At 69.0% G+C, this 56,538-nt stretch carries 48 protein-coding genes and 2 tRNA genes (2 of these 50 cut by a window edge); 33 read left to right on the top strand and 17 right to left on the bottom strand.

From position 1 onward, the window contains the following. From wrbA to K2X73_RS09440, 3 genes are all read right to left on the bottom strand, one after another. Positions 1–52: the 5' portion of an NAD(P)H:quinone oxidoreductase gene (wrbA, locus tag K2X73_RS09450; RefSeq protein ID WP_294110226.1), read on the bottom strand. Its footprint begins 551 nt before the window's first position; only the first 52 of its 603 coding nucleotides appear in the window; the start codon lies at positions 50–52; the stop codon falls past the left edge of the window. A 77-nt stretch (positions 53–129) separates the two neighbouring features. Beyond that, positions 130–849, bottom strand: a complete 720-nt coding sequence (locus K2X73_RS09445; protein ID WP_294110224.1) for a pirin family protein — start codon at positions 847–849, stop codon at positions 130–132. A gap of 84 nt (positions 850–933) precedes the next feature. Further along, positions 934–1,530, bottom strand: a complete 597-nt coding sequence (locus K2X73_RS09440) for a mannan-binding lectin (protein WP_294110222.1) — start codon at positions 1,528–1,530, stop codon at positions 934–936. A 102-nt stretch (positions 1,531–1,632) separates the two neighbouring features. Between K2X73_RS09440 and K2X73_RS09435 the strand changes: the two genes are divergently transcribed. The 3 genes from K2X73_RS09435 to K2X73_RS09425 all read left to right on the top strand — a co-directional run bounded on the left by K2X73_RS09435 (position 1,633) and on the right by K2X73_RS09425 (position 4,372). After that, positions 1,633–2,586, top strand: a complete 954-nt coding sequence (locus K2X73_RS09435; RefSeq protein ID WP_294110220.1) for a LysR family transcriptional regulator — start codon at positions 1,633–1,635, stop codon at positions 2,584–2,586. Positions 2,587–2,674: 88 nt separating this feature from the next. After that, on the top strand, positions 2,675–3,376 hold the full coding sequence (ctrA, locus tag K2X73_RS09430; protein ID WP_294110218.1) for a response regulator transcription factor CtrA: 702 nt from the start codon (positions 2,675–2,677) through the stop codon (positions 3,374–3,376). 138 nt (positions 3,377–3,514) lie between these two features. Continuing rightward, positions 3,515–4,372 carry an SIMPL domain-containing protein gene (locus tag K2X73_RS09425; protein ID WP_294110217.1) on the top strand — a complete coding sequence of 286 codons (858 nt, stop codon included), beginning with the start codon at positions 3,515–3,517 and terminating at the stop codon, positions 4,370–4,372. A gap of 75 nt (positions 4,373–4,447) precedes the next feature. Here the strand turns inward: K2X73_RS09425 and K2X73_RS09420 are convergent, their stop codons facing one another. Next, entirely contained in the window at positions 4,448–6,928 is a 2,481-nt protein-coding gene (locus tag K2X73_RS09420) for an alkaline phosphatase PhoX (protein WP_294110215.1), read from the bottom strand. Positions 6,929–7,124: 196 nt separating this feature from the next. After that, entirely contained in the window at positions 7,125–8,096 is a 972-nt protein-coding gene (locus K2X73_RS09415) for a LysR family transcriptional regulator (RefSeq protein WP_294110213.1), read from the bottom strand. Positions 8,097–8,217: 121 nt separating this feature from the next. On the opposite strand from K2X73_RS09415, the gene K2X73_RS09410 reads away from it, so the two are divergent. The 3 genes from K2X73_RS09410 (at position 8,218) to K2X73_RS09400 (ending at position 11,269) form a co-directional block, all read left to right on the top strand. Further along, on the top strand, positions 8,218–8,535 hold the full coding sequence (locus K2X73_RS09410) for a UrcA family protein (RefSeq protein WP_294110209.1): 318 nt from the start codon (positions 8,218–8,220) through the stop codon (positions 8,533–8,535). A gap of 92 nt (positions 8,536–8,627) precedes the next feature. Continuing rightward, positions 8,628–9,083 (top strand): (2Fe-2S)-binding protein, encoded by a 456-nt coding sequence (locus K2X73_RS09405; RefSeq protein ID WP_294110207.1) that lies wholly within the window; start codon positions 8,628–8,630, stop codon positions 9,081–9,083. Positions 9,084–9,091: 8 nt separating this feature from the next. Next, the gene (locus K2X73_RS09400) at positions 9,092–11,269 is read left to right on the top strand and encodes a molybdopterin cofactor-binding domain-containing protein (RefSeq protein ID WP_294110205.1); all 2,178 of its coding nucleotides are present in this window, start codon (positions 9,092–9,094) and stop codon (positions 11,267–11,269) included. Between the two features lie 89 nt (positions 11,270–11,358). On the opposite strand, the gene K2X73_RS09395 is transcribed toward K2X73_RS09400, so the two are convergent. The 3 genes from K2X73_RS09395 to K2X73_RS09385 all read right to left on the bottom strand — a co-directional run bounded on the left by K2X73_RS09395 (position 11,359) and on the right by K2X73_RS09385 (position 20,827). Continuing rightward, on the bottom strand, positions 11,359–15,513 hold the full coding sequence (locus K2X73_RS09395) for a translocation/assembly module TamB domain-containing protein (RefSeq protein WP_294110204.1): 4,155 nt from the start codon (positions 15,511–15,513) through the stop codon (positions 11,359–11,361). Then, a complete protein-coding gene (locus tag K2X73_RS09390) occupies positions 15,513–17,573 on the bottom strand; it encodes a BamA/TamA family outer membrane protein (RefSeq protein WP_294110202.1) in 2,061 nt (686 codons plus the stop codon). Before K2X73_RS09390 ends, K2X73_RS09395 begins: the two co-directional genes overlap by 1 nt. A gap of 107 nt (positions 17,574–17,680) precedes the next feature. Beyond that, the gene (locus K2X73_RS09385) at positions 17,681–20,827 is read right to left on the bottom strand and encodes an amidohydrolase family protein (RefSeq protein ID WP_294110356.1); all 3,147 of its coding nucleotides are present in this window, start codon (positions 20,825–20,827) and stop codon (positions 17,681–17,683) included. A 234-nt stretch (positions 20,828–21,061) separates the two neighbouring features. Here K2X73_RS09385 and K2X73_RS09380 point away from each other — a divergent pair, with 234 nt between their 5' ends. After that, positions 21,062–21,958, top strand: coding sequence for an ROK family protein (locus tag K2X73_RS09380; protein ID WP_294110200.1), 897 nt, complete (start codon positions 21,062–21,064; stop codon positions 21,956–21,958). Between the two features lie 45 nt (positions 21,959–22,003). On the opposite strand, the gene ald is transcribed toward K2X73_RS09380, so the two are convergent. Beyond that, positions 22,004–23,098, bottom strand: a complete 1,095-nt coding sequence (ald, locus tag K2X73_RS09375) for an alanine dehydrogenase (protein ID WP_294110198.1) — start codon at positions 23,096–23,098, stop codon at positions 22,004–22,006. A 236-nt stretch (positions 23,099–23,334) separates the two neighbouring features. Here ald and K2X73_RS09370 point away from each other — a divergent pair, with 236 nt between their 5' ends. From K2X73_RS09370 to trxB, 4 genes are all read left to right on the top strand, one after another. Next, complete coding sequence (locus tag K2X73_RS09370; RefSeq protein WP_294110354.1) at positions 23,335–25,209, top strand: potassium transporter Kup; 1,875 nt, start codon at positions 23,335–23,337, stop codon at positions 25,207–25,209. Further along, on the top strand, positions 25,206–25,724 hold the full coding sequence (locus K2X73_RS09365; protein ID WP_294110196.1) for a 2'-5' RNA ligase family protein: 519 nt from the start codon (positions 25,206–25,208) through the stop codon (positions 25,722–25,724). Before K2X73_RS09370 ends, K2X73_RS09365 begins: the two co-directional genes overlap by 4 nt. A gap of 55 nt (positions 25,725–25,779) precedes the next feature. Beyond that, a tRNA-Met gene (locus K2X73_RS09360) sits at positions 25,780–25,856 on the top strand. 102 nt (positions 25,857–25,958) lie between these two features. Beyond that, positions 25,959–26,930: a thioredoxin-disulfide reductase gene (gene trxB, locus K2X73_RS09355; protein ID WP_294110194.1), complete on the top strand. Its 972-nt coding sequence runs from the start codon at positions 25,959–25,961 to the stop codon at positions 26,928–26,930. Positions 26,931–26,982: 52 nt separating this feature from the next. Here the strand turns inward: trxB and K2X73_RS09350 are convergent, their stop codons facing one another. Genes K2X73_RS09350 through K2X73_RS09340 form a run of 3 tightly spaced genes read right to left on the bottom strand, consistent with a single transcriptional unit; the run spans position 26,983 to position 28,654 of the window. Next, on the bottom strand, positions 26,983–27,762 hold the full coding sequence (locus tag K2X73_RS09350) for a hydrolase 1, exosortase A system-associated (protein ID WP_294110192.1): 780 nt from the start codon (positions 27,760–27,762) through the stop codon (positions 26,983–26,985). Further along, positions 27,750–28,385 carry a hypothetical protein gene (locus K2X73_RS09345; protein ID WP_294110190.1) on the bottom strand — a complete coding sequence of 212 codons (636 nt, stop codon included), beginning with the start codon at positions 28,383–28,385 and terminating at the stop codon, positions 27,750–27,752. The genes K2X73_RS09350 and K2X73_RS09345 overlap by 13 nt, the downstream gene beginning before the upstream one ends. After that, positions 28,382–28,654 (bottom strand): acyl carrier protein, encoded by a 273-nt coding sequence (locus K2X73_RS09340; protein WP_294110188.1) that lies wholly within the window; start codon positions 28,652–28,654, stop codon positions 28,382–28,384. The genes K2X73_RS09345 and K2X73_RS09340 overlap by 4 nt, the downstream gene beginning before the upstream one ends. A gap of 90 nt (positions 28,655–28,744) precedes the next feature. On the opposite strand from K2X73_RS09340, the gene K2X73_RS09335 reads away from it, so the two are divergent. The 13 genes from K2X73_RS09335 (at position 28,745) to K2X73_RS09275 (ending at position 44,418) form a co-directional block, all read left to right on the top strand. Further along, entirely contained in the window at positions 28,745–28,975 is a 231-nt protein-coding gene (locus K2X73_RS09335) for a DUF3072 domain-containing protein (protein ID WP_294110186.1), read from the top strand. Between the two features lie 60 nt (positions 28,976–29,035). After that, positions 29,036–30,532 (top strand): acyl-CoA ligase (AMP-forming), exosortase A system-associated, encoded by a 1,497-nt coding sequence (locus tag K2X73_RS09330; protein WP_294110184.1) that lies wholly within the window; start codon positions 29,036–29,038, stop codon positions 30,530–30,532. After that, the gene (locus tag K2X73_RS09325) at positions 30,529–31,788 is read left to right on the top strand and encodes a pyridoxal-dependent decarboxylase, exosortase A system-associated (RefSeq protein WP_294110182.1); all 1,260 of its coding nucleotides are present in this window, start codon (positions 30,529–30,531) and stop codon (positions 31,786–31,788) included. Before K2X73_RS09330 ends, K2X73_RS09325 begins: the two co-directional genes overlap by 4 nt. A 73-nt stretch (positions 31,789–31,861) precedes the next feature. After that, positions 31,862–32,488, top strand: a complete 627-nt coding sequence (locus K2X73_RS09320) for an XrtA/PEP-CTERM system exopolysaccharide export protein (protein ID WP_294110180.1) — start codon at positions 31,862–31,864, stop codon at positions 32,486–32,488. A gap of 13 nt (positions 32,489–32,501) precedes the next feature. Then, positions 32,502–34,013 (top strand): XrtA system polysaccharide chain length determinant, encoded by a 1,512-nt coding sequence (locus K2X73_RS09315; protein ID WP_294110179.1) that lies wholly within the window; start codon positions 32,502–32,504, stop codon positions 34,011–34,013. Next, on the top strand, positions 34,010–34,900 hold the full coding sequence (locus tag K2X73_RS09310; RefSeq protein WP_294110177.1) for an exopolysaccharide biosynthesis protein: 891 nt from the start codon (positions 34,010–34,012) through the stop codon (positions 34,898–34,900). Before K2X73_RS09315 ends, K2X73_RS09310 begins: the two co-directional genes overlap by 4 nt. Further along, a complete protein-coding gene (locus K2X73_RS09305) occupies positions 34,900–36,486 on the top strand; it encodes a hypothetical protein (RefSeq protein WP_294110175.1) in 1,587 nt (528 codons plus the stop codon). Before K2X73_RS09310 ends, K2X73_RS09305 begins: the two co-directional genes overlap by 1 nt. Before the next feature lie 28 nt (positions 36,487–36,514). Then, positions 36,515–37,885, top strand: coding sequence for an AAA family ATPase (locus K2X73_RS09300; protein WP_294110173.1), 1,371 nt, complete (start codon positions 36,515–36,517; stop codon positions 37,883–37,885). Positions 37,886–37,888: 3 nt separating this feature from the next. Beyond that, positions 37,889–38,752 carry an XrtA system polysaccharide deacetylase gene (locus K2X73_RS09295; RefSeq protein ID WP_294110171.1) on the top strand — a complete coding sequence of 288 codons (864 nt, stop codon included), beginning with the start codon at positions 37,889–37,891 and terminating at the stop codon, positions 38,750–38,752. Beyond that, on the top strand, positions 38,749–39,816 hold the full coding sequence (locus tag K2X73_RS09290; RefSeq protein WP_294110169.1) for a FemAB family XrtA/PEP-CTERM system-associated protein: 1,068 nt from the start codon (positions 38,749–38,751) through the stop codon (positions 39,814–39,816). The genes K2X73_RS09295 and K2X73_RS09290 overlap by 4 nt, the downstream gene beginning before the upstream one ends. After that, entirely contained in the window at positions 39,816–41,018 is a 1,203-nt protein-coding gene (locus K2X73_RS09285) for a TIGR03087 family PEP-CTERM/XrtA system glycosyltransferase (RefSeq protein ID WP_294110168.1), read from the top strand. The genes K2X73_RS09290 and K2X73_RS09285 overlap by 1 nt, the downstream gene beginning before the upstream one ends. After that, positions 41,015–42,532, top strand: a complete 1,518-nt coding sequence (xrtA, locus tag K2X73_RS09280; protein ID WP_294110167.1) for an exosortase A — start codon at positions 41,015–41,017, stop codon at positions 42,530–42,532. Before K2X73_RS09285 ends, xrtA begins: the two co-directional genes overlap by 4 nt. After that, a complete protein-coding gene (locus K2X73_RS09275) occupies positions 42,532–44,418 on the top strand; it encodes an XrtA/PEP-CTERM system amidotransferase (RefSeq protein WP_294110166.1) in 1,887 nt (628 codons plus the stop codon). Before xrtA ends, K2X73_RS09275 begins: the two co-directional genes overlap by 1 nt. A gap of 31 nt (positions 44,419–44,449) precedes the next feature. Here the strand turns inward: K2X73_RS09275 and K2X73_RS09270 are convergent, their stop codons facing one another. After that, the gene (locus tag K2X73_RS09270; RefSeq protein ID WP_294110164.1) at positions 44,450–44,917 is read right to left on the bottom strand and encodes an MAPEG family protein; all 468 of its coding nucleotides are present in this window, start codon (positions 44,915–44,917) and stop codon (positions 44,450–44,452) included. A gap of 69 nt (positions 44,918–44,986) precedes the next feature. On the opposite strand from K2X73_RS09270, the gene K2X73_RS09265 reads away from it, so the two are divergent. Then, positions 44,987–45,253, top strand: coding sequence for a hypothetical protein (locus K2X73_RS09265; protein WP_294110162.1), 267 nt, complete (start codon positions 44,987–44,989; stop codon positions 45,251–45,253). Between the two features lie 8 nt (positions 45,254–45,261). Here the strand turns inward: K2X73_RS09265 and K2X73_RS09260 are convergent, their stop codons facing one another. Further along, complete coding sequence (locus K2X73_RS09260) at positions 45,262–45,741, bottom strand: helix-turn-helix domain-containing protein (RefSeq protein ID WP_294110160.1); 480 nt, start codon at positions 45,739–45,741, stop codon at positions 45,262–45,264. Between the two features lie 62 nt (positions 45,742–45,803). Between K2X73_RS09260 and K2X73_RS09255 the strand changes: the two genes are divergently transcribed. Together K2X73_RS09255 and K2X73_RS09250 are read left to right on the top strand one after the other, a co-directional pair. After that, complete coding sequence (locus K2X73_RS09255; RefSeq protein ID WP_294110158.1) at positions 45,804–46,907, top strand: branched-chain amino acid aminotransferase; 1,104 nt, start codon at positions 45,804–45,806, stop codon at positions 46,905–46,907. 50 nt (positions 46,908–46,957) lie between these two features. Continuing rightward, positions 46,958–47,032, top strand: a tRNA-Gln gene (locus K2X73_RS09250). A gap of 37 nt (positions 47,033–47,069) precedes the next feature. Here K2X73_RS09250 and moaB read toward each other — a convergent pair. Genes moaB through K2X73_RS09235 form a run of 3 tightly spaced genes read right to left on the bottom strand, consistent with a single transcriptional unit; the run spans position 47,070 to position 50,075 of the window. Continuing rightward, positions 47,070–47,597, bottom strand: a complete 528-nt coding sequence (moaB, locus tag K2X73_RS09245; protein ID WP_294110157.1) for a molybdenum cofactor biosynthesis protein B — start codon at positions 47,595–47,597, stop codon at positions 47,070–47,072. Continuing rightward, a complete protein-coding gene (locus K2X73_RS09240; protein ID WP_294110156.1) occupies positions 47,587–49,338 on the bottom strand; it encodes a lytic transglycosylase domain-containing protein in 1,752 nt (583 codons plus the stop codon). Before K2X73_RS09240 ends, moaB begins: the two co-directional genes overlap by 11 nt. 20 nt (positions 49,339–49,358) lie before the next feature. Beyond that, entirely contained in the window at positions 49,359–50,075 is a 717-nt protein-coding gene (locus tag K2X73_RS09235) for a uracil-DNA glycosylase family protein (RefSeq protein ID WP_365980522.1), read from the bottom strand. Between the two features lie 135 nt (positions 50,076–50,210). Between K2X73_RS09235 and K2X73_RS09230 the strand changes: the two genes are divergently transcribed. The 6 genes from K2X73_RS09230 to K2X73_RS09205 all read left to right on the top strand — a co-directional run. Further along, the gene (locus tag K2X73_RS09230; RefSeq protein WP_294110152.1) at positions 50,211–51,872 is read left to right on the top strand and encodes an electron transfer flavoprotein-ubiquinone oxidoreductase; all 1,662 of its coding nucleotides are present in this window, start codon (positions 50,211–50,213) and stop codon (positions 51,870–51,872) included. Further along, on the top strand, positions 51,847–53,436 hold the full coding sequence (locus K2X73_RS09225; RefSeq protein WP_294110150.1) for a tetratricopeptide repeat protein: 1,590 nt from the start codon (positions 51,847–51,849) through the stop codon (positions 53,434–53,436). Before K2X73_RS09230 ends, K2X73_RS09225 begins: the two co-directional genes overlap by 26 nt. Next, positions 53,433–54,254 carry a 4-(cytidine 5'-diphospho)-2-C-methyl-D-erythritol kinase gene (locus K2X73_RS09220; protein WP_294110148.1) on the top strand — a complete coding sequence of 274 codons (822 nt, stop codon included), beginning with the start codon at positions 53,433–53,435 and terminating at the stop codon, positions 54,252–54,254. The genes K2X73_RS09225 and K2X73_RS09220 overlap by 4 nt, the downstream gene beginning before the upstream one ends. 193 nt (positions 54,255–54,447) lie before the next feature. Beyond that, positions 54,448–55,170: an N-formylglutamate amidohydrolase gene (locus K2X73_RS09215; RefSeq protein WP_294110352.1), complete on the top strand. Its 723-nt coding sequence runs from the start codon at positions 54,448–54,450 to the stop codon at positions 55,168–55,170. A gap of 8 nt (positions 55,171–55,178) precedes the next feature. Next, the gene (locus tag K2X73_RS09210) at positions 55,179–55,559 is read left to right on the top strand and encodes a hypothetical protein (protein WP_294110146.1); all 381 of its coding nucleotides are present in this window, start codon (positions 55,179–55,181) and stop codon (positions 55,557–55,559) included. After that, positions 55,556–56,538, top strand: the 5' portion of a protein-coding gene (locus K2X73_RS09205; RefSeq protein ID WP_294110145.1) for an NAD(P)H-hydrate dehydratase. 382 nt of this gene lie beyond the right edge of the window; the window shows 983 of its 1,365 coding nt (coding positions 1–983); the start codon lies at positions 55,556–55,558; the stop codon falls past the right edge of the window. Before K2X73_RS09210 ends, K2X73_RS09205 begins: the two co-directional genes overlap by 4 nt.

Here is a 56,538-nt window from a genome sequence, read left to right as displayed (position 1 = left end):
TTTGTTCGAGATGGCCGTAGGATGAGTAATAAAGCACGAGCACTTTGGTCATGATGAAGCTCCCAGGGCTGTAATGTCCGTTGCCGATCATAGTGATCAACTACGGCTATTGCTTGCAGAAACCGGCGTTTACTCGCTGTCGACCAGCACCAGTTCGGCGTCTTCGAGTGCGAGGATCTCGATGGTCTGGCCGCCATGAATGGCGACGCCGTCGCGGGCGTTGACCCGCTCACCCTCGATCTCGATCGCGCCGCGCGCGGGCACCAGATAGGCGTGCCGTCCCGGCGCCACGGTGTGGCGGATGCGATCGCCCGCCGTTACGGTCGCGGCGAGCAGGCGCGCGTCGGTGCGGATCGGCAGCGCGCCTTCATCCTCGGCGAAACCGCTCGCCAGCACCACGAACTGGCCCGAGCGATCGGGCTTGGGGAAGGGTTTGGCGCCCCATGACGGCGCGCCACCCAGCCGCTTGGGTTCGATCCAGATCTGGAAGATCTTGGTCGTCTCGCTCTCCAGATTATACTCCGCGTGGCGCACGCCGGTGCCCGCGCTCATCACCTGAACATCGCCCGCTTCGGTGCGGCCCTGATTGCCCAACGAGTCCTGATGGGTGATCGCGCCTTCCCGAACGTAAGTGATGATCTCCATGTCGCGGTGGGGGTGTGGGGGGAAGCCGCTGTTGGCGGCGATCTCGTCGTCGTTCCAAACCCGGATCGCGCCCCAGCTCATCCGCGCGGGATCATAATAGTTGGCGAAGGAGAAATGGTGGCGCGCGTTCAGCCAACCATGATCGGCATGGCCGAGCCCTTCGAAGCGCCGGATTTCAATCTTGTTCGTGGTTGCCGTCGTCATGGCAGTGCCTCCTTGGTTGCGGCCAAGATAGGTACTGCGATCTTCGCGTAAACAGAAACAATCGAAAATGACCGTTTCCGTATATTAGCTGTTGAAGCGGACCTCGCACACCGAAGCGCTGCCGACCTGTACGGTACGCCAATTGCCAGTCCATTCGCCGCCCGCCCGGCGAGCCACCGCCGGACATTTGCCTTCGGCGTCGCGCTGGTTCCAGATCGGACCCGAATCGAGATCGCGGGTCACGGTGCGGCCAGAGCGGCCGGCGCCGTCACGCCACGCCCAGTCGCGCCGCGGGGCATCGCGCCAATCGTCCCGGCGACCGTATCGCGGCCCATCGTTGGCGATGCCCGTTACCCGGTAGAGCAGGCGATAGGCGCCGCCATGTTCGGTGATCAGGATCACGCGCTGGCCGATGTGCAGGCGGATCTGGATGTCGCGCGAGGGATCGTTGAGGTCGATCCAGTCGCGCCCCCGCGCCAGTTCCTGAAAGCGCGCCTTGATGATGCTGCCCTGGCCAAATTCGGTCCAGTTGCCGCCGCCATCATCGACGAACCGGCCGCCATCATAGCTGACCGTGGTGGCGCTTTGTGATCGACCTTCATAGCCTTCGGGCCGGCCATAATCCTGCGCGGCGGCGCTGCTCGCCATCAGCAGCACGGCCAAGCCAAGTGTCGTTCGCATCCCTGCCTCCCCATTGTTGCGCCGGCGATTTAACCCGGCGGCCGGGCAAGGCCAAGGGCAGGGTCGATTGCGCCCGCTTCCTCCAATGCTTACAGCTTGGGTATGCGGCTTCCCGATCTCGAGGCCTGGGCCTTGTTCGCCTGTGTGATCGAGCATCGCTCGTTCAGCGGCGCGGCGGAGGCCGTTGGCGTTTCCAAGGCGACCGTGTCTAAGGCCATTACCCGGCTGGAGGCACAACTGGGCACCGCGCTGTTCCACCGCACCTCGCGGCGACTGGCGCTTACCGAACAGGGCCGCGGCCTCGCCGACCATGCCCGGGCCATGCTCGCCGAGGCGCGCGCGGCGGAGGAAGCGGCGCAAGAGGGCGCGGCGGCACTCGCCGGTCGGGTGCGGGTGAGCGCGCCGATGAGCTTCGGCCTGGCCCATGTCGCGCCGGTGATCGCGCGGTTCCTCGCGCTCAACCCACGGATCGAGATCGACCTCGATCTTTCCGATGGGGTGGTGGACATCGTTGCCCAGGGCTTTGACATCGCGCTGCGGATCGGGCGCCTGCCCGACAGTTCGCTACGCGCGCGGCGACTACGGCCGGTCGCGATGCATATCGTTGGCGCGCCCGCTTATTTCGAGCGCCACGGCCGTCCCGGCCACCCTGGCCAGCTCGCCGAGCATCAGTTGCTCGCTTATTCGAACGTCACTGGGCCTTGGCAATTCAACGGCCCCGATGGTGCGCAGGTGACGCTGCGCGCGCGTGGCCCGCTGAGCGCGAACAGCGGCGAGGCACTGCTGCCCGCGCTCTGCGCCGGGGTTGGGCTGGCGGTGCTGCCGGACTTCATCGTCGGCGCCGAAATCGCCGCTGGGCGGCTGGAGCCCATTCTTCCCGAGTGGCACCCGCCCGCGCTCGCGCTCCACCTGCTCACCCCGCCGGCCACGCTGCGGCCGGCCCGCGTGGAAGCCCTGATTGCTTTTTTAGGCGATGCGCTGGGCGAAAACCGGATGAGTCGAACCGTGCAAGAAACGCCGCGACTCGTGGATTCCCCTAGCGTAGGACTAAATTAACCTTTTGCGTTCATGTCCCGTTTGGTTAATGCTGCGGGTCGAGCGACGCACCTGGGGGTCGCGGCCAGAACTGAGGGGGACTGGGCGAATGCGCGTGCTGCTGATCGAGGACGAGCCGACCACGGCCAAGGCCATCGAGCTGATGCTTTCGGCCGAAGGCTTTAATGTTTACACCACCGACCTGGGCGAGGAAGGCCTCGATCTGGGCAAGCTCTATGATTACGACATCATCCTGCTCGACCTGAATCTGCCCGACATGCACGGGTATGACGTGCTGAAGAAACTGCGCGTCGCCCGGGTACAGACCCCGGTGCTGATCCTGTCGGGCAATTCGGAAATGGACTCCAAGGTGCGCAGCTTCGGCTTCGGCGCCGATGATTATGTGACCAAGCCGTTCCACCGCGAGGAGCTGGTCGCGCGTATCCATGCGGTCGTCCGCCGCTCGAAGGGCCATTCGCAAAGCGTGATCCGCACCGGCAAGCTCGCCGTGAACCTCGACGCCAAGACGGTCGAAGTCGATGGCGCGCGCGTGCATCTGACGGGCAAGGAATATGCGATGCTCGAGCTGCTTTCGCTCCGCAAGGGCACCACGCTCACCAAGGAAATGTTCCTCAACCACCTTTATGGCGGGATGGACGAGCCGGAACTGAAGATCATCGACGTGTTCATCTGCAAGCTGCGCAAGAAGCTGAGCCTGGCGTGCGATGGCGAGAATTACATCGAGACGGTGTGGGGCCGCGGCTATGTGCTGCGCGAGCCCGATGAGGTGGTGACCGCACGCGTCGCGTAACAAGTTGATGGCAAGGGGCGGGAAGACCCGCGGCGCCCTGGGGGAGGGCGCCGCGGGTTTTTCTTTTTGATACCATAGGCTTTGCTTCCCGCCGGCGGCGTGCCAAACAGCGCTGATCCACGGTGAAAGGGATGTGCGATGCGCCTGCTGCTGCCGCTGCTGCTCTTGGGAAGCGCCGCGAGCGCGCAGACCCCGCCGGCTGAGATCGGCGAGCGCTATATTCCCGCCCCCTGGTGGCTGCGCGAGCCGGTGATCGCCTCGCTGGGGCTGGTGCGGACCGAACTGCCCGCCAATCGCGCGCGCTTCACGGCCGAGTTTGGCGCGGTCGAGCGCGATGCGGCGGGGGCGACCGCCGCCGCCGCGCGCAAGGTCGCCGAGCTCGACGCCGCGCTGCGCGCGCTCGGCGCCGACCGCGTGCGGTTGACGACGACTTTCTCGACGCGGCCGCTATACGATCAATATCGCGACAGGGACGGTCGGCTGGTGGACAATCAGCGCGCCGACAAGATCGACCGCTATGAGGTGACCGCCGCGCTCGATATCGAGGTGCGGGATATGGCGCTGCTCGAACGTGCCTATAACGCCGTGCTTGCCGCGAAGCCGACCGGCGTGGGCCAGGTGTATTTCCGCCTCGAACCCGACAACAAGGTGAAGGCCGCCCTTGCCGACGCGGCGATGCGCGACGCGGCGGCGCGGGCGCGCGCGGCGGTGGAGGCAGCCGGCGCACGACTGGGGGCGGCGAAAGTGATCGACCCGACCGCGCGGGTGTGCCGCACCGACGTGCTCGCCGGCTGGCCCAACTATGCGTCGCCCGGCACGCGGCCGACCGATGTCGTGGTCACTGGAGGTCGCGCCCGTTTGGCCGAGGCACCGCCACCACCGCCACCCCCGCCACCGCCGCCGCCACCGGCGCCCGACGCTGCCACCGGCGTAACGCTGCAGCCGCCGCTGCAAACGCTGCAGGACGAGGCGTGCATCGTGTTCGCGGTGCAATAGCGCCCCGCCGCTTCCGGCCAAAAGAAAGCGCCCCCCGTTTCCAGGGGGCGCGAGGTGTTCCAGGGAAAGCTGGAATTACAGGCCGACCACGCCGCCGTCATTCTTGGTGATCACGACCACCGCCGAGCGCGGGCGCGTGCTCGCCGGGGCGCTGCCCGTCGCTTGGGTCGCCGGCCAGTTGCTGCCGGGCGCGGCGAAAGTGCCGTCCTCGCCCGGATGCTGGATGCCGACGAACAGGGTGCGGCCATCGGGCGTCGAGTCGATGCCGGTGATTTCGCACTGGCGCGGGCCGACCAGAAAGCGGCGCAGCTGGGTGCCGGGCGCGGCGCCGATCCGGGTGGTCGCCGAGCCGGTGAGGCCGCCGGCATTGTTGTTCACCACGCGGGTGCCGCCATCGCCCACTCGCCCGGGCAGCGCGGCGAGCATCTGGTTGTTGGTCTGGTCGGTGAAGGCGCCGTCGTCGGTCTGGATCCAGAGCAGCGGGGTCACCTGCCCGGTCGCGTTGGTCGCGCGGCCGAACCACAGCCCGTCGGGGCTCGAAAAGTCGTTATCGGCGGTGAGGCCCGAGAGGTTGATGTTGGTCGCATCGAGGTCCGAGCCCGACCCGAAGACATAAATGTCCCAGGTGAAGGTCGTCGCCTCGCTATTGTCGCCGGTTTCGCGCAGGCGGATGATATGGCCGTTGCGATTGCCGACGGTGGTGCTCGGCGGATCGACATAAGCGCGCGGGTTGGCGGCATCGAGCGTGTTGGGCCGGCGCGAGCTGTTGTTGGTGAGGGTGAGGTAAACCTCGCCGGTGACCGGGTTCACCGCGGTCCATTCGGGCCGGTCCATGCGCGTCGCGCCCGACACGTCCGCCGCGAGGCGCGCGTTCGCCAGCACATCGGCCTGATTGGCGAAGGGATAGGTGGTGTTGGCAGCCGTGATCGGCCCGGTGCCGAACACCAACGGCGCCCATTGACCCGTGCCATCGGCGTTGAAGACCGCGACGTACAGCGTCCCCTGATCGAGATAGCGGTCGCCGATCGCGAGGCGATTGGTCGCGGTCGCGTCGGCGGCAACCCAGGGCGTCGCCGAGACGAATTTATAGAGATATTCGTTCTGCGCGTCGTCGCCCATGTAGAAGGCGGGGCGGCGGCCGACGACGAAATTGCCGGGCCAGCAGCCTTCATGGTTCATCCGGCCGAGCGCGGTGCGCTTGCGCGGCGCCTGGCTCGGATCATAGGGGTCCGTCTCGACGACCCAGCCATAGTGATAGGGCTCGTTGCGGAAATCGGCGGTGGCCGACGCGCCGGAGACGCGCGCGTCCCACTTGCGGAACAAGGTATTGGCGGGATCGGCGGGGGTGACGGTCGACCAGCCATAATTGCCGGTGTTGCTCGCGACGCCGTAGCGCACCAGCGAGGTGACCTGCGCCGGGGTGCGCAGCGCGTCGTCGGTCGCGCGCGGGCGGCGGAAATAGCCGGCCCAGTTTTCCTCGCACGTCAGGTTGGTGCCCCAGGGGGTATAGCCATTGGCGCAATTGTTGATCGTGCCGCGCCCGCGCGTCCCGTCGGGCGAGAAGGCGGTCTGCATGAAGCTCGCCCCGGCCACGGGGCCGTTGAACACGGTGGGCGTGTTCGGGGTGATGCGGCGGTTGAAGTTGCTCGCCTGGACATAGCTCCAGCCCCCGTTGAGCGCGCGCGTGACCTCGATCACGCTCAGCCCGTGCGCCTCGATCTCCTTGATCGCCTCGGCCTCGGGGCGGACGCCGCCGGTCGTGGTCGGGCCGTTGATGTGGAGATAGGTCTGGGTGATGTTCTCGTGATTCTGGACGATCAGGCCGCGCGTGTTGCTGTTGTCGTCGCGGGTGCCCGCCGCCGAGAGGCCGTAGTAATAAAGCGCGTCACCATGGTCGCCGATGCGCTGGGCGAAGTTGGTGTCGCTGCCGTCATTGGCGAAGGCCGGAACCCCCGCCGCGATCGGATCGCCGAGGCGCGACAGCACGGTGACGCTGTAGCCCGTCGGCACGGTGACGACATCGTTCAGATTCTTGGGGATCGCGTTGAAGCCGAGCGCGGGCGGGTTCACGGTGACGCTCGCGTCGGCCACCGCGACCTGGCCGGCGGTATCGGTCGCGGTCAGGCGGAAATTGAGCGTGGTCGCCGCCGAGACGACCGGGGCGATGAAGGTGAAGCTGTTGGGGGTCGCCGCCGGGATCAGGTTCACCGCCGGGCCGCCGGTCTGCGTCACCACCACCGAGCTGACGGGATTGTTGTCGGTCGCGGTGCCGGTGAGCGTCACGACGCGGCCGCTGCTCGTGGTGCCGGAGGTGGTGAGGCCAGCGGTCGGCGCCGGGTCGGTCGGGCCACGGCTGATGTTATTGTTGTCACCGCAGGCGGTAAGCAGGCTGCTGCTGAAGACCGCCATCGCCATCGCGCCGGCGCCGTTGCGCATCGCCTGGCGCCGCGAGAGCATCGCGTGGGCGAGCTCGTTGAGCGACGGGTTGGCGGTGCGGTTGGTATCGATGTCGCCGTCATCGTAACCGAGGGCGAGGTCGGTCGTGTCATGCGTCATGGCGGTCCCCCAAAGATTGGCGTTCAATCGAGTCATTGGCTTTCTTCAGCCTTTGACGGGGAAGTTGGTCAGAACCGTTCCGGTTTGGTGACGCGACACTGACGATGATGTTTCATTGGTGTGAAACCGAATTGCCGCTGCAGTAACGCCCATGCAATCCTGGGCGCCAGTCCCGCGCCGCCGCTTGGGCGGCGCGCTATTGCACGGTGCCGATGTCGGCTTGAAACCCGGGCGGCAGGACGATGTGCGCGTCGGCGAATTCGGGCCGCAACACCGGGGTGGGCGTGCTTGCGCGCGCCCGCGCGATGATGTGATCGGCGATCAGATCGAGCACCGCGCGCACGCGCGGGGTGTGGCGGAGGCGTTCGTGCGTGAGCAGCCACAGTCCGCGCCCGCCCGGCGGCGTCTGCGGCGTGCAGCGGATCAGGCCAGGTTCGTGATCGGCAACCAGCACCGGGAGCGCCGCGAGGCCGAGCCCCGCCTTAACCGAGGCGAGTAATCCCATTACCGAACCCTGATGCAGCGTTACCGCCTGTTCCAGGCCATAACGCGCCAGCCACGGCTGGTAATGCCGCCACAACCCCGGCCCGCCACCGCCGATAATGGGATGGTTCGCCAATTCCTCCATCGATCCGGGGACGCCATGGGCGGCGGCATAGGATTCGCTGCAATAAAAGGCCCAGATCTCGTCGCTCAGCCGCCGTGCGACGAGGGCATTGCCTTCGGGACGGTGGCAGCTGCGCAGCGCGATATCTGCATCACCCGCGCCCAGATCGCGGAGCGCATCGCTGGTGTCGATCTCGACCGTGATGCCGGGATGCGTCTCGTGCAGGGCGCCGAGCACGGGCACGAGCAACGTAACCGCGACGATCTCTTCGGTGGTGAGCTTCACCGTGCCGCGCGCGACGCGCCCTTGCGCGGCGGCGAGGGCCGCCACGGCTTGGGCGCGCTGTTCCACTTCGCGGGCTTGGTCGATCAGCCCCTCGCCCTCGGGCGTGAGGACATAGCCGGTCGGGCGACGCTCGAACAAGGTCAGCCCCAGGTCGCCTTCCAGCACTTGCACGCGCCGGGCGACCGTGGTTTGGCTGACCTTGAGCGCGCGCCCGGCGGCGAGCGTGGTGCCGTGGCGCGCTACGGCCAGGAAATAGCGCAGATCGTTCCAGTCCATGGCGACCCTTCTGCACTTTTGCATAACGGCAGTGCAACATCGTTGTTGGCGCAGCCGCCGATAGCTTTGCTATAGCAGCTGAGACGGCAGAAATCGCCGCCTTTGAACAAGGGAAACTACGATGCGCACGCTTCTCGTCGCGGCCTTCGCCGCGGCCGCTCTCTTCGCGCCTGCAGCAAACGCAGAGCAGGTGCAGCAATCGGTTACGATCCGGGTCGCGGATCTCGACATGAGCCGCGCCGACGGCGTTCGCCTGTTCGATCGCCGGCTGTGGCAGGCCGCGCGCGAGGCTTGCGCCCTCGACGGTCCGCTGACGCTCGCCGCGCAGAACCGCCGTCTGGCGTGTGAACAGGGGGTGATCGCCCAGGGCAATGCGGAGCGTGACCGCCGCGTCGCCGCCGCCCGCGCCGCCGCGCCCGCGGTCGTCGCCACCCGCTGAACCCGCAAGGGATCGGTGCCGCGCCCGCGGCGCCGATCCTTGTCGGCTCCACCGCCCCGCGCTATCGTTCCAACACGATTGGGGAGAGGCGAATGGCGGTGCGGCTGAACGTCAATGGGCGTACGGTGCAGGTGAATGCACCCGCGGACAAACCCCTGCTGTGGGTGCTCCGCGAGGATTTGGGCCTTATCGGCACCAAGTTCGGCTGCGGGCAGGGGCTCTGCGGCGCCTGCACCGTCCATCTCGATGGCCAGGCGGTGCGCGGTTGCCAGACTCCGCTCGGCAGTGTCGGCGCCGCCAAGGTGACGACGATCGAGGCGGTCGCGCAAAAGCCCGTCGGCCGGCGGGTATCGGCCGCGTGGATCGCCGCCGATGTGCCGCAATGCGGCTATTGCCAGGCCGGTCAGATCATGTCGGCGACCGCGCTTCTTGCGCAGACGCCCAAGCCCAGCGATGACGAAATAGACGCGGCGATGGCCGGCAATCTGTGCCGCTGCGCCACCTATAACCGCATCCGTGCCGCGATCCGCGCGGCCGCCAGCGCGTGAGGGCGGCGATGGACGCGATCCTTGACCGCCGCCTGTTCCTGAGCGCCAGCCTCGCGGCGGGCGGCGCGCTGATGTTCCGGCTCGCCCCCGCCGATGCCGCCGAGACCGGCGTGCCGGTGCCGATCGGCACCTTCGTGCGGATCGCGCCCGACAATGCGGTGACGATCATCGCCAAGAACCCCGAGATTGGCCAGGGCGTGCGCACCATGCTGCCGATGCTGATCGCCGAGGAGCTTGACGTCGATTGGGCTCAGGTGACGATCGAGCAGGCCCATGCCGATGCCAAGCTCTATGGCTTGCAGATCGCCGGCGGATCGACCGCGACGCCCGCGAACTGGCTGCCTATGCGTCGGGCGGGCGCGGCGGCGCGGGCGATGATCGTCCAGGCCGCCGCCGCCGAATGGGGCGTGCCCGCCGAACGGCTGAAAACCGCGAGCGGCGCGGTGCTCGATCCGGTGACCGGCAAACGCGCGACCTATGGCGCGCTCGCGGCGGCGGCGGCGAAGCAGCCCGCGCCCGATCTCGCCAAGGTGCCGCTGAAGGCTGCCCAGGATTTCAAGATCATCGGCAAGCCAATCCGCAACGTCGATACGCCCAGGATCGTCGCCGGCGCGCCGCTCTACGCGCTCGACGTGCGGCTGCCGGGGATGCTCTATGCTGCCGTCGAGATGTGCGGCACGTTCGGGGCCAAGCTGAAGGCCGCCGATCTCGACGCCGCCCGGCGCCAGCCCGGCGTGCGGCATGTGCTGAAGCTCGACGGCGTCGGCGATGCCGAGGCGATGAGCGATGCGGTCGCGATCGTGGGCGACAGCTGGTGGCAGGCCAATCGCGCCCGTGCGGCGCTCAACTGCCAGTGGGATCATGGCGCGGCAGGGGCGGTTTCGTCCGAAAGCTATGCGGCGCTGGCGGAGGCGGCGTTCAAGGCGGGTCCGCGAAAGCCGGTCGCGAAGATCGGCGATCCGGCCGCCGCGTTTGCGGGGGCGGCGAAGACCGTCGAGGCGCGCTACGCTTATCCGTTCCTTGCCCATGCGACGATGGAGCCGCAAAACTGCACCGCGCTCTACCGCGCCGACGGCACGCTCGAAATTTGGTCCTCGACCCAGCGGCCCGAGGGTGGGCGCGATCTGATCGCCAAGCATCTGGGCGTGCCCAAGGACAAGGTGCGGATCAACCTGCTGCGCGCGGGCGGCGGCTTTGGCCGGCGGCTGATGAACGACTATATGGTGCAGGCGGCGGCGATCGCGAAGCAGCTGCCCGGCACGCCAGTGCAGCTGATCTACAGCCGCGAGGACGATCTTCGCCGCGACTTCTATCGCCCCGGCGGCTGGCATCAGCTGAAGGCGGCGATCGACGGCCAGGGCAGGCTGGCCGCGCTCAGCAATCATTTCGTCAGCTTCGGCCAGGGCGATAGCTTCGGCAAGGGCGCCGATCTCGACGATACCGAGTTTCCGGCCGGGCTGGGGCCGGCGATCGATTATGGCGCGACCGTGCTCGACACGCATGTGCCGACCGGCTGGCTGCGGGCACCGGGATCGAACGCGCTCGCTTTCGCCTATCAAAGCTTCCTGGACGAGGTCGCGCACGCCGCGGGCAAGACGCTGCCGGCGCTGACGCTCGAACTCCTGGGGGCGCCGCGCGTGCTGCCGCAGCGGCCGCCCTTCGATACCGGGCGCGCGGCGGCGGTGGTACGCCATGTCGTCGCGATGTCGAAGTTCGACAGCTACCGCCAGGGGCAGGGCAGGGGCCTGGGCTTCGCCTTCTACTTCAGCCATCTGGGCTATATCGCCGAGGTGGTCGAGCTGCACGTCGGCGGCGACGAGGGCTTGCGGGTGCCGCGGGTGTGGGTGGCGGCCGATGTGGGCGCGCATATCATCAACCCTCTCGGCGCGCGGGCACAAGCTGAAGGATCGGTGATCGAAGGTCTGGGCCACGCGCTCGATGGGCTCGCGGTGACGCTGGGCGAGGGCGCGGTGCAGCAGGCGAATTTCGATGCCTATCCGCTGCCGCGCATCACCCGCACGCCCGAGATCGCGATCGATTTCGTGCCGAGCGACAATCCGCCGACCGGTCTTGGCGAGCCGGTGCTGCCGCCGGTGATTCCGGCGTGCATCAACGCGCTTTATGCCGCCACGGGAGCGCGCGTCCGGAGCTTGCCGGTGGATCGGACGGTGTTCGCAAGAGCTTGAGGCTGCGCGGGACGGTCCGGGGAGGGCTTGCCAGTGGATCGGACGGTGTTCGCAGGGGCTTGAGGCGGCACGGGACGGTCCGGGCGGGGTCAATAATCCTTCGAGTAGCGTAGCGACGCGTTCGACCCCCCGAACGAGCCGGTCGAACTCAGCAAACTAAGCGCGCGCGAGAGCGAGATTTCGAGCTGGGTGGCGGTAAAGCCGCGTGCGTCGGTGATAATCTCCACATAGATATTGCGCGAAATGTACTGCCCGGCCGCAAGTGCCGTACCCCGGCCGATCGTCTTGTCCTCACCCAGAATACGCAAACGGCTAAGGCCCGTCGCCGAGCGCAACTTGCCAAGCGGGTTCAGTCCCCCGCCCGAGCCACGGAGCGAATTGAGTGCTGCCGCGAGTTGAACCGCCTGGATCGGTGAAAGCGAAGTAACCGGCCCACCGAATAGTAAGCGACTTAGAACCTCATCTTGAGGCAGCGCCGGCGTCGAGCTGAACGTGATTTGCGGGTTCTGCGCGGTACCGTCGATATTGACCGTCGCCGATACATCTTCAACCGTTGTCGATGCGGAGATCGAAAGTAATGGGTTAAGTGTCTCAGCGCCCGAGAAACGGATATATCCATCATTATCCAAATCGAACCGGCGGCCCGCGAAACTGTAGGTACCACGCACCACCCGCATCTCACCAACCACGCGCGGTGCCTTCGCCGTGCCGGTAACGCGCAAATCGCTCGAGAATTCGGCCTCTAGGCCCATGCCACTGACGAAAAGCTCGTTATCGGCGCGCACCGCGATGTCGAGTTGCCAGTTGAAGGCGGGCGTTGCGGCCGCGCGCCTGGGCTGGTCGCCGGCGGCAAGGTCGCGCTTGCGACGCACGCCAGTAAGTTCGGCGACTTCGGCCTGGCCCTGGCGGATCACCTCGTAGCGCGCCTCGGGCAAACGCAGCTCGCCGCTGATCCGAGCGCCTTCCGCCCGGCTGTTGGTGATCGCGAGGTTCCCCGAAACGGTCGCGCCCAGCGCGTCGCTGCGCGCCAGTTGAGCGTTCGTGAAGCTAGTGCGCAGGTTGATCGGGAAGCCGTCTCCCACCCCAATCGACCCTTGCCCGCTCACGGTACCGCGCCCCGCACGCCCCGTCATCGACAGGATTTGCAGCTGCGATTGGGTAAAGCGACCCTGCAGCGCGATGTCGCTCACGACCGTGCCATATTGCTGATTCTCGTAGCGCAGCGCGTCCGCACGCACGAGGCCGTTCAGCTGTGGCGTACGGGGAGTTCCCGCGAAATCGGCGGCGACCGCGATGCCGCCGCGCACATTCTGCCCAGTAATCCCGGTCAAGGTCCACAACACGTCGGCGGGTCCGGAGTAGCGCACACCACCAGACAGCGACGCCCCCATCAGTCGATCGTTGAGCGTCTCGCCGCTGCCCAGCCCCGCGAGCCGGGCCTGGACGCGCCCCACCGTCGTTCCGCCACGCTTGACGAGAGCGTTGAGTCCCCCGCCGCCGCTTCCCAACGTCGCGAGCAGCGCGACATCGACCGGCTCGGACACGACATAGGCCGCGGTGCGTGTGAAGCGCGCCACATCAAGCCGCGCGCGCACATCGGGCACGCGGCTTCCCCGCGCTTGGCCATAATCGATGACGCCCGAGACACGCCCGCCGAGTCCCAGCCCGGGGACGAACGCCTGCGCGATCGCCATGTCAAAGTTCGCCAGCTGCGCCTGGAGCGCCGTGTGCGCGCCATAGCGTCCCGTAAAAGCCACGCGACCCTGCGGTACGACCAAAGCGACGGGTTGCAGCACCCAGTCCGGGCCTTGCTTGAGCACCAGCGCGGGATGGTCGAGCGAGACGGTAATGGTGTTCACCCGGCCACGCAGATTGGCGAGCACCCGGTCGCGCGCCAGCTGTGCCTGCGCCGCGATGTCGAACGGTACCCCGGCATCACCATCGGCGATCAGCTGCACCCGCCCGGACTGATCGCGATAATCAATCCGGCCGCGCGCGTTATTCACCAGATAATCGCCCTGGCGGATGTCCTTGAAGGCGAACTCGCCGGTCACCTGTGGTGCGCCCGTTACCAGGATCGCGGTCGCGCGAATCTGGCCCGAACCAATCGTGATCGGCGTGTCGCCTGGAATACGCCCGGCCTGCGCCGTCGCTTGAATATCGGCGCGCTGATATCTGCCCTGGGCGGAAAGCGCGGCGGTGCCGTCTAGCCCTGCGCCCGTGAAGGCAAGCCTGCCGCTGAACGGCCCCGCGGCGGTTTGCGTTACCGCCCCTTGCGCGGTGATGCCCGCCACCGTCGCGCGACGGACATCGACCGCGAGCCGCGCGCCGGGGCGTACCAGCACGTCGGCGGTAAAGGGGCCATATTGCGATCCGCCGCGCGCGTTCAGCGCATAGCCGGCGGCGGAACCGTTCACCTCGGCGACCAAGTCCTTCAACCCGATCCCTAGCCCAGGGCGGGCGGCGGTGAGCAGCACCCGCGGCCGCTCCAGCGTACCGTTCGCCGCCAGGGAAAAGGGGCCATAACTGCGCGAGGCGCCCCCTGCGCGGAAGGCAAGTCGGCCGGTGTCGATCGCGTAGCTGCCCTCGCCAGAGGTGACGCGGAAGTCGGGCGCATCGAGCCGCAGCAGCGCCAGTCGCGCCGTGCCCGATTGATCGAACAGGAAGCGCGCGGTCGTCACCGCCGGCCCTCCCAATTGCTCGGCGATGGTGGCGTTGGTGATCTGGCTGGTGACGACGCGGAAAGTGCCACGAATGCCGTAACCGCCGCGATTGTCGGCAACGAGCTTGGCATCGGTCGTCAGCGCGATGCGTCCGAGCCCGGCGACCTGATAGTCGTTCACCCGGCCTTTCAGCGCGCCGGTGTACGTGCCCTTCGCGGGATCGGCGAGGACGATGGCGGTCGCGTCGATCCGCGACGAGCGCAGCTTGAGATTGTCCGAGAGCAGCCGGCCATCTGTATAAGCCAGGTCGCTACTGATCCGCAGATTCTCGAGCAACCCGCCGGCGGCCGCGTTAAGGCCGGTTACCCGCCGCGCGGTGGCGTTCACGGGGATCAGGATCCGGTTCGCATCTACCCGCGCCGTGCCAGAGGCGTTAAGCGCCTCTATCCCGGTGGTGCCGAACGCCAGCCGCCGCGCGGTGAGGCGGTAATCGAGCAACGGACGCGCGATCGGTCCATCGAGTACGGCGTGGAGCAGAACATCATCGCCCGCGAGTTTTGGGGCGATTGTCTGGGGCTTGAGAAGGCTGAGGTCGATGATGAAGCGGCGTAAACGGCTTTGCCCCAGATCGATCAGCCCGTTCGCGCCAAGGGTCAGGGCATCGGCACGGCCGGTGAAGCGGAGATCGGCGCGGCGATCGGCGACCGCGGCGACGAGATCGACGGCGAGCCGGGGCAGCATTCTCGCGGCGACCGGAGCCACGCTGCCGGGCATCGTTATCCCCGTCGCGCGGAAGGTGCCGCTGCGCGCGCTTAACGCCAGGTCGGCGAGCGGCTCGCCATCCGCGCGACCCGTCGCTCTGCCGTTCCAGGCCCGCCAATCGCCTTGCCCCTTGATGCTTATCGCGATCGGCTTGCCAAGCTTGGCATAGCTGTCGACCAACCCTCCTGCCGGGGCGGTGAAATCGGCGTCGATTACCAGCCGGTTCGCGTCGGGAACCGCGTCGAGCCGTGCATGTAGCGCATCGCCGCCCACCACTCCGGCGGTGACCAATGCGTTGGCGTCGGCGGTCAGTTGGGCGTGGCCGTTGGCGATGTCGACCATCCCGGCGAGCCGCACGACATGGCGCTTGCCGGTGACCGCCGGGGCAATATCGAGCCGGTCGAGCGCGAAGCGGCCGATCTCGATATGGAGATCGGGCAGGATCGGCTCGTTCGGGTCGCGCGGCACGGGTTTCAGCGCGGGCAGACGGCGCAATGCCGCGCTCGGCACCACGAGCGAGCGGATGTCGAGGCGCTTGTTCAGATAGGCGAGGGGCCGCCAGTCGATTGCCGCGCGCGGGGCTGTGAGGAAAATGCCGTTCGCGTCACGCGCCTCGAACCCGATCAGCGCCATGCGTCCATAGATCGATCCTTCGATCCGCGCCGCGCGGAAGTTCAGGCCCGATTGCGTGCTGTAAGCGGCGAGGCGAGCGCGAATGAATTCATGCCCCGGCCCGCTATCGATGCCGAGCAGCGCGGCGCCCAGCAGCACCACGATCGCCACCAGCGCGATGCCAGTCCATTGGAGCGCCCGGCGCATCAGAAGGCCTGCCCAATCGAAAGATACAGCGCGACCGCCGTCTCTCCCCGCCGCCGCCCGATCGGGGTCGCCACATCGATTCGTAACGGGCCAAAATTGGTGTAGTACCGCCCACCAATCCCCGCGCCGAAGCGCAGGCCGGACAGCGTTGGCACAGAACTCTCACTCACCTGCCCCGCGTCGACGAACGGCACGATCCCGAAATTGCCGAAGCGATAACGGCCCTCGATCGCGAACTCGGTCACCGATCGTCCGCCGACCGGATCGCCCTGCGCATCCTTAGGGCCGAGTTGCTGGAAGCCATAACCGCGCACCGAGCCGCCGCCGCCGGCATAATAGCGGCGCGATGGCGCGATCGCGTCGCGCGACGCGCCGACGATCGAGCCGACCCGGGTGCGCCCGGCAATTGTGAAACTGTCGCTCACCGGATAATAGCCTGAAACGTCGATCAGCAGCCGGGCATAGGTGTCGAACGGGCCGCCACTCACCTGCTGCACTTCCGGGCTCAGCCGGGTGTTGATGCGAAAGCCACGTGTCGGATCGAGCAGGCTGTTCGAACGGTCATAGCCGAGCTGCAACGGGAGCGCGCCGATGAAATAGGTGCGGCGCGCGCGATTGGGGTCGATATCGGCATTGGGCCGTTCGCGGCTGGCGAGCAATTCGGTGCCGATGCTCCAGGTCCAGCGCTTCTGGAAGATCGGCGTCGACGCGCGGCTTAGCGAAGCGTTCACCTGGATCGTATCGGCTTGAAACGCCTGGAAGCGCTGGCGCGCGACGCTCGCGCCGATTGCCAGCACCCGGTCACGTTGCCCCGCGTTAGAGCGACGAAACTGCGCGCCGACCGATTGTTCGAGCGTTCCGGCGATCAGGTTCAGCGTCAGCGCGCCTTCGGGCGGAAAGAGGTTGCGGTGGGTCCAGCTGCCCTGCACCTTGACGCCCTCGCCCGTCCCGTAACCGGCCTGTGCGGCCAGCTGGCGCCAGCGCCCCTTGCTCTGGCGGACCAGCAAATCGACGCGCTCGGTGCCATCGGGCAGAGTTTCGCCGGTGCGAACGGGCTCCACGGCAACGGTTGAGAACAGGCTGGTCGCGATCAGTGCCTGGCGCAGATCGTCGGTTTTACGGCTGTCATACGGATCGCCTTCCTTGAAACGGCGCAGTACGCGAATGTGGCGCGGGCTGAAGATCGGATCGCCAGCCACTTGTATATTGCCAAATCGCCCCTTGGGGCCGGCGACGATCGGCAGGGTATAGTCGCCGACATGAGTATCGTCATCGAGCACAATGTCGCGCTCGCCGACGGTCGCGAAGGGATAGCCTTGTTCCGGCAAGCGAATTGCGACGCGGCCTTCGCCTGCCTCGATGGCAGCCGCGACGATCGGCGCGCCAGTATCAAGCTTCAACGCTTGGCGCGCTATCGCGGTCGGTTCGGGCGCGGCCCCGGTGATCGCGATACTGCCCAGCGCGTAGCGCGGCCCAGGCGTCGCGGTGAGCGTGACAGTCAGGCGATTTTCTTGATTCGGTAGGGTGTTGATGGAAGCCGTTGCTATACCGTCGTAGAAACCTTCCGACTTCAAGAGCCGCTCAATCAGTTTCACGTCCTCGTCAGCGCGCGCACCGATCTGGGCTGCGTTGGCGCCGCGGCGACCGCCCTGAAACAGCGCGGAGAGGCCGCGGAACTCGTCTTCTAGGTCGATCTCGGCGAGTCCCTTGATGACCACCCGATAGGGGATGGCGGGGGCTTTCTCGCTATCCTTTACTTGCAGGTCGACCGGTGGGGTGGTGTCGGTCGCCGATAAAGGCGGCAGGGGCGTGGCGAGCTCGGGCTCGGCCGCGATCGGGGCGGGCGGCGTAGGGCCGATCGCAGCGTCGGGCGGCGGCTGTATCTGGTCGAGCGGCGGCAGCGCCTTGTCGAACTCGGGATCTCCGGTGGGTGGCTGGGGGAGCGGTGGCGTTTGCGCGACAGGTGTGCTGGCCTTGAGGGAGGCGGCCGTGACCGGCGCGATCGTGCAGCCGAGCGCCGCGCATACGGCCGGAAGCGGCAAGGTTCGGCGGATGCGCAACAGTGGCCCCTTTAAGGTGTTTCGCCGCCCAACGTGCCGTCGCTGGCTTGGTTTCATGAACGGCGTACGCGCCGCCCCCTCCCCGCGAAGGAGAGGGGGCGCTGCACTCAAACGTCGCCGTCGCCGTGGCCGATCGCGGTACCTCCAGCACTTGCCTTGCCCTCGGCCTGCCACCAATAGGGCGCTTTCTTGCGGGTGCCGGTATCGACCTCGTTCAGTGTCAGCGGGTCGTACAGATGTCCGCCGAGCATCACCCGGTAAACCTTGTCCGAATTGCGGATGTCCTGGGTAGGGTCAGCATCGAGCACCACCAGGTCAGCGAGCTTGCCCACCTCGAGCGAGCCGATGTCCTTGGCATAGCCAAGCGAGGTCGCGGGCATGATCGTCGCGGCACGCAGGGCATCGATCGGGCTCCAGCCGCCGCGCACGAATGACCACATCTCCCAATGCGGCCCAAGCCCCGCTTGCTGGCCATGCGCGCCGATCGAGACCATCACCCCCTGGTCGGCCAGCTTCTTCGCCTCGCGGGCGCTATCGTCATCGACATAATCCTCGTCGGGGGCGAGGCTGCGGCGCGCATTGGCGGCGGCGAGCGCGCCGGGCGGCTCGTGCCGCGCCAGGATCGGGTGCTTCCATACGTCGGTATGCGCGCGCCAATAGGGATCGCCCGCTGGACCGCCATAGGTGACGACCAGGGTTGGCGTATAGTTGGTCTTGGTCTGACTCCAGAGCTGCACGACGTCCTGGTAGAAGACGCTGAGCGGCACATTGTGTTCGACGGTCGAATTGCCGTCCATCACCAGCGACATGTCCATGTTGAACAGCGAACCGCCCTCGGGGACGACGTGCAGCCCCTCGGCTTGCGCCGCCTTCACCACCATCTGGCGCTGTTCGCGGCGCGGCTGATTATAGTTCTTCACGCTGTTCGCGCCTTCCGCCTTCAACCGGCGAACATGCGCGAGCGCATCCTCATAACTGTCGATCTGTGCGTAGATGCCGGGCGCCTTGGCCCCATAAATGATTTCTCCCGTCGAGAAGGTGCGCGGGCCGATAATCACCCCGGCACGCTGCATTTCGCCGGCAACGAAAATCTCCGCTGCGCGCGAGGAGGGATCGTGGATCGTCGTCGTCCCCATGGCGAGATTGGCGAGCGCCGACCAATTCTGCTGCGGCACCAGTTCGTCCTCGCCCTGGGGGCCGTGGGCATGTGCGTCGACCAGCCCGGGAATGATCGTCTTGCCCTTCACGTCGATCAGCTTCGCGCCCGCCGGGATGCTCACCGAGGCGCGTGGACCGATTGCGGCGATCCGGTCGCCCTGAATAACGACGACGCTGTCGTTGATGATGCCACCGTCCTTCGCCGCCATCGTCACCAGCCGCGCGCCGGTGAGGACGACCGTGCCATTTGGCTTCTCGCTCGACGCTTCCATCGCGAGCGATACGCCGCCCGTCGGCGGCGTGAACTTGGCCGCGCCCTCGGCCGGCGGGGCCGAGGCGAAGAGTTGCGTGGGATCGGCCGAATAGAGCGTCGGCCCCAGGCTCCAATGCAGGCCCTTGGTCGACCAGTTGACGAAATTGGCGCCGTCGCCGCTCACCTTGGTCACTGGCAGCGGCCCGCCCTTCTGATCGGTCGCGACGTCCTGGGTGCCCGGTAGCAGCGGCATCACGAACGCTTGGTAATTCTGGGTGAAGGCAAAATAGCTGCTATCGGGCGACACCTGATAATCGCTCACTAGATCGCCGGTCGCGTGGACGCGCTTGGCCTCGCCGTTCAGGTCGGTCGAGACGAGCTGGAGCTTGCCCTTCTCCGTCGCGGTGAAGAACAATCGGTCGTTGCTGGTGCCCCATTGCGGCGTGCCGCCATCCTTGGTGACACGCGTCATCGCGCCGCCCGTCGTCGCGATGCGATAGACGCCGGGGTTCTCGCTCCAATTGTCCGCGGTCAACCCGCGCCCTTCGCGGCGTTCGAACGCGATCGTCTTGCCATCGGGCGAGAAGCGGGGGAGGGCATAATGGCCGGGCTGCGACGTCACCACCCGCGCCGCGCCGCCCGCTGCTGGCACCACCGCGATCCGGCCAAGCTCGGCGTCGCTCCAGGTGACGAAGGTGATCTGTTTGCCGTCGCGCGACCAGCTCGGCCACAGTTCGAACCCGTCCTTGGCGCTGGTCAGCCGCCGCGCCGCGCCTCCCACCATCGGCTTCACCCACAATTTGCCGAGGGTTTCGAACACCACCTGGCTGCCATCGGGTGAGACCGATGCCCAGCGCGGCATCTTGGTGGTGAACTTGGGAGGCGCGACCTCGATAGCGGGGTGTGTCGCATCGATCACGACGCGGGTGTCGTTCACGCGGAAGGGAATTTCGGTCGCGCCCGCGCCGTCGGCGCCAACGCGACGCAGCTTGCCGCCCGCCCAAAACACCACGGTCTTGCTGTCCGGCGTCCAGGCCATGTTGGGATAGACGCCGGTGACCGCCCAGGTTTCCTGCACATCCTGGTCGAGCGCGTCATAGATTTTGCGCTCCTCGCCCGATACGAGATCCTTCACATAGAGCTTGGAGCGCGCCCGCTCGCGGCGGACAAAGGCGATGCGCTTGCCATCGGGGGAAGGAGTGGGGCGGACCGAACCGCCCACGCCTTGCGCTACCGTCGATACCTCCCCGGTCTCCAGGTCATAGCGTTCGATGTGGAAGAGATCGGTGTTCGAGTTCTGGGCATATTCGAAGATCGGCCCCGGCGTGACGTTGCGCGTGTAGTAGAGGCCCTTGCCATCGGGCGCGAAGATCGGCTCGCCCAACTCCTTCTGCAGCACCTCCGTCGCGCGCTTCACCAGCTGAACCCCGGCGCCCCCCGAGACATGGTAGAGCCACACCTCGCCGGTGCCGAGCGAGCGCTGGGTCGTGAAATGCTTCTTGGCGACGATGAAGCGGCCATCCGGGCTCCAGCTCGGCTGATTGAGCAGACGGAAGTCCTCCTTGGTCAGCTGGCGCTTGTCGCCGCCGTCCAGGTTCATCAGCCATATATTGTCGCCGCCGCCGCGGTCGGAGACGAAGGCGATCCGCTTGCCATCGGGGGAGAAGCGCGGCTGCTGATCATAGGCGAGGCCGCTCGCGATCCGGGTCGGGGTGCCGCCGGTGATCGGCATGGTGTAAATGTCGCCGAGCAGATCGAAGGCGATCGTCTTGCCATCGGGCGAGACATCGACGTTCATCCAACTGCCCTCGGCGGTGTCGATCTTCACCTCGCGCGTGGTCATGCCCGGCGGGGCGTTGACGTCCCATTTCTGCTTGCCGGGCGGGGTTTGCGCGAGCGCGGCGGTGGAGGCGAGCAGGCTCACCAGGAACAAGCGGCGGATCTTCAAGGCATTCCCCCTTCTTGGCTTCATGCGCGACTATGGGCGCAGACGGCGTGGCGAGGCAAGTTGGCGTTCTCCCAGTTCCCGGTCCGGGCGCGCTTGCGGGGGTGGGCCGCGTCGCCTAGCCTTGGCGGCATGACCGACCCCCTGATCGCCGGCGTAGAGCTGGGTGGCACCAAGATCGTCTGCCTGCTCGCCCAAGGGCCGGAGGCGATACTCGATGAGGTGCGGCTGCCGACCACGACGCCGGCGGAGACGCTCGGCGCGATCGAGGCGGTGCTTGATGGCTGGCGGGGGTTCGCCGCGATCGGCGTGGCCAGCTTTGGTCCGCTCGACATCGACCGGGCGAGCCCGGGCTGGGGCTCGATCACCGTCACCACCAAGCCCGGCTGGTCGCAGACCGACATCGCCCGGCGGCTGATCGCCCGCTACGCGGTGCCGCTCGGCTTCCACACCGATGTTGTCGGCGCGGCGCTCGCCGAGGCCGAGTGGGGCGCGGCGCGGGGGCTGGCCGACCTGGCCTATGTCACGGTTGGCACTGGCGTTGGCGCGGGGCTGGTCGCGGCGGGCAGGCCGCTCGACGGCCTGAGCCATGCCGAACTGGGGCATCTGCGCCCCCCGCGCTTGGCGGGAGACGATTTTCCTGGCGCGTGCCGCTTTCACGGCGCCTGTGTGGAGGGCTTGGCGAGCGGCCCCGCGATCGCCGCGCGTGCAGGGCGCCCCGCGACCGAGCTTGCCCCCGGTGATCCAAGCTGGGCGATGGCCGCCGACGCGCTTGCTCAACTCGCCCAGGCGCTCACGCTGACCGGGGTGCCGCGCCGGATCGTCTGGGGCGGCGGGGTGATGGATCAGCCCGCCCTGTTGCCGTTGGTTCGCAAGCGCCTGGGAGAGAGCCTTGGCGGTTACCTGTCGCTTACGGCGCTCGACGATCTTGAAAGCTACCTCGTCCCCGCCGCGCTTGGCGGCCGCGCCGGGCCGCTCGGCGCGGTACTGCTGGGCCGGCTCGCCTTGGTGGAGGCGACGCGCGCCTGAGGATGTTCGGGCAGCGACCGGCTATGTGCGGCCGCTGCCCGACCTTTAGTTCAGCGGCAGATCGAGCGCTTCGGCGACCGCCGCGTGGCGGATCTTGCCGCCCGAAACGTTGAGGCCGTTCGCCAGGTGCGGATCGGCGGCCATCGCCGCCTCGGCGCCCAGATTGGCGAGCTTAAGCACGAAGGGGAGAGTCGCGTTGTTGAGCGCGAAGGCCGAGGTGCGCGCGACAGCGCCCGGCATGTTCGCCACGCAATAATGGATGACGCCTTCCTCGATGAACACCGGATCGTCGTGCGTCGTCGCGCGCGAGGTTTCGAAGCAGCCGCCCTGGTCGATCGCGATGTCGACCAGCACCGACCCGCGCTTCATCGTCTTGAGCATGTCGCGCGTCACCAGCTTGGGCGCGGCGGCGCCGGGCACCAGCACCGCGCCGATCACCAGATGGGCGCTTGCCACCGCCGCCGCGATCGCCGCCGAGCTGGCATATTGGGTCTTGATCTGGCTGGAGAAGAACATGTCGAGCTCGGCCAGACGCGCATTGTTGATGTCATAGATCGTCACATCGGCGCGCATCCCGACCGCCATCTGCGCGGCATTCACGCCCGAGACGCCGCCGCCCAGGATCGCGACCTTGGCCGGCGCCACGCCCGGCACGCCGCCCAGCAGCACGCCGCGACCGCCTTGCTCCTTTTCCAGATAATGCGCGCCGACCTGCACCGACATGCGGCCGGCGACTTCGGACATCGGCTTCAACAGCGGCAGGGAACGGTCGTTCGCGGTTACGGTTTCATAGGCGATGCACGTCGCCCCCGCCTTCATCAGCCCTTCGGCCTGCGGCTTGTCGGCCGCCAGATGCAGATAAGTGAACAGCGTGTGGCGCGCCTCCAGCAGCGCGATCTCGCTTGGCTGCGGCTCCTTCACCTTCACGATCATATCGCTTTCGGCGAATACCCGCGCCGCCGAGTCGACGATCCGCGCGCCGGCGGCGACATAATCCTGATCCTCGAAATCGATGCCCGCCCCGGCCTTGGTCTCGACCACGACCTCATGCCCGGCCTTCACCAGTTCAGCCACGGAAGGCGGGGTCAGCCCGACGCGATATTCGTGGTTCTTGATCTCCTTGGGCACGCCGACGCGCATTGTTCCTGCTCCGTTTTTTGTCGCCGAGACTCGGCCGAAGGCGCGCCTATAGACCCAGATCGCGTGATTGTCCCGTTGCGGTGGCGTGCCGTTGGTGCTAGGCGCCGCCCCGGTCAACAACCGGTGAACCGCCACCCTGTGATGCGCCCTGGCCATCTCTCCACCGGACCAAGCCGGTGAACGCCCCCCTCGACACCATCGCCGCGCCGCCCGCCGAAGCCGCGGTCAGCCCGAGGCTGGAACCCGTGCCTCCGCCCTCGCCCGGAATGCGCTTGGCGGTGAGCGCGATGGGGGTGGTGTTCGGCGATATCGGCACCAGCCCGCTCTACGCACTGCGCGAGACGTTCGCCGGCCATCACCAGCTGGCGCCCGATGCCTTCCACATCATGGGCGTGATCAGCCTGATCTTCTGGTCGATGATGGTGGTCGTCACTTTCAAATATGTCGGCGTGATCATGCGCGCCGATAATCGCGGCGCGGGCGGCAGCCTGGCGCTGCTCGCGCTGGTGAGCGGGCGCGGTAAGGTGGGGCGCTGGACGGGCGGCATCGTGCTGCTGGGAGTCGCCGCCACCGCGCTGTTTTATGGCGACGCTGTGATCACGCCGGCGGTCTCGGTGCTCAGTGCGGTCGAGGGGATCACCGTCGCCGCGCCGGGCTTCGCCAATTGGGTGCTGCCGGTGTCGGTAGGCATTCTCGTTGGGCTGTTCTCGATCCAGCGCTCTGGCACCGCACGGGTGGGGGCATTGTTCGGCCCAATCATGCTCGTCTATTTCGTCGCCATCTCGGCGCTCGGCCTCGCCAGCATCTGGCGGACTCCGGCGATCATCGAGGCGCTGCTGCCGCATCACGCGCTCGGCTTCTTTATCAGCGATCCGATGCGCGCGTTCCTCGCGCTGGGCTCGGTGGTGCTGGCGGTGACCGGGGCGGAGGCGCTCTACGCCGATATGGGTCATTTCGGGCGCAACCCGATCCGGGTGAGCTGGCTGTTCTTCGTGCTGCCCGCGCTGCTGCTCAATTATATGGGGCAGGGGGCGCTGCTGATGCGCGAGGGGATGGGGGCGCTGCACAATCCCTTCTATCTGCTTGCCCCGGACGGGCTGCGACTACCCTTGGTGGTGCTGGCGACGCTCGCCGCGACGATCGCCAGCCAGGCGGTGATCTCGGGCACTTTCTCGGTGACGCAGCAGGCGATCCAGCTGGGTTTCATGCCGCGGCTGCGGATCGAGCATACCAGCGCGTCGGCCGCCGGGCAGATCTATGTGCCGCTGATCAACTGGCTGATGCTCGGGATCGTGATCGTACTGGTGCTCGCGTTCCGCAGCGTCTCGCACCTCACCTCGGCTTACGGGATCGCGGTGACGGGGGCGATGCTGATCGACAGCTGCCTGCTGACGGTCGTCATCGCCCGGCTGTGGCATTGGCCGCGTTACAAGGCTGTGCCGCTGCTTACCTTGTTCTTCCTCGTCGATGGCGCCTATTTCGCCGCGAACCTGACCAAGATCACCGCCGGCGGCTGGTTCCCGCTGATGATCGGGATCGCGGTGTTCACGATCCTCACCACCTGGTCGAAGGGACGGCAGCTGATGCTCGCCCGGATGCGCGAGACGGCGATGCCGATGAGCGTGTTCATCCGCTCCGCCGCCACTTCGGCGACGCGGGTGCCGGGGACGGCGGTGTACATGACCTCTTCGGCGATCGGGGTGCCGCACGCGTTGCTTCACAACCTCAAGCACAACAACGCGCTGCACGATCGGATCGTCCTGCTGACCGTGAAAATCGCCGACGAGCCCTATGTCTCCGCCGACGAGCGCTGCTCGATCGAGGCGCTGGGCGATGGCTTTCACCGGATGATCCTGCGCTATGGTTTCGTCGAGGAGCCCGACGTACCGGCGGCGCTCGCCAATGTGGAGCGCTGCGGGGCGAGTTTCCGGATGATGGACACCAGCTTCTTCCTCGCGCGCCAGACCTTGCTCCCCTCAGCCAAGCCGGGGATGAGCCTGTGGCGCGAAAAGCTGTTCGCCTGGATGCTGCGCAACGCCGAGAGCGCGATGGAATTCTTCCGCCTGCCGACCAACCGGGTGGTTGAGCTGGGGAGTCAGGTGGAGATTTGAAGGCGGACGCTCCCGCTCCCATCATCGTCACCGCGCTGATCGGCGAGCCTGATTTCACCTGGCTCGATGGCCTGCGCCAGCGGCACTTTCCGCCCGAGCGCAATTTCCTCCGGGCGCATCTCACCCTGTTCCACCATTTGCCGCCGTCGATCGCCCCCGAGCTGAAGGCGCGGCTCGCCGAGGAAGCGCGCGCACCGGCGCCGCCAGCGAAGCTCAGCGCCGTCATGAGCCTGGGGAGGGGCGTCGCTTACCGTGTCGACTCGCCCGCGCTCACCGCGATTCGCCAGCGCCTGGCCGACGCGTTCGCGCCGCTCCTTACCCCGCAGGACCAGGCCGGCTGGCGACCACACATCACCGTGCAGAACAAGGTCGAGCCCCCGGTCGCGCGCGCGCTGCTCGCCGAACTTCAAGCGGGCTTCGTCCCTCGACCGCTCGCGATCGCCGGGCTCGCCGCCTGGTGGTATCGCGGTGGGCCGTGGGAGCCGCTGTCGCGCCATCCCTTCAGAGGCGCTTGACTTCGCCCGCCTGCCGCCCTTATGGTGCCCGCCTGCCTTGGGGCGGGCCTTTCGGGGCGGAGTAGCTCAGCTGGTTAGAGCACGGGAATCATAATCCTGGGGTCGGGGGTTCAAGTCCCTCCTCCGCTACCATGTGCGTCGGTGGTACGTAACATCGCCGGCTCGGCCTGCGTAATCCGGTTGAAACGCCCCTGCCATCGACCCTAGATGCGGGGCAAGCAACGGATAGAAGTCATGGCGACCCATCACACCCATATGCTCATCATCGGCTCTGGTCCTGCTGGGCTCTCGGCCGCGATCTATGGCGCGCGCGCCGGCATGAAGCCGATCCTGGTTCAGGGCATCCAGCCCGGCGGCCAGCTGATGACGACCACCGATGTCGAGAATTATCCCGGTTTCCGCAACGTCATCCAGGGCCCGTGGCTGATGGAGGAGATGCAGGCCCAGGCCGAGCATGTCGGCACGCGGCTGATGTACGACACGATCGTGGAGGTGGACCTGTCGCAGCGGCCGTTCCGGCTCATCGGCGACAGCGGCGACATCTATTCAGGCAACGTGCTGATCGTTGCGACCGGCGCCCAGGCCAAATGGCTCGGGCTCGACAGCGAGGAGCTGCTGCGCGGCAAGGGCGTCTCGGCCTGCGCGACATGTGACGGTTTCTTCTATCGCGGCAAGAAGGTCGCGGTAATCGGCGGTGGCAACACGGCCGTTGAGGAAGCGCTCTACCTTACCAACCACAGTGATGACGTGACGCTGATCCATCGGCGCGATTCACTGCGCGCCGAGAAAATCCTGCAGGAGCGGTTGTTCGCCAACCCCAAGATCAAGGTTCTGTGGAACAAGGAAGTTCTAAGGTTTGTGGGCGGCGGCGTCCCCGAAGGGCTGGTGGGCCTGGAGCTGCGTGACACGGTGACGGGCGCGGAATCGGCGATCGAGGTCGATGGCGGTTTCGTCGCGATCGGCCATCATCCCGCGACCGAGCTGTTTCGCGGGCACCTGACGCTCGACGCCGACGGCTATATCGAGGTCGAGAAGGGCTCGACCCGCACCAGCGTGCCGGGCGTGTTCGCCTGCGGGGACGTGATGGACAAGACTTATCGCCAGGCGATCACCGCGGCGGGTACCGGGTGCATGGCGGCGTTGGACGCCGAGCGGTTTCTGGCGGAGGCCGATTTCGAGGCGAAATTGGCGGTCGCGGCGGAGTAATGCACGCGCGAGCGTGCGAAGAGATACGGGCGCAAACACGCCTTGCTATCGCCTAGTCTTCGCTCAGCCCCGCCAGTATCCACTTCTGAAGCGCCGTCTTGTCTTCGGGCCGGGCGAAGCTGTGCGAGGCGGTCGCGAGCCGTGTGACATTCCCTTCCCAGCCGGCGCGGCGCGCGGCGTCGGCGAAGGCAATCGCCGTGGCGTCGCCCTCGGCGAGTAACAGCCGGGCGTCGGGGTGCGCGGCGAGCGCCCCGAACAGCGCCTGCTCCAGTGCCGACAGGGTTTCATGCCGTGCCGCAGCAATTGCCCCTAGCCCTCTGACTAACTTGTGTAAATCTATGCCGCCCCGCAGCAGCCGCAGCCAACTCGCCGGGTCGCGTAGCCGCTCGGCATAGTGCGCACGGAGCGCGGCGGGCGGGGGGAGGGGGGCGGCTTCCGCGATCGTCCAGGGGTTGGCGAGAAGCAGCCGTGCGAAGCGATCAGGGGCGTGGAGCAGCAGCGCGCTCGCCGCGTCGCAATTCCCGAAGCCGATCAGCCGCGTAACATGCGGGGCCGCGTCGCTAAAGGCGTCGAGCGCGGTGAGCAGATCGTCACGGGCGCCTTCGTAGCCGCTATTTATTCCGCTCGAGTCGCCCACACCGCGCCGATCGAAGCGGAACACCGGGAAGCCCGTGGCCGCCACCTGCCCCGCGAGTGACGCCATGCCGCGGTGGGCGCCGGCGCGCACTTCATTGCCGCCGGATACGATCAGCAGGCCGGTGCTACCAGCGGCCTCATCGAGGCTGCCGAGCAACGTCTCACCCGCGCAAGCGAAGGCGATCAGCCGCCGCATGTTGCGATCCATTCGGCGATATCGGCCGCAACCACCTCGATAAAAGCTGAATCATTTCCGGGCTCGGCGCGACGCCACAACGGCGGACCGGCCAAGCGTCGGTCGGCTGGCGCAGGGTCGGTCTCCAATCGCACGACGCGGCCGGGTGCATAGTCGGCGTCCCCCAACTCGCCGAGCTGGGCTTCGCTCACCGCATTGCCCGCCACCGTCAGGCCGTCTCCCTGGGCACGCAACCGGCGCAATTCGCGGACGAGATCGGCACCCGACTGCGGGCTCAGCCGCCAACGCCCGGCGACCTCGGCATCCGCATCGAGTAAGGCGCCGCCGCGGATCGACGCGATGAACGGTCGCCCGAGCTTCGCCGCCGCCGCCGCTGCTCCGGCACGAAGATCGGCCAATCGTAGCGCTTCTGTCGGCACCAAACTCTCGCCCTGACCTGGGAGCTCGGGCAAGGCGCCGGCGATCCCTCGCGCAGCAAGCGCGCGCAGCACGCCGACGCCGAACGCCCGCGTGCGGTTATGCTCCTCGAACAGCGGCAGCAGCAGCATCACGACCGGCGTCCCCACGGGGCCGAAGCGTAGTATCGCCTCGCGCCCGCCGCGCCAGTCATAAGCGTCGATCAACCAGCCACCTTGGCGCGGGCGAAGGCGGTGAGCGCGCCGAAGCTTTCGAGCATTTCGGCCTCCACCTCGTCATCGTCGATCAGGATGCCAAGCCGATCCTCGAGCTCGGTCAGCACCCCGGCGACCGCGATCGAATCGAACTCGGGAAGCGCGCCGAACAGGCCAGTATCGGTGGTGAATGCGGCCGCGCGATCATGGGCGATGCCGAGCACGTCGCTCAGCACCGCGCGGACCACTTCGTCGACCTGGGTTTCGTGCATGGGCGTCATGGTGCGCGTGCGTACCGCCTTGGCGGCGCGCTGCCAAGGCGGGGGAACGCTGGCGGCCGGCGGCCGTTGAGCGCGGCGAGGAGCGCCGCCATGACCGACCATGCCAATCCCAAGACCGAACCCTTTTCAAACGCTGAAAAAGACCCCGCCGATTGGACCACCGGCGACCAGCCGATGACGGGGGCACAAGCGAGTTATTTGAAGACGTTAAGCGAGGAAGCGGGCGAGGATTTCGACGCCAATCTCACCAAGGCGGAGGCCTCGCGCCGGATCGACGCGCTGCAGGCCAAGACCGGACGTGGCGCCGAAAAGCGCGTTTAGCGCCCCGCCCGGGCAGTCCCGCGCCCTTCACATGCAGCCCCGCGCCGCTATCAAGGCGGCATGGTACCGCCCGATCCCGTGCCGCGCCCGCTCGATCACCTCTGCGCGCGTGTCGCGTCCGAGGCGATCGCGTTGGAGGACCGCGGCGGCACGCTGACCTACGCCGGGTTGGAGCGCGCCGTTGGCGAACTCGCGGCCTGGCTGTTGGCGCAAGCCCTGACGCCAGGCGACCGGATCGCGACCTGGCTCCCGAAAACCCGCATCGCCTGCCTGATGCCGCTCGCCGCCGCGCGCGCCGGGCTGGTGCATGTCCCGATCAACCCGCTGCTCAAGCGCGCGCAGGTCGCGCATATCCTGGCCGATAGCGGCGCGCGGCTGCTCATCACCCAGCCCGCGCGAGCCGCGACGTTGGAGACGGGTGATCGCGCCGAGGCGCGCGTGGTGCTGGAGGACGAGACCGGCGGCGCCGACCCGCTCCCCCCCAGCACCGCCGATCCGCGGAGCCTCGCCGCGATCCTCTATACCAGCGGCTCGACCGGGCGGCCCAAGGGGGTGATGCTGAGCCATGCCAATCTTTGGCTCGGCGCGATCGGCGTCGCGCATTATCTGAAGCTCACGCCGGCCGACCGCGTGCTCGCGGTGCTGCCGTTCAGCTTCGATTATGGGCAGAACCAGTTGCTCTCCACCTGGGCAGCCGGAGGCCGGGTGATCCCGCTCGACTATCTCACCGCGCGCGATGTCGTGAAGGCGGTCGATCGGCATGACGCCACCACCCTCGCCGGGGTGCCGCCGCTTTGGGTGCAACTGCTCGAGGCCGAATGGCCGCCCGAGATCGCGGGCAAGCTCAAGCGGCTTACCAATTCGGGCGGCGCGCTGGGCGAACGGCTGGTGCGCGGGCTGCGCGCGCGCTTTCCGGGCGCGGACCTTTACGCGATGTATGGCCTGACCGAGGCGTTCCGCTCGACCTATCTCGACCCCGCGTTGGTCGACGCGCACCCCGAGGCGATCGGGCGGGCGATCCCCTTCGCCGAGGTGATGGTGGTCCGCCCCGATGGCAGCCGCGCCGCGCCGGGCGAGGCGGGCGAATTGGTCCATGCCGGCCCGCTCGTCGCCCAAGGCTATTGGCGCGATCCCGAGCGTACCGCCGAACGCTTCCGCCCCGCGCCGAGCTTCGCCGAGCATCAGGGCGTGGCGGTCTGGTCGGGCGATACCGTGGTCGCGGGGGCGGACGGCCTGCTCCGCTTCGTCGGGCGCGAGGACGAGATGATCAAGAGCGCGGGCAACCGCATCAGCCCGAGCGAGATCGAGGAAGCCGTTGTCGCAGGCGGCGAGGCGGCCGAAGCGGTCGCGATCGGCGTGCCCGACGAGCGACTGGGGCAGGCGATCCTGGTCGTGCTGCGCGGCGATCCGGCGCGCGAGGGTGCGTTGCGCGCGCGGCTGAAGGGGTTGCTCCCCAATTTCATGCAGCCCGCGCGGTTCGAGTGGCGCGCGGCGCTGCCGCGCAATGCCAATGGCAAGCTCGATCGCGCGGCGCTGAAGCGGGAAGTGACGCCATGAAACCCACCGGCCCGCTCCCGCGCGAGTTCGCGGCGCAACAGGGCGTGCTGATGATCGCGGGCGAACCGTTCGATCATTGGATCGCGCTTGCCGGGACGACGCCGTTGTTCGTCTATGATGCCGGCATCGTCGCCGCGCGGATCGCGGCCTTGCGCGCGGCGATGCCGGCGGGGCTCGGGGTGCATTATGCCGTGAAGGCGAACCCGTGCCCGCCTTTGGTACGCGCGATCGCACCTTTGGTCGATGGGCTCGACATCGCCTCGTCGGGCGAACTCGCGCTGGTGCGGGAGCAGGCGCCCGGCCAGCCGGTGAGCTTCGCCGGACCCGGCAAGCGCGACGCCGAACTCGAAGCGGCGATCGGCGCGGGGGTGACGGTCAATCTGGAAAGCGAGGGCGAGGCCGCCCGCGCGCTCGCCATCGCCGAGCGCCTGGGGGTGCGGCCAAGGCTCGCGGTGCGGGTGAACCCCGATTTCGAGCTGCGCGGCAGCGGGATGAAAATGGGCGGGCGACCCTCGCCGTTCGGCATCGACGCGGTCCGCGTGCCCGCGCTGGTCCGGCGGCTGATCGCGGCGGGCGCCGAGTGGCGCGGCTTCCACATTTTCGGGGGATCGCAGGCGCTTGATGCCCGCGCGATCATCGAGGCGCAGGCGCAGACCGTGGCGCTCGCGGCGCGGCTGGCGCGCGAGAGTGGCGCCACGCCGCCGCTGGTCAATCTGGGGGGCGGCTTCGGGATTCCCTATTTCCCGGGCGACGCGCCGCTCGATGTCGTGGCGGTCGGCGCGGCGCTGGGGGACGCGCTGGACCAACGCGACGCGGTGCTCGCCGATACCCGCTTCGCGATCGAGCTTGGCCGCTGGCTGGTGGGCGAATGTGGCGTCTATCTGACGCGGATCGTCGATCGCAAGGAGAGCGGCGGGCAGGTCTTCCTCGTCACCGATGGCGGGCTCCACCATCAGCTCGCGGCGAGCGGCAATTTCGGCACGGTGGTGCAGCGCAACTACCCGATCGTCGTCGCAAATAGAATGGGGGCGGCGGCTGATGAGACGGTGAATGTTGTCGGCTGCCTCTGCACCCCGCTCGATCGGCTGGGCGATCAGGTCGCGCTGCCCGAGGCCCGGATCGGCGACGTGATCGCGCTGTTCCTGGCGGGCGCCTATGGCCGCTCGGCGAGCCCCAACGCCTTCCTGGGCCATGCAAATCCGCCCGAAATCGTGGCCGGCGCGGCCAACGTTCCTAACGCTATCTTCACCTCTTAAGCGCATAGCCCATGCCGAAAGCTGCCCGTCCGGCACGCGCGAGCGTGTCCGGCGACCGCTGGAGGTTGAGAAAATGCGTCTGCCGATCGTCATCGTCACGCTGCCGCTGCTGGTGCCGGCCTCGTGCACCACCGGCGCCCGTCCCGAACTGCCCCCGGCGAGCTATGTCGCGACCCAGGAAGTGCCGGGCGAGGAATATGTGATCGGCCCGCTCGATCAGCTCAACATCTTCGTGTGGCGCAATCCGGAGCTGAGCGCGAAGGTGCAGGTGCGCCCCGATGGCCGCATCACCACGCCGCTGATCAACGACATGCCCGCCGTCGGCAAGACCCCGGCGATGCTGGCCGACGACATGAAGCTGGCGCTGGGTGAGTATATCAAGGATCCGATCGTCTCGGTGATCGTCGAGAATTTCGCGGGCACCTTTAGCCAGCAGGTCCGCATCGTCGGCGCGACCGAGAAGCCGGCGGCGATCCCCTATCGCGCGAACATGACCGTGCTCGACGCGATGATCGCGGTCGGTGGGCTCAACCAATATGCCGCCGGCAATCGCGCCCGGCTGATCCGTTATGACCGGGGCAGCGGCAAGCAGCGCGAATATGCGCTGCGCCTGTCGAACCTGCTCAAGAACGGCGATTCGCGCGCCAATGTCCGCCTGCAGCCGGGGGACGTGATCATCATCCCCGAAAGCATGTTCTAAGGGGGCGCGGGGGGTGAACGGCCTTTACGACGAATTGCGGATCGCGCTCCACGGCATCTGGGCCAGGCGCTGGCTGGCGCTGGCGGTGGCGTGGGGCGTGTGCGTGCTCGGCTGGTTCGTCGTCGCGCAAATCCCGGCGAGCTATGCCGCCAAGGCGCGCGTCTCGGTGATCGTCCAGTCGATCCTGCCCGGCAAGATCGGCATCACCCCCGATGAACAGGCCAAGGGCATCGACCGAGTGCGCCAGACGCTGACCTCGGCGGTCAATCTGGCGAAGGTGGTGCGCGGCACCGATCTCGCCAACACGGTCGCGACCGAGCGTGATGTGCAAGACCGTGTCGCGGGCCTGCAGAACGCGATCAAGGTCGTCGCGCAGCAGGACAATCTGTTCGAGATCAGCGCGAGCGCGAACAGCCCCAAGCTCGCCAAGCAGATCGTCCAGAAGACGATCGACATCTTCATCGAAGAGAATCTCCAGGGCGACCGCGACGAGACGAGCAGCACGCTCGCTTTCCTCGATGGTCAGCTGGGGCAGCGCCAGCAGCAGTTGCAGGCGCTGGAGACGAAGAAGGCCGATTTCCAGAACCGCTATCTGGCGAGCCTGCCGGGCACAGGCTCGCTCACCGACCGGCTGGCGAGCGCGCGCAGCCAGCTGGCGCAGGTGGAAAGCGATCTGGCGGCGGCGCAATCGAGTCTGGCGATGATCAACGGTCAGCTCGCGGGCGCGGGCGCCACGACCGGGGGCGGGGCGCCCGGGGTCGCGGGGCCGGCGCGGGCGCGGGTGAACGCGATCCAGGGCCAGCTCGCCGAGGCGCGCGCGCGCGGCTGGACCGACGAGCATCCCGATGTGAAGGCGCTCAACGCGCAGCTCGCGCTCGCGCTGGCGGCGGCGCGCAACGAGCCGCTCCAGCCCGGCACGGCGGCGCAGGCGAACCCGGTGTTCGCCGCGCTCAAGCCCGCCCAGGCCGAAAAGCAGGCACAAGTCGCCGCGCTCGGCGCGCGCAAGGCGCAGTTGCAGAACGATCTCAACCAGCTCCAGGCCAAGCTGTCGGGCGATCCCGATGTCGCCGCCGAACAGGGCCAGATCGAGCGCGATTATCAGGTGCTGAAGGACCAGTACGACAAGATGCTCGCCGACCGCGAGGAGATCAAGCTGCGCGGGCAGGTGCAGAACCAGCAGGGCGCGATCAAGTTCACCGTGGTCGATCCGCCGAGCGCGCCGCGCACCCCCAGCGCGCCCAACCGGCCGATGCTGCTGACGGCGGTGCTGATCGCCGGGCTGATCGTCGGCATCGGCGCGGCGTTCGCGGCGGGGCAGCTCAAGACGACGTTCCCGACTCCGCGCCGGCTCGAAAAGGCGACCGGGATGCCGGTGATCGGCGCGCTGAGCGAAGTGGTGACCGAGGCACAGCGCACGCTGCGCCGCCAGCGGCTGCTCTATTTCGCCGGCGGCGGGGCGGGGCTGGTGGTCGCCTATGTCGCGCTGATCGGGGTCGAATTCATTCAACGGGGGATGGCGGCATGAGCCGGGGATCGCTGCTCGAACGCGCCGCGACGGTCTATGACTTTGGCGAGGCGTTCCGCGCCCGTGAAGCCATGCCGCCGGTGGCGGCGCCCGCCGTGGCGCCGGCGCCGGCGACCGAGTCCGCCCCGGTGCGCTTCGTCCCGCCGGTCGAGGCGCCGGTGCGCGTGCCGATCGACCGCGCGGTGATCGAAGCGGCGGGGCTGATCGTGCCCGGCGGCGCGGTGACCCCGCTCGCCGAGGAGATGCGGCTCGCCAAGCGGCAATTGCTGCTCAACGCCCGCGCGCTGGCGGGGAAGGTGGGCGATCGCTCACGCCTCGTGCTCGTCACCTCGCCGCACCAGAATGAGGGCAAGACCTTCTGCGCGATGAACCTCGCGCTGTCGCTCGCCGCCGAGCGCGAGGGCGCGGTGCTGCTGATCGACGCCGATGTCGCCAAGCCCGATGTGCTCGGCCGGCTGGGGCTGAAGGAAGGGCCGGGGCTGCTCGACGCGCTGGCCGATCCCCGGCTCGCGATCGAGGGGCTGATCGTGCCGACCGATCTCGGCACGCTGTCGGTGCTGGGCGCCGGCGCGCGCAGCAACGCCGATACCGAATTGCTGGCGAGCGCGCGGCTGGGCGAACTGCTCGACGCGCTGCTCGCCGCCGATCCGCAGCGGCTGATCATTCTCGATTCGCCGCCCACGCTCGCCGCGAGCGCGGCGGCGGCGCTTGCGCTGCAAGTGGGGCAGGTGGTGCTCGTCGCCCGCGCCGATCGCACCGGCGAGACCGATCTGCGCGAGGCGGTGGCGCTGCTCGACGGCTGCCCCTCGATCAGCCTGCTGCTCAACGCCGTCACCTTCACCGCCGGGCCGCGCCGCTTCGGCTATTATGGAATGGAGGACGCCTGATGCGCGCCGCGCTCCTGACGTTCGGCATCCTGGCCGCGGCGAGCCCCGCCGCGGCGCAGAACAGCCGCCAGATCACGCCGTACATCGAACTCGGGCAGGTCGTGACCACCGATTTCGACGACACGCTCACCTACACCACCGTCGCCGCCGGGATCGACGCCAATGTCCAGACGCGGCGGGTGCACGTGCAGGCGAGCTATCGCTACGAGCGGCGCATTCCCTATGACGGGCGGCTGGAGGATGTGGACATCCATACCGGCCTGTTGCGCGGGGCGGTGCAGGTCGCGCGGCCGCTGACGATCGAGGCGGGCGCGCTCGCGACGCGGACCCGCAGCGACATTCGCGGGTCCGCGCCGGGGGTGCTGACGGGCAATGTCGCCAATGTCGGCCAGCTCTACGCGGTGTATGCCGGCCCGACCTTCGCGACGACGGCGGGGCCGCTCAGCGTCTCGGCGCAGTACCGCTTCGGCTATACCAAGTTCCAGGGGCCGAGCATCGCCAGCCCGCTGCCCGGCCAGCCGCCGCTCGACGTGTTCGACGATTCGACGAGCCATCTGGCGGTGGGCAGCGTCAGCTTGCCGGCGAATGTCTATCTGCCGGTGGGCGTCACCGTGTCGGGTGCCTGGGCGCGCGACGATGCGGGGCAGCTGCGCCAGCGTTATGACGGCAAATATGGCCGCGGCGACGTGGTGTGGCCGGTGCTCCCCACGCTCGCGCTGACGGCGGGCGCGGGCTATGAGAATATCCAGGTCAGCCAGCGCGACATCCTGCTCGACGCGACCGGCCAGCCGGTGCGCGACGCGCGTGGTCGCTTCCAGATCGACCCCGCCGGGCTGCGCCGCGTCGCCTATGACTTCAGCGGCGTCTATTATGACGGCGGCTTCATCTGGCGGCCGAGCCCGCGCACGCAGCTAGAGGTTCATGCCGGCGAGCGTTACGGCAGCTTCACCGCGATCGGCCAGTTCACTTACCAGCCGAGCAAGAATGTCGCGGTGCGGGTGTCGGGTTATGACGGCATCCAGACCTTTGGCCGCCAGGTGCAGGGCGGGCTCGCCGCCGCGCCGACCGCGTTCAATACCCAGACCAATCCGTTCGGGCAGGATTTCAACGGCTGCGTGTTCGGGCCGCAGGGCGGGGCGGCGGGCAATTGCCTGAACGGCGCGCTGCAATCGGCGCAGACCAGCGCCTATCGCGCGCGCGGGATCGACGCGGTGGTCTCGGTTAATCGCGGGCGCTGGGCCTATGGGCTGGGCTTTGGCTATGCCAATCGCCGCTATGTCGCGCCCAATGGCGGCACCGGCGTCGTGGTGGCGGGGCTGCAGGACGAGAGCGTCTATCTGCAGGCCTATGTCCAGCGCCAGCTCGACGCCAAGACGACGATCGACGCCAATGTCTTCGCCAATTACTTCCGCAGCGGCATCATCGGTGCGCCCCGGGTCTATGGCGTGGGGGCGACGACCGCGCTCACCCGGCGCTTCGGGCGACTGGGGGCGGTCGCCGCGCTGGGCATCTATAATAGCGGCCAGGACGGGTTCGGCGACGTAACCTCGCTTCAGGCGCTGCTGGGCGCGCGCTATAGTTTCTAAAGAGCCGGGCAGACCGGCCGGAGGGCAGATGTACGACGAGCATTATGGATTGAGTGGCCGGCCCTTCCAGCTGACCCCCGATCCGCGCTTCTGGTTCGAATCGGCCACGCACCGCAAGGCGATGGCCTATCTGGGCTATGGCCTGAGCCAGGGCGAAGGCTTCATCGTCGTGACCGGCGACATCGGCGCCGGCAAGACGACGCTTGTCGGCCATTTGATGGCGACGATCGACCGCGAGCGGCTGCACGCGATCAAGATCGTCTCGACCCAGATCGAGGCCGACGATCTGCTCCGCCTGGTCGCGACGGGGCTGGAGATCGACACCGCTGGCCTGCCCAAGGCGCAATTGCTGGAACGGATCGAGCGCGCGCTTCATGCCGTCGCCCGCAGCGGCCGGCGCACGCTGCTGATCGTCGACGAGGCGCAGGCGCTGCCCGTCGCCAGCCTGGAAGAGCTGCGAATGCTCTCCAACTTCCAGGCCGGCGGCCATGCGCTGCTGCAGATCTTCCTGCTCGGCCAGCCCGAATTTCGCGAGCGGCTGTACGGCAATGATCGGCTGGAGCAGCTGCGCCAGCGCGTGATCGCGACGCATCATCTGGAGCCGATGACCCCGGCGGAGATCGAACCCTATATGCGCCACCGGCTGAAGCTGGTGGGGTGGAGCGATCGCCCGCGCTTCACGGCCGATGCCTTCGCCGCGCTCTATGCCGGATCGGGCGGGGTGCCGCGCCGGCTGAACCAGCTCGCCGGCCGGGTGATGCTCTATGGCGCGATCGAGGGGCTGGCGGTGATCGACAGTGCCGCGGTGGAGACGGTGATCGCCGATCTTGCCGGCGATGCGGCGGCGGTGCCCGTTCAGGCCGCGCCGCCCCAACCCGCGCCGCCTCAGCCCGTGGCGCCTTCCGAGCCCGCGCCGCGCCCCGCGCCGGCGTCGCTTGGCGAGCCCGACTGGTTCGGGCCGGCCGCGCCGATGCCGGCCAAGGCCGATTGGTTCGAGATCGACCCGACTCCGCTGCCGCAACCGCCGAGCCGGACCGCGCCGGCGGCTGCGCCCGAAGCGGTGGTCGCGCCCGCGCCGGTCGAACCCGCGGCGCCGGTCCCCGCGCCGATCGCGCCGCCGAGCCTTGGCGATCCCGATTGGTTCGATGCCCCCGCGCCATTGCCGCTGCGCCGCGCGCCCGAGCCGGTGGCCGATGCCGAACCGACCCCGCTCGTCCCGGCGCCGACGCCCGAGCCCGAGCCGGAGCCGCGGATCGACCCGACGCTCGCCGCGCGCATCGCCGCGCTCGAAGCGCGGACCGACGAGCAGGACGCGGCACTGCGGCGTATCCTGACGCTGCTGATCGACTGGATCGAGGGCGACAGCCAGCGGCCCGACATCTCGTCCTTGCGGGGCTGAGCCATGCTGCACGCGCCGATCCGCCCGGTGCTGAACGCCATGTCGATCGATGTCGAGGACTGGTTCCAGGTCGGCGCGTTCGAAAAGGTGATCGACCGTGCCGATTGGGACAGCTTCGCCCCCCGGGTCGAGGCCAATACCCAGCGGGTGCTCGATCTGTTCGGGGAGGCGGGCGTCCATGCCACGTTCTTCACTCTCGGCTGGGTGGCCGAGCGCTTTCCCGCGCTGATGCGCCGGATCGTGGCGGAGGGGCACGAGCTGGCCAGCCATGGCTATGGCCATGCCCGCGTCCACGGCTTCACCCCCGATCAGTTCCGCGCCGACATCGCCCGGGCGCGCAAGGTGCTGGAGGATGCCGGCGGGATCGCGATCACCGCCTATCGCGCGCCCAATTTCTCGATCGACGCGCGCACCCCCTGGGCGCACCCGATCCTGGCCGAAGCGGGCTATGCCTATTCGTCGAGCGTCGCCCCGCTCGCGCATGATCATTATGGCTGGGCGACCGCGCCGCGCCGCGCCTATCGCCCGCTGCCCGACAGCCCGCTGATCGAACTGCCGATGACGGTGATGCGCGTCGCCGGGCGCGAGTTGACCTCGGGCGGGGGGTTCTTCCGGCTGCTGCCCAATGCGATCATGGACCGCGCGGTGCGCGCCGCCAACGCCGCCGGCCAGCCGATGCTATTCTATTTCCACCCCTGGGAAGTCGATCCCGGCCAGCCGCGCGTCGCCAATGCGCCGCTCCGATCGAAGCTGCGCCATTATCCCCGGCTCGGCGCGATGGCGGGCAAGCTCCGGCGGCTGCTCGCGGCGCATCCCTGGGGGCGGACCGACGCGGTGGTCGCGCAGGCGGCCGCCGCGCTGGCATGACGCTGCCGCTGCTCCGCCCGCCGCTCGCGCTGCGCGCGGCCGATCTCGCCGATCCGGGCGAGGCGCGGCGGATCGAGGGGTTCGTGCGCGCGCATCCTGACGCGACGCCCTTTCATCTGCCGGCGTGGAACCGGGCGGTCGCGCGGGGTTGCGGCCAATATGCCCATTGCCTGGTCGCCGAGCGCGCCAATGGCAGCCTGGCGGCGATACTCCCGTTGACGGAGGTGCGATCGCCATTGTTCGGCGCGGCGATGGTCTCGGCGGGGTTCGCGGTCGATGGCGGAATTTTGGCCGAGGAACCGGCGGCCATACCGCTGCTCGCCGACGCCGCGTGGCGGCTCGCCGAGCGCCATGCCTGCGCGAGCGTCGAGCTGCGCGGCGGCGCCCTGCCCGAGGGCGGCCACTGGCATCAGGAAAGCGGCAGCCATCTCGGCTTCGCCCGCCCGCTCGCCGCCGATGACGAGGCCGAGCTGCTGGCGATCCCGCGCAAGCACCGCGCCGAGGTGCGCAAGGGCCTCGCCAACGCGCTTGAAGTGCATGTCGGGCGTGAGGACGCGCTTGCCGACCATTACGCGGTCTATGCCGAAATGGTCCGCAACCTCGGCACCCCCGTGTTCCCCGCGCGCCTGTTCCGCGAAGTGCTGGCGGCGTGCGACGCCGACATCCTGACGATCACCCATCGCGGCCAGCCGGTGGCGAGCGTGCTGAGCCTGTATTTCAACGGCACCGTCTATCCCTATTGGGGCGGCGGCACGGCGGCGGCGCGGGCGCTGCGGGCCAATGAACGGCTCTATTTCGAGCTGATGGGCCATGCCCGGCGGCGGGGCTGCACCTGCTTTGATTTCGGGCGATCGAAGGTCGGCTCGGGACCTGCGGCCTATAAGAAGAATTGGGGGTTCGAGGGCGTGCCCTTGCGCTATGCCAAGCGCCACGCGCCCGGCCAGGCGCCGCGCGACGTGAACCCGATGAGCCCGCGCTACCAGGCGCGGATCGCGGCGTGGCGCCGGCTGCCGCTCTGGCTCACCCGGCTGATCGGGCCGCCCATCGCGCGGGGGCTCGGCTGATGGGCGAGATCCTGTTTCTCGCCCATCGTCATCCTTTTCCGCCCAACCGGGGCGACAAGATCCGCGGCTATCACATTCTCCGCCACCTCGCCCGGCGCCACCGCGTCCACCTGATCGCGTTCGCCGATGATCGCCGCGATCTGGACCAGGCGCGCGGCCCCGACGACGTGGCGGCGAGCGCCCAAATCTTCTGGCGGGGCAAGCCGCGCTGGCGGGCGGCGGCGGAGGCCTTGGCGTTGGGCCGGCCGGTGTCGCTCACCGCGTTCCACCAGCACGCGGTGGCGCGGGCGGTGCGGTCGCTGCTCGCGGACCGGCCGATCGAGCTGATCTACGTCTTTTCCGGCCAGATGGCGCAATATCTGCCGCCGACGCCGGCCCCGCGCGTGATCATGGATTTCGTCGACATGGATTCGGCGAAGTTCGATGCCTATGGCGCCGGCCACGGGGCGCAGGCGGCGATGATGCGGCGCGAGGGGCGGCTGCTGTTCGCCTTCGAGCGCGATGTCGCGGGCCGCGCCGAGGCGAGCCTGTTCGTGAGCGAGGCCGAGGCGGCGCTGTTCCGCGCGCGGGCGGGGGTGGGCCACGTCCACGCGGTCGAAAACGGCATCGACACCGATTTCTTCGATCCCGCCGCCACCTTTCCCACGGTCGATGGGCAGGGTCCGCTCGTCGTCTTCACCGGACAAATGGACTACCGCCCCAATATCGAGGCGGTGAGCTGGTTCGCCAGAGACGTCATGCCGCTGCTGCGCCATCGCCACCCCGATCTGCGCTTCGCGATCGTCGGCCGCGCACCGACCGAGGCGGTGCGCGCGCTGGAGCAGTTGCCGGGCGTGGTGGTGACCGGGGAGGTGGCGGATGTGCGCGGCTGGCTCGCCGCCGCCCAGGTCGCGGTCGCGCCGCTGAAGCTCGCGCGCGGGGTGCAGAACAAGGTGCTGGAGGCGATGGCGATGGCGCGGCCGGTGGTCGCCTCGCCCGCCGCCGCCGAGGGGATCGACCATAACGGGGCGCTGCGGGTGGCCGCCTCGCCCGCCGAGACGAGCGCGGCGATCGGCGCGCTGCTCGACAATCCGGGCGAGGCGGCGGCGCTGGGCAGCGCCGCCCGTGCGCGGGTGATCGCGCGCTATGGCTGGGACGCGCGGCTCGCCCCGCTCGACGCGCTGATCGACGCGCCGCGCCCCCAACAGCGGCACGCGGCGTGACGGTCGCGCTCGATCATCGCCGGTTGCATAGCGGGCAGGGGGCCTGGGCGCGCCACGGCGCGGCGCTCGCCGCGACCGCTTTCGCGCTGCTGCTGCTGTTCGCGCGCGATACCGCCGATCTCGCGCGGCTCTATTGGACGAGCACCACCTTCGGCCACTGCCTGTTCATCGCGCCGGTGATCGGCTGGCTGGTGTGGCTGCGCCGCGCCGAACTCGCCGAGCTGACGCCGATGGCCTGGGCGCCGGGGCTCGCGCTGGTCGCGCTCGGCGGGCTGGCGTGGCTGACGGGGGCAGCCGCCGGCGTCGCGCTCGCGCGGCATCTGGGGCTGGTGCTGATGCTGCAGGGGGCGGTGGTGACGTTGCTCGGCCCCGCGATCGCGCGCGGGCTGCTCTTCCCCTTGCTTTACGCCTTCTTTCTGGTGCCGTTCGGCGAGGGTCTGGAGCCGCCGCTGCAGGCGGTGACAGTCGCGATGACGCTGCCCTTGCTCCATCTGGCGGGGGTGCCGGCGCAGGTGGACGGGGTGCTGATCACCATCCCGAACGGCTATTTCGAAGTCGCCGAGGCGTGTTCGGGCGCCAAGTTCGTGCTGGCGATGGTCGCCTTCGCGGTGCTGGTCGCCAATGTCTGCTATCTGCGCTGGTCGCGGCGGCTCGCGTTCCTGGCGGTATCGCTGGTGGTGCCGGTGATCGCCAACGGCCTGCGCGCGTTCGGCACGATCTATGCGGCGCACCTCACCTCGGTGGAGGCGGCGACGGGGTTCGACCATATCGTTTATGGCTGGGTGTTCTTCGGGCTGGTGATGGCGGCGGTGCTGGCGATCGGCTGGCGCTGGTTCGATCGCGACCCCGATGGCGCCTGGATCGACCGCGCCGCCCTGCCCCGGATCGGCTGGGGCCGCACGACGCCGTGGCTCGCCGCCGCGCTCGCGCTGTTGATCGCGGCGAGCTTCGCCAGCTGGGCGCAGGCGATCGCGGCGCGGCGCGACGTGCTGCCGGTGCGCGTCGCGCTTCCCGCCGTGCCCGGCTGGCAGCGCGTGGCGATGAGCCGCACCGCCCCCTGGTCGCCCCATTATCCGGGCGCCGACCATTATCTGATCGGGCGCTACAGCGACGGGCGCGGCCATGACGTCGATCTCGCCATCGCCGTCTATGCGGCGCAGGCCGAGGGCGCCGAGCTGATCGGTTTCGGCATCGGCCCGCTCGCCGAGAATGACCGCTGGGTGAAGGTGGCGAGCGAAGCGCCGATCGCGGGCGGCGCGACGATCCGCATCACCGCGCCCGGCCCGGTCGAGCGGCTGGTGGCGAGCTGGTATCGGGTGGGCGGCACCCTCACCGCCAGTCCCGCGCGGGTGAAGCTTGCGACGCTCAAGGCGCGGCTGCTCGGCGGGCGGCAGGCGGCGGTCGCGCTACATTTGTCGGCGCAAGGGCCGCGCGCGCGCGATGGCATGGCGGCGTTCGCCCGCGCGCTCGGGCGGCTTGACGCCGTCGCCGATCGACTGACAGAAGCGCGCTGATGTGCGGCATAGCCGGGGTATTCCACCCCGATTTCCCCAAGCCTGTCGATCCCGCGCGGCTGCGCGCGATGGCCGATGCCCAGGCGCATCGCGGGCCTGACGGATCGGGGGTGTGGACCGCCCCGGGCATCGGCCTGGCGCATCGCCGGCTCGCGATCATCGATCTGGGCGGTGGCGCGCAGCCGATGCTGAGCGACGACGGTGCGCTGGTGGTGACGTTCAACGGCGAAATCTATAACTTCCAGGAGGTTCGCGCCGAACTGGCGGCGAAGGGCGCGGTGTTCCGCACCAACAGCGATACCGAAGTGCTGCTCCACGGCTGGGCCGCCTGGGGGCCGGCGATGCTCGATCGGCTCAACGGCATGTTCGCCTTCGCGCTCTATGACGATCGCGCGAAGAGCCTGTTTCTGGCGCGTGATCGCTTCGGGGTGAAGCCGCTCCATTATGCCACCCTGAGCGACGGATCGCTGATCTTCGCGTCGGAGCTGAAGGGGCTGCTCGCCCATCCGCTGCTACGCCGCGCGCCCGAGCTTTCCGCGATCGAGGATTTTCTGGCGTTCGGCTATGTGCCCGACGACACCTGCCTCGTCGCCGGCGTCAAGAAGCTGCCCGCCGGCCATTTCCTGCTGATCGAACGCGGCAAGCCCATCCCGGCGCCGCGGCAATGGTGGGATCTCGATTTCAGCCGCCGCACCCGCGCCAAGCCCGCCGCGATCGAGGAGCAACTGCTCGAACACATGCGCGCGGCGGTGCGGCTGCGGATGATCGCCGATGTGCCGCTCGGCGCGTTCCTGTCGGGCGGGGTCGATAGCTCGGGCGTGGTCGCGCTGATGGCGGAGGCGTCGCGCCGCGCGGTGAAGACCTGCACGATCGGCTTTGACCTGCCCGACCATGACGAGCGCAGCTACGCGACGCGCATCGCCGAACGCTTCGCGACCGAGCATCGCACCCGCCTGGTCAGCCCCGATGATTTCGCGCTGGTCGATACGCTGGTCGCGGCGTTCGACGAGCCCTTCGCCGATGCCTCCGCGCTCGCCACTTACCGGGTGTGCGAGCTGGCGCGCGAGCAGGTGACGGTCGCGCTCTCGGGCGACGGCGCCGACGAGGCGTTTGCCGGCTATCGCCGCTACCGCTTTCATGCCGCCGAGGAGCGGGTGCGGGGGCTGTTGCCGCAGGCGCTGCGCGCGCCCGTGTTCGGCCGGCTGGGGGCGCTTTATCCCAAGGCCGACTGGGCGCCGCGCCCGCTGCGCGCCAAGACCACCCTGCTCGGCCTCGCCGCCGAAGCGGGGGAGGCCTATGCCCGCGCGGTGGGGGTCACCCGGCCCGAGCTGCGCGCGCAGCTGTGGCGCGAGGGCGCGCGGCGCCAGCTGGGCGGCTACCGCGCCGAGGGGCGCTACGTGCAGGCGATGCGAAACGCCCCCGCCGACGAGCCGCTCGACGCGGCGCAATATGCCGACATCAAGCATTGGCTGCCCGGCGACATCCTGACCAAGATCGACCGCACCAGCATGGCGGTGAGCCTGGAAGCGCGCGAGCCGCTGCTCGATTACCGGCTGGTCGAGTTCGCCGCCACGCTCCCGGCGTCGCTGCGGCTGCGGGGCGGGCAGGGCAAATGGGTGATGAAGCACGCGCTGGAGCGCTATCTGCCGCGCGACATTCTCTATCGCCCGAAAATGGGGTTCGTGACGCCGGTGAGCGCCTGGTTTCGGGGTACGCTCGCCGATGAAGCGGCACTGCTCGCGCGCTCGCCGGTGCTCGGCAGCTGGTTCGAGCCGGCCGCGCTCGAACGCCTGGCGCAAGACCACCGCGCCGGCCGTGCCGACCATGGCCGGACGCTGTGGCAATTGCTGATGCTGGACAAGAGCGTGCGGCGGTTGTTCGGCTGAACGCTGCGTGCCAGCAATCGGGGAAGAGTGTCTAATTGCCCGGCCCGATCAGCGGATGCACATGGAGCAACCCCAGCCCCGCATGGATCGCGAGCGCGAACAGGCAAAGGCTCGCCAGCACGAAGATCGAGAAGCGCACGATCACCCGGTTGAAGGTCGCCTGCACCAGGCTGTGCGCCACCCGCAGCGCGACATAGGCCCAGGCGAGGCTGAGGTTGAAGCCATAGCCCAGCCCGATCAGCGCGAGCACGACGCAGGTCGCGTAGAACAAGGTCGGCTGCTCGTGCAGGTGATTGTAATTGTCCGAAATCCAGGTCGCCCGCCGCTCGCCGCCGGTGATCATGTCGTCACGCAGCGACGCGCCGGTGCTGCCGACGAGCGTGCGCCCGTCGATCCGCGCGCGCAGCATCGCCGGGATGCGCGTCGCGTACATCCACACCCACATCACCAGCGTCCAGCAGATCAGCGCCACCATCGGCGCCAGAATTGGGCTGTTCATGCTTGATCCCCCTAAAGCCTGTGGGCAGCATGGCGTCGCCCGCACGGGCAGGCAATGGGGGAGGGGATGATGTGGTTGATGCTCGCCAGCGCCGCGCTCGGCTGTCCGGGGCCGGTTGACCGGGTGGAGGTCGCGCGCGGCAACAGCGACCCGCCGGCGACACTGGTGCCCGACACGATCAGCGGCGATCGGCAGGTCTGGCGCCACTTGCGCGCGACCCGGCGGGATGACGCGGTGACACTCACTTGTGTCACGCGCCGCGGGCAGCAGCTGGTGCGGCTGCCGATGCGAGTCGATCGCTGCGAATGGCGCGGCAGGCGGGTGCGCTGCCGATAACAGCGCGGCTATTCCAGGCTCGCCAGCAACCGTTTCTGCTCGGGCGGCACCAGCTCCTCCAGCACCGCCCAGAAGCCGCCGACCGCGCCTTGGCCCGCCGCCGCATAAGCCGAGGCGAGCCGGGCGCGGATCAGCTCGAACAGTTCCGCCTCGAGCGCGCGGCCAGGCTCGGTCAGGCGCAGCCGCCGCTCGCGCCGATCGCGCGGCCCCGGCCGGCTCTCGACCAGCCCGCGCGCGACGAGCTCGTTCAGCACCCGCCCGAACGATTGCTTGGTCACCCCCAGCAGTCCGAGGAGGTGCGTGACGGTCGCGTCGGGCGCGCGGGCGATGAAGTAAAGCGCGCGGGAATGGGCGCGCCCCAGGCCAAGCTCGGCGAGCCGCGCGTCGCCGGCGCGCAGCAGCGCGGCATGGCCGAAAGCCAGCAGTTCGATCCCGCGCCGCAGCTCGGCCTCGCGCAGGAACAGGGCGGATGCGGCGGTGTGCGGCATGTTGCCGAGCATGGCGGCTTTGCCTAAGGGGTCAAGCGATTGTCGGCTGCTCGGGGTGTGAAATGCTTGATCCGCTCGCTCTTCCCTCCGGCTTCGCGAAGGTGCCGCACCCCGCGCCGACCGCGCCCGGCGTCCGCGCGGCGCTGCTCGAAAATCCCGGTTTCGGGCGCGTCTTCACCGATCACATGGTCACGATCCGCTATAGCGAGGCGGCGGGCTGGCACGATGCCCAGCTCTGCCCGCGCGCGCCGCTGACGGTCGATCCGGCGACGGCGGTGCTGCATTATGCGCAGGAAATCTTCGAAGGCATGAAGGCGTATCGCCTGCCGGACGGGGGCGCCGCGCTGTTCCGCCCCGATGCCAATGCCCGCCGCCTGAACGCCTCGGCCGAGCGCATGGCGATGGTGCCGCTGCCCGAGCAGCTGTTCCTCGACGCGGTGACCCTGCTCACCCGCGCCGAGCGCGACTGGATTCCGCCCCAGGCCGATGGCGCGCTCTATCTGCGCCCGTTCATCATCGCGAGCGAGGTGTTCCTGGGGGTGAAACCCGCGACCGAATATATTTTCGCGGTGATTGCCTCCTCGGTCGGCGCCTATTTCAAGGGCGATGCGCCGGCGGTCTCGCTGTGGGTGTCGACCGACTATACCCGCGCCGCGCCGGGCGGGACGGGCGCCGCCAAATGCGGGGGCAATTACGCCGCCAGCCTGATCGCCCAGGCCGAGGCGACGCGGCGCGGGCATGACCAGGTGCTGTTCCTCGACGCGGTCGAGCGCCGCTGGATCGAGGAACTGGGCGGCATGAACATTTTCTTCGTGTTCGAGGATGGCAGCCTGCTGACCCCGCCCTTGGGGGGGACGATCCTGCCCGGCATCACCCGCGATTCGCTGATTACCCTGGCGCGCGACCGAGGGCTGACGGTGCGCGAGGAACGCTACGGGATCGACCAGGCCCAGGCCGACGCCGCGAGCGGGCGGCTGATCGAGGCCTTCGCCTGCGGTACCGCGGCGGTGGTGACCGCGATCGGCAAGATGACGCTCGGCGATACCAGCTTCACCATCGGCACCGGCGCGCCGGGCCAGACGACCCAGGCGCTGCGCCAGGCGCTGGTCGATCTGCAATTCGGTCGGGCGCCCGACCCTTATGGCTGGCACGTTCGGATCGCGTGACGAAACCCCTTTTCAGCGCGCGTTTCGCCGCCTAAAGACCCGCGCTCTGCTGGGGCGTCGCCAAGCGGTAAGGCAACGGTTTTTGGTACCGTCATGCGGAGGTTCGAATCCTCCCGCCCCAGCCAAATTTAGGAATATTCAGATATTTACGCGGTGTAGCGCTCAGCGCTCCATCAGACGCGGCATCAGTTCCACGAAGTTGCAGGGCCGGTGCCGGCTGTCGAGCTGATCGCGCAGGATGCCGTCCCACCCGTCCTTCACCGCCCCGGTCGATCCCGGCAGCGCGAAGATATAGGTGCCGCGAGTAACGCACGCGCAGGCGCGCGATTGCACGGTCGAGGTGCCGATCGTCTGGAAGCTGAGCCAGCGGAACAGCTCGCCGAAGCCGGGGATCATCTTGTCGGCGACGCGCTCGATCGCCTCGGGGGTCACGTCGCGGCCGGTGACGCCGGTGCCGCCGGTGGTGATGACGCAATCGACTTGCGGGTCGTCGATCCAGTTATGCAGCCGCGCGACGATGCGATCGACCTCGTCCTTCTCGATCGCGCGATCGGCGAGGATGTGCCCTGCCGCGGTCAGCCGCGCGACAAGCGTGTCGCCCGAACGATCCTCGGCCGGCCCGCGCGTGTCCGACACGGTGAGTACGGCGATCCGTACCGGCAGGAAGGCCCGGCTTTCATCAATTGGCACTGGCGGTCTCGACCGCGCGACCGGCACGCGCGCGCTTGACGGCGCTCGCTCCCGGCAGGCCGGGGAAGCGTGGCCACAGCCCTTGCGCGAGCGCGGCACGGCTCGGCGACTTGGTCTTGCCGCCCTCGCGCTCATAGATCCAATAGTTGCGCAGCACCGTCACCACATAGCCGCGCGTCTCCCAGTACGGGATGCTCTCGATATAGAGCAGCGGGTCGCCGCCATCCTTCACCTGCGCGTTCCACGCTTCCACCGGGGAGGGGCCGGCGTTGTAGGCGGCGATCACCTTGGGCAGGAGCCCCTCGGTGCAGGGCTGGTCGCGCAGCAGCTCGAGATAGCTTTGGCCGATCTCGATGTTGGTCTGCGGGCGGGTGAGGGCGGCGCGATCGACCTTCATGCCCTTCGCGCGGGCGATGTCGGCGGCGGCGGCGGGGCGCAGTTGCATCAGGCCATAAGCGCCCGCCGGGCTGACGACGCTGGTGCGAAAGCTCGATTCCTGCAGCGTGTGGGCGAACACCAACGCCTTATCGACGCGCCAGCCGCCATCGGGGGTCCAGCTCGGCGCCGGGTAGCGCGCCTCGAGCGTCGGCTGCGCGCCGGCGGGGGCGTTGTGCGCCAGCCAATATTGCGTCGCCGGCCGATCGAGCGCGCCGGCGAGGCGGGTGAGCGGCTGATATTCGGCCGGGTCGCTCAGCTTCGCCTGGTGGCGCAGCACGGTATCGGCCAGGTCCTCCTCGCCGATTTCGAGCAGGGCGGCGGCGACGCGGATATTGGGCCGCCGTTCGAGCGCCTGCCAGTCGCTCGCGACGCGCTGTTCGCGCGCCCGCTCGGCCGGCACCGCGAGGCCAAGCGCCTGGCGCGCGAGCAGGCCATAAAAAGTTTCGTCATATTGCGCGGCGGAGCGCAATTTGGGCTCGATCCGCTCCGGGTGGCCCGCCGCCTGCTCGGCGCGCGCGCCCCAATAAAGGCCGGCGGCGCGCAGCTCGATGTCGCTCGCGCGGGTCGAGACGCGGCCGAACGCCTCGGCGGCGCCGGTCCAATCCTGGGTCCGCCACGCGGCGAGGCCGGTGGTCCAATCGCCTTGCACCGCCCAGTCGCCGGTGCCCGCCGCCGCCTTCGCCGCCATCGCGCGGGCGTTGGCGTCGTCGCCCGACAGGTAATAGATCCAGGCGACCTTCTGTTGCCATTCGGTGAGCGCTTCGGGGGTGAGGCCCTCGGTCGCCTCGAGCAGCGCCTGCGCTTCGGGGCCGCGATCCTCCTTGACGAAGGGCTGCATCTTGAGCGCGAGATCGGCCGCTACCTGATCGCTCGTCAGGCTCTTGGCGCGGCGGCGGATCGGCGCGCCCTTCTGCCAGGCGAGCGCGCGGACATAGGGCAGCTCGGGCAGCTCTTGCGCACCGCGCGCCTTGGCGAGCCGGGCAAGCGTTTCGGCCTCGGGGAGTTCGGGCGCCTCGGCGAGCAATTTGGTGAGATCGTCGAGCGATGCCTTCGGCGAACCCTTGCCGCTGAGAATCTCGGCGAGCGCGATCGAATGGAGCGGCCCCGGCTTCATGCTGGCGAGCGCGAGCCGCGCGTCGAGCCAGTTGCCGGCGCGGATCGCGGCGAACACGGTGCGATAGCCGGCGCGCTGCTCGTCATCGAGCTGCGCGGGGATGCCGTCGGGCTTGGCGGCGAGGGTCTGGACCGTGGGCGGCGGTGCTTCGGGCGCCGCCGCGAGCGCCGGGGCGGCGGTGCCCGCCATCAAGAATATCGCCCAAAGCTTCACGCCAGCCCCCTCATCAGCAATTGCAAGTCCCGCCACGCTTCCGCCTTGGCGGCGGGACGTTCGAGCAGGAAGCGCGGCGGATAAGAGGCGACCGCGCCTGCCTGTTCTTGTCCGACCTTATGGTTAAGTGGCTGTAAAGACCCACGCATCGGCGTGACATCCGCCCCAAGCAACGCACGGCTCGCCGCATTGCCCAGCAGCAGCAGTCGTTTCGGCCCTGCGAGCTGCACATGATGCCGCGCCAGCGCCGCCAGCCGCGCGGTGCTTTCGGCGGGCATCCGGCCGCCGAGCGGGCGGCACCAGCCGAGCGCGGCGAGATAGATCGTCGTGCGATCTAGGCCGATCGCCGCCAGCATCGCGTCGAACAATTTCCCCGCCGGACCGCCCAGCAGCGTGTCGGGCGCGTCGCGCTCGGGGCAGTCCACGAGCACCATCAGTCGCGCCGCCGGATCGCCCTCCGGCGCGATCCGCGCACCCGACCAGGACATTTCGGGCGCGGCGTCGCTCAACCGCCAGGCAATGAAGGCATCGAGCGTTTCGGGGAGTTTTACGTCGACCGGGGGCGGCGCGGGCGCGATCCGCGGCGCGGCGGTTGGCGCTGGTCGTTCGACCGCCAAACTTTCCGAGACCGGCGCCAGCCAATCGCGCGGCGCTTCGTCCACCAGCACGTCGACGCCCGCGTCACGCCACCAATTCAGCGCGCTTTTGGCCAATTCCCAATCTAATCGCTGGTCCGCCCCCATGGACCGCCTTAGACGAAGCCTTGACGGCGCGGTCAAGAATTGGGCACGCGGCCATGGACCAATAGTGGCGCCGCCGCGACGAGCGGGCGGCGCGGGGAGTGGGTGATGAGCGAACGCGAGTCGATGCCGTATGACGTGGTGATCGTGGGCGGCGGTCCGGCGGGACTTTCGGCGGCGATCCGGCTGAAGCAGGTGGCCGCCGAAACCGGCATCGAGCTTGCGGTATGCGTGCTGGAAAAGGGCTCCGAGATTGGCGCGCACATCCTGTCGGGCGCGGTGATCGATCCGCGCTCGCTCGACGAGTTGCTGCCCGAATGGCGCACCAGCGGCTGCCCGCTGGCGGAAACCCCGGTCACCGAGAATCATCACTGGTGGCTCACCAAGCGCGGCAAGCGCGAGATTCCGCATTTCCTGATGCCGGGCTTCCTGCAGAACAAGGGCACGTACACGGGCAGCCTGGGCAATCTCTGCCGCTGGCTCGCCGAGCAGGCCGAAGCGCTGGGGGTGGAGATTTTCCCCGGCTTCGCCGCCGCCGAGGTGCTGTTCAACGAGGACGGATCGGTGAAGGGCGTCGCGACCGGCGACATGGGTGTCGCCCGTGACGGCACGCACAAGCCCGATTATCAGCCGGGGCTCGAACTCCACGCCAAATACACCTTCTTCGCCGAAGGGGTGCGCGGCCATCTCTCCAAGCAGTTGCAGCGCCAATTCTCCTTGCGGGAGAATTGCGACCCGCAGGTCTATGGCATCGGCATCAAGGAATTGTGGGATATCGACCCGGCCAAGCATGTGCCGGGCCGCGTCATCCACAGCTCGGGCTGGCCGCTGAGCGAGACCACCGGCTCGAACGGTGGTGGCTTCCTCTATCACCAGGCCAATGGGCAGGTCGCGCTGGGGTTCGTCACCTGGCTTGGCTACACCAATCCGCACCTCTCGCCCTTCCACGAGATGCAGCGCTGGAAGACGCACCCGGCGATCGCGGAAATCCTGCAGGGCGGGAAGCGCGTTTCCTATGGCGCGCGCGCGATCAGCGACGGCGGCTGGCAATCGGTGCCCAAGCTGGCCTTCCCCGGCGGGGTGCTGATTGGCTGTTCGGCCGGCTTCCTGAACGTGCCGCGGATCAAGGGCACGCATACGGCGATGAAATCGGGGATGCTCGCCGCCGAGGCCGCGGTGGCCGCGATCGCCAGCCAGCGCCAGCACGACGAGCTGCGCGCCTATCCAGAGGCGTACCAAGCGAGCTGGATCGAAAAGGAGCTGCGCATCGTCCGCAATGTCGTGCCGCTGATGAAGCGGTTCGGCGACTTCTGGGGCGCGGGACTCGCGCTCGCGACGATGTGGCTCGAAAATCTGGGCGTCCGGGTGCCGTTCACCCTCCACCACCACCCCGATCATGAAGGGTTGTGGCGCAAGGATCTGGTGAAGCCACCCGTCTATCCCAAGCCCGACGGCGTGCTGAGCTTCGATCGCCTCTCCTCGGTGTTCCTGTCGAACACCAATCATGAGGAGGATCAGCCGGTTCACCTGACGCTGCACGACCCGAGCGTGCCGGTGCGCGTCAACCTGCCGCAATATGACGAGCCGGCGCAGCGTTACTGCCCGGCGGGGGTTTACGAGGTGGTGGGCGCGGAAGCGGGTGAGCCGCGCTTCGTGATCAACGCGCAGAACTGCGTCCACTGCAAGACGTGCGACATCAAGGACCCCAGCCAGAACATCAACTGGGTGGTGCCGGAGGGCGGCGGTGGCCCCAATTATCCGAACATGTAGTGCCGCCCTGGCGCTGCTCGCGACGCCCGCCGTCGCGGCGACGCCGGCGGACCTGAGCGCCTATGTCCGCGCGCGCGCCGCCGACGCCGGCGGCGCGTCGGCGGTCGCGGCGGCGGGCTATGCCGAGGCGCTGGCGGCGGCGCCCGATGACGCGGTGGTCGCGATCCGCGCCTATCGCGCGGCGCTTCGCGTCGGCGATCTGGCGCTCGCCCGCCGCGCGCGGCTGGTGCTGGAAGCGCATGACGTGGCCCCCGCCGACGCCGCCCTGTTCGCGATCGCAGAAGCGGCGGCGCGCGGTGACAAGCCGGGCGCGATCACCGCGATCCGCCGGTTGAGCGGTGGCGCGCTCGCTTTCCTGGGGCCGCCGCTCACCGCCTGGGCCGCCTTTCCCGAGGCGAGCCCGGCGCTGACGACGCTCGCGGCCGACACGCTCGATCGCCGCTATGGGCTCGATGCCGGGGCGCTGATCGCGCTCGCGCGCGGGCAGACGGCGGCGGGGCTCGCGGTGTTGCGGGCGCAACTCGGGGACGGCAGCGGCGCGCTCGATCTGCGGCTGGCGGCGGCGCGGCTGCTCGTCGCGCGGGGCGATCGCGCGGCGGCGCTTGGTTTGCTCGCGGGCGATACGCCGGCACTGGTCGCCGCGCGCGCGGCGATCGACCAGCCGGTGCGCCCCGGCCTGGCGTTCGGCCTCGCCCGCGCGCTTGGGCGGCTGGCCGAGGATTTGGAGAGCGCGCAGGCGGGCACGCTGGGCATCGCCGCGGCGCGCGCGCTGCTGATCCTCGAGCCGGACAATGACCGCGCCCGGTTGCTGCTCGCGCAGGCACTGGGGGCGGAGAACGAGCCCGAACGCGCGCTCGCGGCGCTCGATCGGGTAGCGGCGAATGGTCCCTATGCGGCGCTCGCGGCGAGCGCGCGGGTCGATCTGTTGTCGGCGGCGGGCCGCCAGGCGGCCGCGCTCGCCGCCGCGCGTCGGCTGGCGTCGATGCCGGGGGCGGGGAGCGGGGAGGCGCAGCGCTTGGGCGACCTGCTCGCCGCCGCGGGCCAGGATGGCGAGGCCGCCGCTGCTTATGGCGAGGCGATCGCCCGCGCGGGGGCCGAGGCAAGCTGGACGCTCTATCTCCAACAGGGCGGCGCGCTCGATCGCGCGGGGCGCTGGGCGGAGGCCGAACCGCTGCTCGCCCGCGCGGTACAGCTCGCCCCCGATCAGCCGATCGCGCTCAACTACCTCGCTTATGCCCGGCTGGAACATGGCGGCGATGTCGGCGCGGCACGCGTGCTGCTCGAACGCGCCGCGCGGCTGAAGCCTGATGATGCGTCGATCCAGGATTCGCTCGCCTGGGCCTATTATCTGGGGGGCGATGCGGCGCGCGCGCTGCCGCTGCTCGAACGCGCGGCGATCGGCGAGCCGAGCAACGGCACGATCAGCGAGCATCTGGGCGATGTCTATTGGCAACTCGGCCGCCGGTTCGAGGCGCGCTATGCCTGGACCGCGGCGGCGCAATTGGCATCGAGCGATGACGCGGCGCGGATCGCGGCGAAGCTGGAGCAAGGCCCGGCGCGATGATCACCGAGATCGCGCCCGCCAAGCTCAACCTGGCGCTGCACGTGCGCGCGCGGCGGCCGGACGGCTATCACGAGCTGGAGACGCTGTTCGCCTTTTGCCGCGATGGCGATGTGGTGACGCTGGCGCCCGCCGAGGCCGATAGCTTCACGCTCACCGGCCCCTATGGCGAGGCGCTGGAGGGCGACGACAATCTCGTCACCCGCGCGCGCGACGCGTTTCGCGGGGCATTCGGCGCGCCGGCGTGCGCGATCACACTCGACAAGCGGTTGCCGATCGCGAGTGGCATCGGCGGCGGCTCGGCGGACGCGGCGGCGACGCTGCGCGCGCTCGCCCGCTGGCGGGGCGTGGCGCCGGACACGCCCGAGCTGTTCGCGATCGCCGAACGGCTCGGCGCCGATGTGCCGGCCTGCCTGCTGGGGCAAAGCGCGATCGGCACCGGCAAGGGCGAGAAGCTGGTGCCCGTGCCGGGGCTCGGCGGCGTCCCGGCGCTGCTGATCAATCCCGGCGTCGCGGTATCGACCGCTGCGGTGTTCAAGGCCTGGGATGGCGTCGATCGCGGCCCTCTAGGGAGCGGTGACCTGCTCGCGGTGGCGCGCGCCGGGCGCAACGATCTCGAACCGCCCGCGCGCGCGCTGGCGCCGGTGATCGATGCGGTGCTCGCCCGGCTCGCGGGGCCAGGCGTGCTGCTCGCGCGCATGTCCGGCTCGGGCGCGACCTGCTTCGCGCTGTTCGAAAGCGACACCGCCCGCGCCGCGACCGCCGCGCGCGTGCGGGCCGAACGGCCCGGCTGGTGGTGTCTCGAAACGGCACTCGCGTGACAGTTCGCCGTACCATCCCGGGGCAGAAGCGGTTGAGAATCGGCACGATCCACGGCAATTCGCGCTTGGCACGGCTGTTGCTCAGCCACTGCGTGGGCGGGTCCGCATTGCGCGCGTTCGCCGGTGATCCCCTTCCCCCGGGCGTCACCAGGGCAGAGGGGCGGTGACAGGCTCACCGCCCTTCGCCGTCGCCATGCCGCCGCGCGTGATCGCCGGCGCCGGGCTGATCCTGCTGTTGTGCGACCATGCCTCGAATGATCCACAAGGCGTGGCGCTCGGCATCGATCCCGCGCTGTTCGCCAAGCATATCGCTTACGACATCGGCACCGCCGCGCTGACCGAGGCGCTGGCGGCGCGGCTGGGGAGCCCGGCGCTGCTGGCGCAAGTCTCGCGGCTGGTGATCGACCTCAACCGTCAGGTCGATCATCCCGGGCTCATCCCGCTGGCGAGCGACGGCCATGCCATCCCCGGGAACGGCGGCGCCGACCGATGGTCGCGGATCGCCGCCTTCCACGCGCCCTATCACGCCGCGATCGCCGCCCAGATCGCGTGCCAACGGCCACGGTTGATCGCCGCGATCCACAGCTTCACCCCCGCGCTGGAGACGGGCGGGGCGCCGCGCCCCTGGCCGATCGGCATCCTCTACAATCGCGATGCCCGGGCGGCGCGCGCCGCCATCGCCTTGCTTCAGGCGCAAGGGCATCTGGTGGGCGATAACGAGCCCTATTCGGGGCGGTTGCTGAACGCGACGCTCAATCGGCATGGCGAGGGGCAGGGGATCGCCAGCTTGTCGATCGAGCTGCGCAACAGCGAGATCGGCACGGATGAAGGTGTTTCGGCCTGGGCCGATCGTCTCGCCCCGGTGCTGCGCGCGGTGTTGCAGGCGGTGGCGCCGGACGCGGTGGGCGCGCTATAGCCGCCGCCATGCGTATCCTGCTCCTGCTCCTGCCGCTCGCCGCCTGTGGCGAAGCCAAGACCGATCCCGCCAAGCTCGCATCCGCCGAGGCGCAACAGGCGCGCGCCGCCGAGGAGAATGGCCGGATCGTCTGCGCCCGCGCCGGATCGAACGACTTCGCCCGTGCCTGCACGCTCGATCGCGTCGCGGGGCCGGACGGGCTGGTGCTGACGGTGTCGCACCCCGATGGCGGGTTCCACCGCCTGCTCGTCACCAAGGATGGGCGCGGCGTGGTCGCCGCCGATGGCGCCGAGCGCGCGGTGGTGCGCGTGGTCGGCCCGCGGGAGATCGAGGTGCGCCTGGGCGGCGACCGCTACCGCCTGCCGGCGACGGTGAAGCCGGGGGCATGACGCCGCTCGCCGGGCGGCCGATCCTCACCGCCGCCGAGATGCGCGCGGCGGAAAGCACGGCGATCGATGCGGGGACGAGCGTCGAGACGCTGATGGCGCGCGCGGGGGAGGCCGTCGGCGCATGGGTCCGCCGGTTGAGCGGTGCCGAGGTGCTGATCCTGTGTGGCTCCGGCAATAATGGCGGCGACGGCTATGTCGCCGCGCGCTGGCTGGCCGAGCGCGGGCAGCGCGTGCGCGTCGGGGCGAGCGCGCCGCCCAGGACCGCCGCCGCTCAAGCCGCGCGCGCGGCGTGGGGCGGGCCGGTCGAGCCGATCGAAGCTGTCGCGCCGGCGCCGGTGCTGGTCGATGCGCTGTTCGGCACGGGGCTGACGCGCGGGCTCGACCCGGCACTCGCCGCGCGGCTCGCCGAGCTGGCGGCGGCCGCGAGTTACCGGATCGCGGTCGACCTGCCGAGCGGGGTGGCGAGCGACGACGGCACCCTGCTGTCGCCGCTGCCGCGCTTCGAGCTGACGCTGGCGCTGGGCGCGTTGAAGCCCGCGCATCTGCTCCAGCCAGCGGCGGACAAGTGCGGCGCGGTGCGGCTGGTCCCGATCGGGGTCGACGCGACGAGCGAGGCGCATGTCCTCGCGCCGCCAGCGCCCGTCCGGCTTGGCCCCACCGACCATAAATATACGCGCGGGCTGGTCGCGATCATCGCCGGCGCGATGCCGGGCGCGGCGCGGCTCGCGGGCGAGGCGGCCTTGCGGGGCGGGGCGGGCTATGCGCTGCTGCTGGGCGGCGAGGGCGGCCCGGCGGCGCTGGTGGCGCGACCTTATGCGCCTGAGGCGTTGGCGGATCGGCGGATCGGCGTGCTGGTCGTCGGCCCCGGCCTCGGGCGCGACGATCGCGCCAGGGCCAAGCTCGCCGATGCGCTCGCCAGCCCGCATCGCTTGTTGCTCGATGGCGATGCGCTGCATCTGGTGGCGCCCGAGCGGCTCGC

Origin of the sequence: Sphingomonas sp. (assembly GCF_019746665.1) — a bacterium.
Taxonomy (GTDB): domain Bacteria; phylum Pseudomonadota; class Alphaproteobacteria; order Sphingomonadales; family Sphingomonadaceae; genus Sphingomonas.
The sequence above is the reverse complement of the archived record's forward strand: the minus strand, read 5'-3'. Positions and strand labels throughout refer to the sequence as shown.

Bases quoted from the DNA above. Each gene is read 5' to 3' on its own strand.
- K2X73_RS09265 (WP_294110162.1), top strand. From the start codon at position 44,987: ATGTGGTTGATGCTCGCCAGCGCCGCGCTCGGCTGTCCGGGGCCGGTT.
- K2X73_RS09410 (WP_294110209.1), top strand. From the start codon at position 8,218: ATGCGCACGCTTCTCGTCGCGGCCTTCGCCGCGGCCGCTCTCTTCGCG.
- ald (WP_294110198.1), bottom strand. From the start codon at position 23,098: ATGCGCGTCGGCGTGCCCAAGGAGATCAAGAACCACGAATATCGCGTC.
- K2X73_RS09415 (WP_294110213.1), bottom strand. From the start codon at position 8,096: ATGGACTGGAACGATCTGCGCTATTTCCTGGCCGTAGCGCGCCACGGC.
- K2X73_RS09275 (WP_294110166.1), top strand. From the start codon at position 42,532: ATGTGCGGCATAGCCGGGGTATTCCACCCCGATTTCCCCAAGCCTGTC.
- K2X73_RS09210 (WP_294110146.1), top strand. From the start codon at position 55,179: ATGCGTATCCTGCTCCTGCTCCTGCCGCTCGCCGCCTGTGGCGAAGCC.
- K2X73_RS09445 (WP_294110224.1), bottom strand. From the start codon at position 849: ATGACGACGGCAACCACGAACAAGATTGAAATCCGGCGCTTCGAAGGG.
- K2X73_RS09240 (WP_294110156.1), bottom strand. From the start codon at position 49,338: ATGGCGGGCACCGCCGCCCCGGCGCTCGCGGCGGCGCCCGAAGCACCG.
- K2X73_RS09330 (WP_294110184.1), top strand. From the start codon at position 29,036: ATGGTACCGCCCGATCCCGTGCCGCGCCCGCTCGATCACCTCTGCGCG.
- K2X73_RS09320 (WP_294110180.1), top strand. From the start codon at position 31,862: ATGCGTCTGCCGATCGTCATCGTCACGCTGCCGCTGCTGGTGCCGGCC.
- K2X73_RS09305 (WP_294110175.1), top strand. From the start codon at position 34,900: ATGCGCGCCGCGCTCCTGACGTTCGGCATCCTGGCCGCGGCGAGCCCC.
- K2X73_RS09285 (WP_294110168.1), top strand. From the start codon at position 39,816: ATGGGCGAGATCCTGTTTCTCGCCCATCGTCATCCTTTTCCGCCCAAC.
- K2X73_RS09290 (WP_294110169.1), top strand. From the start codon at position 38,749: ATGACGCTGCCGCTGCTCCGCCCGCCGCTCGCGCTGCGCGCGGCCGAT.
- K2X73_RS09310 (WP_294110177.1), top strand. From the start codon at position 34,010: ATGAGCCGGGGATCGCTGCTCGAACGCGCCGCGACGGTCTATGACTTT.
- K2X73_RS09335 (WP_294110186.1), top strand. From the start codon at position 28,745: ATGACCGACCATGCCAATCCCAAGACCGAACCCTTTTCAAACGCTGAA.
- K2X73_RS09295 (WP_294110171.1), top strand. From the start codon at position 37,889: ATGCTGCACGCGCCGATCCGCCCGGTGCTGAACGCCATGTCGATCGAT.
- trxB (WP_294110194.1), top strand. From the start codon at position 25,959: ATGGCGACCCATCACACCCATATGCTCATCATCGGCTCTGGTCCTGCT.
- K2X73_RS09340 (WP_294110188.1), bottom strand. From the start codon at position 28,654: ATGACGCCCATGCACGAAACCCAGGTCGACGAAGTGGTCCGCGCGGTG.
- K2X73_RS09350 (WP_294110192.1), bottom strand. From the start codon at position 27,762: ATGCGGCGGCTGATCGCCTTCGCTTGCGCGGGTGAGACGTTGCTCGGC.
- K2X73_RS09255 (WP_294110158.1), top strand. From the start codon at position 45,804: ATGCTTGATCCGCTCGCTCTTCCCTCCGGCTTCGCGAAGGTGCCGCAC.
- K2X73_RS09425 (WP_294110217.1), top strand. From the start codon at position 3,515: ATGCGCCTGCTGCTGCCGCTGCTGCTCTTGGGAAGCGCCGCGAGCGCG.
- ctrA (WP_294110218.1), top strand. From the start codon at position 2,675: ATGCGCGTGCTGCTGATCGAGGACGAGCCGACCACGGCCAAGGCCATC.
- K2X73_RS09300 (WP_294110173.1), top strand. From the start codon at position 36,515: ATGTACGACGAGCATTATGGATTGAGTGGCCGGCCCTTCCAGCTGACC.
- K2X73_RS09395 (WP_294110204.1), bottom strand. From the start codon at position 15,513: ATGCGCCGGGCGCTCCAATGGACTGGCATCGCGCTGGTGGCGATCGTG.
- K2X73_RS09385 (WP_294110356.1), bottom strand. From the start codon at position 20,827: ATGACCACGCGCGAGGTGAAGATCGACACCGCCGAGGGCAGTTGGATG.
- K2X73_RS09260 (WP_294110160.1), bottom strand. From the start codon at position 45,741: ATGCCGCACACCGCCGCATCCGCCCTGTTCCTGCGCGAGGCCGAGCTG.
- K2X73_RS09435 (WP_294110220.1), top strand. From the start codon at position 1,633: ATGCGGCTTCCCGATCTCGAGGCCTGGGCCTTGTTCGCCTGTGTGATC.
- K2X73_RS09405 (WP_294110207.1), top strand. From the start codon at position 8,628: ATGGCGGTGCGGCTGAACGTCAATGGGCGTACGGTGCAGGTGAATGCA.
- K2X73_RS09420 (WP_294110215.1), bottom strand. From the start codon at position 6,928: ATGACGCATGACACGACCGACCTCGCCCTCGGTTACGATGACGGCGAC.
- K2X73_RS09220 (WP_294110148.1), top strand. From the start codon at position 53,433: ATGATCACCGAGATCGCGCCCGCCAAGCTCAACCTGGCGCTGCACGTG.
- K2X73_RS09380 (WP_294110200.1), top strand. From the start codon at position 21,062: ATGACCGACCCCCTGATCGCCGGCGTAGAGCTGGGTGGCACCAAGATC.
- K2X73_RS09230 (WP_294110152.1), top strand. From the start codon at position 50,211: ATGAGCGAACGCGAGTCGATGCCGTATGACGTGGTGATCGTGGGCGGC.
- K2X73_RS09270 (WP_294110164.1), bottom strand. From the start codon at position 44,917: ATGAACAGCCCAATTCTGGCGCCGATGGTGGCGCTGATCTGCTGGACG.
- K2X73_RS09440 (WP_294110222.1), bottom strand. From the start codon at position 1,530: ATGCGAACGACACTTGGCTTGGCCGTGCTGCTGATGGCGAGCAGCGCC.
- K2X73_RS09400 (WP_294110205.1), top strand. From the start codon at position 9,092: ATGGACGCGATCCTTGACCGCCGCCTGTTCCTGAGCGCCAGCCTCGCG.
- K2X73_RS09215 (WP_294110352.1), top strand. From the start codon at position 54,448: ATGCCGCCGCGCGTGATCGCCGGCGCCGGGCTGATCCTGCTGTTGTGC.
- K2X73_RS09325 (WP_294110182.1), top strand. From the start codon at position 30,529: ATGAAACCCACCGGCCCGCTCCCGCGCGAGTTCGCGGCGCAACAGGGC.